Below are 57,671 nucleotides of genomic sequence, written 5' to 3' on the forward strand. Positions count from 1 at the left end.
TATTTTTATCATTCATACACTGTGGCATATAACAGGAGTGTAGTCTATCCTAAAGATTGATCAGTAAGTGCCAATAAAAAGTGTTACCGATGTCCTTAGAAGATCTGTTACCGATGTCCTCGGATCATACCGGATCTATTGGGTTCAGTTTTGTGTATGGGAGTAGCAAAGACTTTCCTTTCTATTTCTAAACCGCTCTCGCCTCTTCAAACAGCTCAGCGGGCATAGGATATTCTAATTCCCAAATCATTGAGATCGGGCGATTGTTTTCATAGGAAAGTAGATCCTTCACAGGACCTAAAAATACATAGGGATTTGTTTCACCATTGGTTCGTTTTTCAAGACGGGCAAAAAAGAGTATCGTGTATTCTCTCTTTTTGAAGTGGACGTAATTTTGACCCGCCGTTCCTTTCTGCGCTGCTGCCGCTTGCGATTCCCAATGCAACTTGCTTCTGCTAATGGGATAATCTTTATACCGCGTTGTCGGCGTAAAATCCTTGTCTTCTTTTTTAAAGGTTACGAGGTGCAAGTATGTTTTAATCTCTTTTGCATGAATCACTCCAGTTCCAGTTACCCCAGAATTGTGTAGATCAGCCAATCCGAGCAACGCAAGAATTTCTCTCAAACCATACTGAGCATGTAAGCGTAGATCAGACGCAAATGGAAGAGGAATGGAAAATGTTGAGTAAGGGTGAAGCTTTCTCCGCCAATCAATCACTTCCTTCAAATCCTTCTGGCTGTGCTTATTTTTTAACCACTTTTCAATCGATTCATAATAATCATTTACTCCCACTAAGCTCCCCTTTTTGCCCCATAACAAATAGTGCAATGCTGCCGAGTCCCGTTCACTCATTCCATACTCACCCGAATCTTCCCCAACTTTCAATTTACCAATCCGCATAGCCTTTTCCAAAAAGACTGGGTCCGTGCGAAGGCAAAAGCGGCGAAGCGCCTGACGCGTTTCTCTCAAATCAGGATCATCAATAGGGGCATGGTTAAGCGCCACCGCCTTCCATTCCGACCAGGTTTTATTCTGCAAAAGTTGTATCGGCGATAAATCGGTCAATTCTATGAAATTAGCAAACGTAAGGGGTCGTCCTGTTTCCTTTTCAAAGGTTTGGATAGACTCAGGTACAAAGGAATTCAAATTACCCAATGTATTGCGAATGCTCTGAAGAATGTACTCCTTGGCCACCCGCTCGAACTGAATACTGCAACCAGGGGGCAAATTCGGGAAATCTTTTTCGATTTCCTGATCTATCCTTCTTCTCTTCGTCCTCAGCAATGCGGAAAGTTTCCGATCGATCCTATACTTTTTATGTGACTGCCCCACAAAATCCAGCACGGTGAGGCAGTCCTTATCTGGAGCATGCCTTAAGCCTCTCCCAAGTTGTTGAAGAAAGACCGTAAGACTTTCTGTCGGTCTCAAGAACAGAACCATATTAATATCTGGGATATCCACCCCCTCACTGAATATATCCACTGCAAATAAAAACGAGATCCGACCTTCCTTAAACTCCTTAAACCGTTCTTGTCGTATTTCACTCGGAGTTTCGCCGAGCACAGTTTCTGCAGAAAGCCCGATTTCCCTAAACTTCTCAGCCATAAATTCAGCATGACGCACACTCACACAGAATCCCACCGCCCGGATGGAATCCGTATCCGGAAAATAAGTGCGGATGCTATGCAGAATCACATCCAGCCGCTGACGTGCATTAAAATCATCGCCCGTATAAATGATCTCCAAAGCATTGGTATCATATTTACCGTTTCGCCAGAATTTATCATCCGCAACCGCTACCGGATCAGTCACACCAAAGTAGTGAAACGGACAAAGCAGTTTTTCTTCAAGTGCTTCAGGCAATCTGATTTCTGCCGCAAAAGTATTATCAAAATCAGGAAGAATCGAACTACCGTCCATTCGTTCCGGAGTTGCAGTTAGTCCAAGAAGAATTCGAGGAGCCAAGTGATCCAAGAGAGGGCGGTAACTGTTTGCTGCGATATGGTGAACCTCATCTACGACAACGAAATCGAAATGGTTCAAACCCACCTGTTCCCAAGTTCGTTTAGTATTAAAGCTCTGCACGGACGCAAATACATACTTCCAATCACTAGGCAAATCCTGACCGATGAGAAGCTCACCAAAATTATAGTCACGCAGAACCGTCCTAAAACAGTCCCTGGCTTGCTCCAGGATTTCCTTCCGATGAGCAACAAATAACAACTTATCTGCCAAAGGATTTGCTTTCCTAAATCGAGCATAGTCCAGAGCGGCGACCACCGTCTTGCCTGTTCCAGTTGCAGCCACAACTAAATTTCGAAACGATCCAGCATCTCTCGCTGCGGCCAACGATTCAAGAATCCGCTCCTGGTAGGGTCTCGGCGTTATCTCTGCAAAAAAGCGAAACCCACTCGATTTGTCACTTTGTTTCCCGTGCTTAATTGCCTTTCTAAACCGCGAGTAATCCTTTTCGGAATATTCTTCAAACTCTACTCGCTCCCAGTAGCTTTCAAACTCTGCGGTAAACCGGTCTAGCATATGCGGCATATCTTGAACTGTCACTTTCACAGTCCATTCCAGCCCACTAGTTATCGCCGCTTTCGACATATTCGCCGATCCGATATAAGCCGTGGAGAAACCCGACTTCCGATAAAAGTGATAGGCCTTTGCATGCAATCGAGTGCGCTCGGTATCGTAAGAAACACGAATCGAAAAGTTCGGCTGCCCAGCCAACCACTCAACCGCGGCTGGATCGGAGGCACCCATATAGGAAGTGGTAATAATTCTTACCTTCACACCACGCTCAATTAGGTTCTCAAATCCAGGCAACAACAAGCGGAGCCCGGACCACTTGATAAAAGACACCAAAATATCCACACGGTCGGCAGTCATCATTTCTGCTCTAAGCTCACGATCCAACTGCGGGTCGTCTCCAGAACCCGTTAGCAAACTGCTAATACTCATCGGGGTTTCCGGGATAGAAATCACCGCACTCGAAGACCGTTTCTTTACCTCCCTCAACAAACTCTTAGGTTTCGATAGAAGCCGCTTGCGAAGCGTATACTCCAATCCATCTTGAGCCGCCAGCAGCTCAATCAGGCGATTCACCAAATCCAAACGATTTTCTTTTTTCGTTATTCGAAAAGCACGCTGCAGCACCTGCCACAAAAACTGACTGTAAGCACCCGGTGTTGACTCTTCATCCACCGATTGAAGTAATCCAATCAGCTCAGGTTGTCCGTTCAACAACGTCTCCAACTCCTCATCGAGCAAAGCCTCATAAAGCCCCTCAGGTAACAATTCCTGATTACTTTCAGCGCTCATACGGAAAACATCTTTTGCAGTTCTTGTACAATCGGAATGTCCGCCGGAGCCCAGTTCAACTCATGTGCACGCTCCACGTCTACCCAATCCATCGCAGAATGTTCGTGCAAAGTAATTTCCGGGATTTCATCACAGTTGGCCAAAAACGGCCACAAGCGAATCGTAGCAAAGCCATAAACATGAGTTGTCTCTGTTAGGGCCTTCAACTCCCCCAACTCCAAATTCAACTCCTCCACAATCTCCCGCCTCAGCGCATCCTTAGCAGATTCACCCTCCTCAATCTTCCCACCCGGGAATTCCCAATACCCACCCAGAGAACTCCTCTCCGGCCGTTGTACCATAAACACCTGGTTTCTGGTATTCATCATCACAAGACAACTCACTTCGATTATATTATCTTGTCTCATCTACAATTTCAGAGATCGAGCATGCAAAATTCGTGCACGAAGAGCCCGAACGCAAAAAATAAACATCTGACCGTCACACGATTCGAGAGATTTGTTTTTAGAAGCAGTAGTTGCCATCAAGGGGAAATTGGGACGTCAGAATAAGACCTACAAGGTCTTAACTCATTACAAATGATATCATTGAGGTCCGAGACGTGCAAAAGACGTCGCGTCGCGTGCAAAAGACGTCGGGTCTTGACTCTTGACAAAACGCTTCATTGGGGTCCGAAAAAAGCCGGCTAGGAACACTGGACTTTTTGAAGTTTGGAAATTCTATAATTTCGTGAAGGGGCTGCATTTGAATCGGGAATTGATTGATCAGATTAAAGCTGAATCCGGCGGAATGGGAAGGAGAAACTTTGGAAGGATGAAGGCTGATCCTACGTCGCCCTATCGGGCTATGCAGGACAAGATGGATGTTGGGGCCCAGTCGACTTGGTTTTTTCAAAACCCTGGTCGATACCTCCCAACCGCGTTTACCCGCTAAAGCAGGTAGCCCGCGTAAAAAGTTGAAGGTTTATTTTCCAATCTACCGGGCTATGCTGGATAGGAGGTGGTGCATGTAGGCCGCTAATTCTTTTTGGATTATTTGCGCAGATACTTAGCTTTACACTCCTTGGCTTGGAATCCGATACGCTTCTTGGGATCATCCGAAGCGGGGGCAATAAGCGGGACCAGCTTCTGGTAAATATCCCAAAGCGTGTTGTCATGCTGGAGGAGGGTTTTCTCGGTCTCGGCCAGGCGTTTCAGGATGTGCTCGTTGCCCGACAGAAGTTCGCGCTGGCGAACGAAGGCCCGGAGGATGAACACACTCATTTTCACCGCCTCGTCAGAATTTAGAATCGTGGCCGCCATAAGGGTGCCGTGTTCTGTAAATACAAACGGCGGTTTTCGCCGTCCTCCGTGTCTACTTGATGTCACAGATTGTGATATCAAGTTTCTAAACTCCTCATGGGTAAGCTGAAACGCAAATTCCTCAGGGAATCGTTTCAAGTTCCTCTTTACAGCTTGATTAAACACTCGCGTCTCAACTTCATACGCAAATGCCAGGTCACTATCCAACACAACCTGTAAGCCGCGAACGGTATAAATCGGAGGTTTGTTATAAACTTGAAAGGTCTGAGTAGGTTTTTTCTTGGTCGCCATATAATTACTTCACCTCCTCGTAGAACAAGGGGCCGATTTTCTCCAGAAGAGAGCGGTAGAAATCAGCGTCCCTACTCGTAAAAGGCTGAAATGAAAAAATGCCAGAATCCAGGGAGCTGTATTTTTCTGCCCAAAGGTTTACGGCCTACCCTCCAACCAATATCAGCCCAGTCTCGGCATTCCGCAAATCAACGAAATCTTTAACTGTGAGGTTTCTTTCCAACTGCGAGGGCTTCCCAATCAATTTCGGATTTGTCCCAGAAATCTTCGGGGAGTATGGAGTTCCGGCGCTGAAGGTCAGCCGGAGTCAACCGTTCGGACACTGTAGCCTTGGCGTCCAGTCGACGGGCATTCGTCCTCTTACGAGTGAATTCCTGATCGATGTCCACAACTGGAGTATTTTTTGCCATAGTCGTTAAACTACCATTATTACCTTCAAGGTCAAGAAGCTGGATAATCAGGGATTGGATGTCTGAGCTGAGCAAAAATCGTCTAAAAAGCGTTGGTTATTTACAGCTTGTAATGGGACATGTACCGAATGAAATGCCAGGAGCCCAGTGACGACAAGACCGGAATATGGGTTAAGACATCAAAGCTTGGATGGCGTTTTGGTGGCCTTGGCGACAATCGGTTCTAATCCCGCGGCGCGATCCCGGGCGATGGCCTTTTCGGAGGCCCGCTTCAAGGCAGCTTCGGCTCCGACAAAATCCGGGTTGTTGAGCGGCTGCACACGACGGGCTTTCTTTTCTGACGCTTGGTAAGGAATTGAATCTTCCATGAGTTTTTCAGGGGGATGGTTTTCACCAGTTTCCAATAATTCCGGTGGTTGTAATGAACCATCGTAAATGGCCCACTCATCGACAATCTCCAAATAGTGCTTCCACAAGTTATCCCAACCCCGCGCATAACGGCGACGGATCGTTGAAGCAGGAATATTGTGGCCTCCGTAACGGACACGCCGTTCGACTCGGCGAATGGCAAATTCAGGATCGGGAAGTTTGAGAAAGTAGAGTTTTACCTGGTAACCGTCCTTCTGCCATCGCGGAATCATGCGTAGGTAGACTCGGGTGGAGAGAGTCGTTTCGAAAGCAAAGCTCTTGCCGTTGGCGGCGAGTTCTCCAATCCGTTTCAGCATCACCCGACCAGCTGCAATAGCCACGCCGTCCGGGTGAAACGGACTCAATCCTGCGGCGATCAAATCCGCATTCACAAACTCATGGCAGTCGGCCTCCTGAGGAAGAAACTCCTCGGCGAAGGTTGTTTTCCCCGCCCCGTTGGGTCCGGCAATGATAAGGATCTTCTTCATGCGGCGAGGACAGAGTTTGACTCCTCAATTTCCTGATCTAACCAGGCGGATTCCTCAAGATGGAAGTCAATGGAATGGCGTACAAATTGTTCGGGAATCGATTGGAACATTCAGTGGAAATGAAAGGTTAATTTTTAGACATCCAGGAAATTGGGGCAAGCGTTGAAATAGAAGGGTCTCACACGGAGGCAAAAGGAGCACAGAGCTGGAAAAAGGAGGAGTGGAGGCTGGATGGCGAAGTAAACTTCGTGCCGGGACCGCTAAGCCCCAGCTTGGCTTTATTTATTCAACTGCCGAGCTCGGGCTCAGCGTTCCCAGGGGGGTCGCGACTAAAGTTACTCCTACAAAAGGACGAAGGTGACTTTTTCTGTAGTGAATCAGCCCAAAGAATTCTGTGCGGAAAGACCATAAGACCATCCACTCGCCAATGGGAATTCGTTGGATCCGGTAGCTCAGATTTTGACATTTTTCGAAATCACACCCGGCTTTTCACCATTATCTATATTTCATTTGCCAAGCATGCTGCAATCTATTCTGTAGGAATTAAGTCTTCATTATCAGCTACCCAAATGGACTCGCATTGGATTAATTACCTTACCCTGCTTGGATTCGCCATATTCGCGCTGATCATTGCCTGTACGCCTCTCCTGATTGCCAGGGTATTGAGTCCCCATAAGCCGAGTGACTTGAAACAGGCCACCTACGAGTGTGGGTTGGAATCCTCCGGGGAAGCCTGGGGAAAATTTAAAATGCAATACTACCTCTATGCGCTGGTCTTTGTGATATTCGATATCGAGGCGGTATTTATCTATCCCTGGGCCACCGCGTTTACCAGCATCGGCTTTGGCAGTTTTGTGGCCATGAGTGTGTTCATTTTAATCATGGCGGAGAGCCTTGTGTATCTCTGGTTGAAAGGATTTCTGGAATGGAAATAATTCAAAATGTTCAGTTGCGCGAGGAGCTGCGTTGCAGGGCGAACCGCGTACCAAGAGCGATCCGAGGCCACTCAATGAAATCGGGGCGTAAAGCCCCTCCTACAGTTCACACAATCCTATGAGCACCACCGAGGAAGAAGAGGTAGACCTATCACCGGAAGCGACAGCTAAGGCGGGCGTTATTCTGTCTTCCCTGGATTGGATCTACAACTGGAGCCGAAGTAATTCCGTGTGGCCATTGCAGTTTGGGTTGGCTTGTTGCGCCATCGAGATGATTGGGACGGCCGGTTCGCGCCACGATATTTCCCGGTTTGGAGCCGAGGTGTTTCGCCCGTCTCCCCGTCAATCGGACCTCATGCTCGTTTCAGGAACGGTCACCAAGAAGATGGCCCCTCAGGTAGTCCGAATCTATAATCAGATGCCGGAGCCGAAGTATGTGATCGCCATGGGTGCCTGCGCGATTTCCGGCGGTCCTTTCAAACAGGGCTACAATGTACTTAAAGGAATCGACCGTTACATCCCGGTCGATGTCTACCTGCCTGGCTGCCCTCCCCGTCCCGAAGCATTGCTCCATGCACTGATGACGCTTCAGGCTAAAATCAAAAAGGAGAAAAGCTTGGGGAAGCATATTACCAACCCGGCTTACAAGGAAGGAAAGCGCATTTATCCCGTGCCCGTGTTGACCGGGAACGATCTCGAGCCTCCCTACAATCACGAAGTCTGGACGCCTCCGGTAAAAAACCCAAACATTGCGGACGCCTGCGAATAATGGAGATCAACCACGAAGCCATACTTCGGCATTTTCCAGATCTCGAGTGGGAGGAGGATACAAAGAGCCTCATAGTCCCTCCCGAAAAGGTGACAGAGGTGGTTACCTGGTTAAAAGAACATCCGATGATGAAATTGGATTATCTGAGTTGTATTTCGGGGGTGGATTATATCGAAAGCGAGGTAAAGACCAAGGCCCGCAATGAAGAGGGAAAGATGGAGGTCATCATCACCAAAACGCCCGATAAGATGGAGGTCGTTTATCACCTTTTTTCCATGGAGAAAAAGATCGGCCCGCTGGTACTTAAACAGCGCGTCATGACTCGCGATAATCCGGTCGTCACTTCACTCACCCCTATTTATCGCGGAGCTGAGTTGATGGAACGCGAGATCTTCGACCTGTTTGGCATTCACTTTACCGGTCATCCGGATCTCCGCCGAATTCTCATGTGGGATGAGTTTGAGCATTATCCGATGAGGAAAGATTACACTCCTCCCAACGATTACGACTACGAACCCACTCCCCACGATTCTGTCATCGAACGAGCAAAGGAACGACAAGAGGAATTGGAAAGGCAGAAGTCATGAGCGTGATCGAAACCATGCCAGCCCGGGGTTACAGTGTGAGCAAAGACGACCTCGGATCCGATATCCTCGAGATTGCCATGGGGCCGCATCACCCGTCCACTCATGGGGTCTTTCGCATGGACCTGAAACTCGACGGGGAAACCGTCATGGATCTGAAGCCCATTTTTGGTTACCTTCATCGGAACCATGAAAAACTTGCCGAAGACATGACCTACCCGATGTCCATGCCCTTTACCGATCGTCTCGATTACCTTTGTGGCATGACGAACAACTGGGCCTACGCTCTCAGCTGTGAGAAGCTTATAGAAATTGAAGTTCCCGAACGTGCGGAATACATCCGCGTCATTGTCGCTGAGCTTACCCGTTTGGTGAACCACTGCCTCCTGGTAGGATTCTTTATCAACGACCTCGGTGCGCTCGGCACTCCCCTGCTCTACGCACTGCGCGAACGGGAAAAGATCCTCGACCTGTTCGAAACGCTTTCCGGTGCAAGAATGATGGTTAACTATTTTCGCTTTGGTGGTGTGCGTTGCGATCTACCCGAAGGCTGGCTGACGGAATGTAAACGAATCGTCGATGCCTTCCCGGCCTTCCTCGATGAATACGAAACCTTGTTGGTGGGAAACGAAATCGTGATCACCCGGGCCCAGAACGTGGGCGTGGTGACGAAGGAGGAAGCGGTCAATTTCTCCCTCACCGGTCCTATGCTCCGCGCCAGTGGCGTGAACTACGACATCCGCAAAGTTGACAAATACGGCATCTACGACCGCTTCGACTTCAAAGTCCCACTCGGCGCCCACGGCGATTGTTATGATCGTTTCATGATCCGTATGCTCGAAATGCGGGAGAGTATCAAAATCCTTAACCAGGCACTCAAAGATATTCCCGAAGGTGAAATAATGGGAGACGCGCCCAAGATCTTTAAACCCGCACCGGGAGAAGCCTATGGCCGAATCGAATCACCCAAGGGAGAGCTGGGGTTCTACCTCATAGCGGACGGAACCAACAATCCCTACCGGTTCAAAGTTCGTCCTCCTTCATTCATAAACCTTACTGCCCTGCGCCACATGTGCATAGGGCACAAAGTTGCCGACGCTGTCATCATTCTTGGCAGTATCGATATCGTCCTGGGAGAAGTCGACCGCTAGCATGGGACAAGCCTTTAAATTATTTTTGGTAGGGCGGTCTCGCCGAGACCGCCGACGTATGCCTCTTGTACTATCTCACATTCACAGATGCTCAACGGACCGATCGGCGACGGGTCCAGCGAAGTTATCAAACGAAGCTGGGATCGGCCCCTACCTTTTAACCGAATATTACGATCTATGAGTTTATTCGCAAAAGGCATCATCCAGGGGATGGGCGTAACGGCCAAAAACTTTTTCCAGAGCTATTACAAAAAAGATCGGCTTCCGACTGTGGAATATCCGGAAGAGAAATCTACCGTTACGCAGTTTTCCAGAAACATACCTTTTCTGGTATTTGATGGTGAGGACGCCATCGATGGGATGCGCTGTACCGCTTGCACACTGTGTGAAAAAGCCTGCCCGCCGGCCTGTATCTACATCATCAAGGACAAGGACGAAAACGGGAGACCGCTTAAACGTCCTGCGGTGTTCGACATCGATTCTTCAGTTTGCATGAGTTGCCAGCTTTGTGTCGAAGCCTGCCCATTTGAAGCTATCCGGATGGATAGCGAATTCGAACTTTCCACCGAAAACCGTTTCGAAGGGTTGCTGATCAATCGCGAAGCACTCCTCAAATCGAACAAATACTACCACGAAATTCACCCCATCGAAGCCCAGGTAACCGACGACCGCATGGCCGCCAAAGTTGCCGAAGCCGAAGCAAAAGCAAAGGAACGGGAAGAAAAAGCCCGCCTGGATGCCGAAGCCAAAAAAGCAGCGGAAGAAAAGAAGGCTGCCGAAGAAGCTGCCGCAGTTGCCGAAGCACCCGTAGTCGAAGAAGTAACTGAAGTTGCCCCGGAGGAACCAACGGCAGAAGCGTCAACAGAAACAGCCGAATCCACAGAACCTGCCGAATCCACAGAAACTCCGAAAGCGGTCGCAGAGGAATCAACAGAAGCTCCCCAGGAACCAACAGCGGAAACAACCGAAGTTCAGGAAGAACCCAAATCAGTCGCCGCAGAACCTCCTCCTGCAGTTGCCGAAGAAAAGCCCAAGTTAGCAGAACCCGAAAACTCCGAAGAACCGAAAAAACCAGAATGACAGTTACTCCGAACCTCAGAACCTTTGAACCGCTGAACCGCTGAACCCTTGAACCTCTGAACCTTTAAGCCTTTGAACCTTTAAGCCTCTGAACCCTTTAACCCTTGAACCCTTGAACCTATTTAACCCTTTTAACCGCCTTTAGGCCCCCATGAATAACTTTTTTGATCACAAACTTCTAGAGCTCGCCCAATGGGTGGAGTCTCTTTTCAACGATATGCCTTCGTTGAAGATTGTGGTTCATATTGTCTTGTCCTCCCTGCCTCTGATCCTCGCATTCATGGGTGCGTTCGCTTTTTCCACTTGGCTTGAACGTAAGGGGCTCGCCCGGATTCAAAACCGCCCCGGCCCGAATCGGGTTGGGATCTTTGGGTTACTTCAACCGGTAGCGGACGGCATCAAAATGCTGTTCAAGGAAGACATCGTTCCAGAAAGATCGGACAAATTATTTCATTTCATGGCACCAGTATTATTGATGGTGCCGGCCATGGTAGGCATCGGATTTTTACCCATGGGCGAGGGAATGAGTGCCCTACCCTTTGACTCGGCTATTCTATTTTTCTTTGCGATCGGATCGATGAATACCATTGCCGTCTTCATGGCTGGTTGGTCATCGCGCAATAAGTATTCCTTGCTCGGAGGCATGCGCGCCGTGGCGCAAATGATCAGTTACGAAATCCCGCTGGTGCTATCCGCTGTGACGGTTATCATGATTGCCGGTTCACTCAACGCTCAGGAGATTGTCGCTTCTCAACAGATCACCGGATGGATCGGAAGTGGAAATATAATCCAGGAGTTCTTTGGGCAGATACTCGGTTGGCATATTTTTAAACCATGGGGATTCGCCGGATTTATCTTTTTCTTTATCGCAGCACTGGCCGAGGCCAACCGCTCGCCTTTCGATTTACCGGAAGCCGATTCGGAAATCATCGCCGGTCACCTGACCGAATACAGTGGTTTCAAATACGCCATTTTCTTTATCGCTGAGTACATTAGCGCCTTCGCGATTGCCGGGATAGCGGTCACCTTATTCCTTGGCGGTTGGAGCGGACCGGTTATAGCTGGATTACCGTGGTTTATCATAAAACTGTTTAGTCTCTTCGCGGTAATGATCTGGATACGCGGCACCTTGCCCCGGTTACGAGTCGACCAGTTAATGGCCTACGCCTGGAAATTCCTGATGCCGTTAGCCATCCTCAATATATTCGTTGCCGGTCTCTACTACTTCGCCGAACAACAATGGGGCATCTGGATTGCCCTGGTCGGGGGATGGATAGTTGGATTCGGAGCATTACAGTTGGCAGCTAAAGGACTGGCCCGACTCAACAAATCTCCCCTCTTAAAAGACAAAAGGGTCTACCAATTTGCGGAATGAGTATCGCATTTTTCATATTGGCAATTGTTGCGATCATGGGCGCCGTTTTGGCGATCACTTTACGCAATGTAATTCACGCCGTATTTTCAGTACTGTTGTTTTTCTCTGCAATTGCAGGACTGTTTCTTCTGCTACTGGCAGAGTTTGTTGCTGCAGTGCAAGTGCTGGTATACATCGGCTCGGTCGGCATTCTAATGCTCTTCGCCATCATGCTCACGACTAAGGTTATGGGTGACGCAACCAGCACGGTCCATTCCCGCGGATGGATCTGGGGAGGAATAGCCGTTGCAGCTTTGTTACTTGGAGTATTTATTCCGCTCATCTCCCAGCCGATTGCGGAAGCCACGACCCTACTTTCGGATTTCGAACCCTCCGTCAAACAACTTGGACTTGTTTTGATGGATCCCTACTTCGCCTCCGTGGGCGTCATCGCTTTGCTACTTACGGCCGGACTTATCGGAGCCGTGGTGGCAGCAAGCAGCGCGAGTGAACCTGAACCCGAACAAAAAACGTGACGGTATTTTTTATAACCCATTTTAAGGTAGGGCGCTCTGGCCCAGAGCGCCGCCGACAGTTTTTTGTTATAACCAAATCCAAAGACATTTCAACAGACCGCCCGGCGATCGGTCCCTACATGATTTTCAATTAGTGGAGCTAACTCTAAATCATTTCCTGATACTCTCAGCCATCCTCTTCTCGATAGGTTTGGTGGGCGCGCTGACGCGTCGGCATATCATAATCATGCTGATCTGTCTGGAAATCATGCTCAATGCGGGGAACCTCAACCTGATTGCGTTTTGGTACTATAGTCCAAACCCAGACCTCATGCACGGGCCCCTCTTTACACTTTTCACGATCGCGATCGCAGCCACGGAAGCCGCCCTTGGGCTGGCACTGGTTCTCGCTATCTTCCGCCACTTTAAAACCATCGACCTGGAGCAAATTCAGGACCTGAAAGAATGAACCTATTCGATTTTTCTCATTCCGTTGGATGGCTGTTGTGGATTCCCCTTTGTCCACTGATAGCCGGAGTATTGCTGGGCTTTTTCAAACCTTCAGGTAAACTGTCTGCGATCATCGCCATCGCCGCACTAACGGCCTCCTTGGGATTTTCGCTCAAAGCTTTTGCAATGACCGGGGGGCATGAAGCCCACACCCTCACTCACAATTTTACCTGGATTCAGATCGCGGGCGTGAACCTCGAATTCGGAGTAGTCCTCAATGCACTGACCGGATCGATGTTGGCGATGGTCAGTTTCATTGGCCTCTTAATCTTTATCTATTCAGCCAGTTACATGAGCCATGACGCCCGCATGGGACGGTTCTTTTGCTACCTCTCTATTTTCATGGTGGGTATGCTTGGGCTGGTAGTCTCGAATTCTTTGTTACTGCTCTTCATGTTCTGGGAGATTGTCGGGCTCGCCTCTTATTTATTGATCGGGTTCTGGTTTGAAAAACCATCGGCTGCGGCCGCTGCGAAAAAAGCATTTATCACCACCCGGATTGGCGATCTGGGATTCCTCATTGGATTGCTCTGGGCGTTCAAGGCGACCGGTACCTTTCTATTCTTCGACGGAGGAAATGGACTCCTTGAAGGCGCACAAATCGCCGCACTGGTTGCTTCCGAGAACGCGCTTGGGGGATTAAATGGTGCGGGTGTAATTGCGTTGTTCCTCTTCATCGGTGCGGTTGGAAAATCGGGTCAACTTCCACTACACGTGTGGCTACCCGATGCGATGGAAGGCCCTACTCCGGTATCGGCTTTGATCCACGCGGCAACCATGGTGGCAGCTGGCGTATTCCTGGTAGCCCGCGCATTTCCACTTTTCCTCGCAGACGAGGTGATGCTTGAAATCGTTTCCTGGGTCGGTGCATTTACCGCACTGTTCGCTGCTCTCATTGCCGTTGCGCAATACGACATCAAACGGATTCTCGCCTACTCGACGGTCAGTCAACTTGGCTTGATGATGGTAGGGCTCGGTGCCGGTGGATTGGCCCTTGGAGAAGGGGGCGTATCGATCGGTATGTTTCACCTCCTTACTCACGCATTCTTTAAGGCCTTACTCTTCCTCGGTGCCGGCTCGATCATTCACGGTTGTGGCGAGGAGCAGGATATCCGTCTCATGGGTGGTGTGTTTAGCAAAATGAAAGTATCGAGTATTGCTTACCTGGCCGGCACGCTCGCTCTTTGCGCATTTCCCTTCACCAGTGGATTTTTTAGTAAGGACCAAATCCTGCTCAGTGCCTGGACAACGAACTCCACCGTTTTCTGGATCAGTGCATTCGCTTCCTTGCTCACGGCGTTCTACATGACGCGGCAATGCTGCTACGTATTCCTGGGTAAATACCGCGGCAAAGGTCATGTCCATGAAAGCCCGGCATTGATGACTGTTCCATTGGTGATACTCGCCGCATTCGCTCTCTTGCTCGGAGTCATCAGTGAAAATAAATTCCACGTGCTCGACTATCTTTCAGGTGTCCACGTTCACCAGCATGAAACCATCGTGGTCGTTATCAGTGTAATAATTGCCCTGGGTGGAATCGGACTTGGTTTGCTTGTTTACGCTCGAGCCAAAATGGGCATGGATATTGTCGATCCAGTCAAGCGCGCCATTGGGGCTCCTTACTCGTGGTTGGAAAAACGTTTATTGGCCGATGAACTGTACGAAGCCACGGTATTCAAACTTTGGAACGCTCTGGCGATTAACATTACCGCGATTGAAGCGATCCTGAATGTCCTGGTCGATGCCCTCACAGCAGTGGTGGTGAGTATTGGCAATTTCTTCTCCAACACCGTCGACCAAAAATTAATCGACTCTGTCTCCTTCGATGGCACCTGCGCTCGCATTTACAAAAGCAGCAGGATCAACGCATTTATTCAAAACGGATTCCTTCAGGGATATCTCCGGATTCTCACCGCGGGCACCGTCGTAATCGGTGTTCTTTTCCTGGTCTTTGCCCGATGAGAGGACGTATTCAATGATTAGCATTATCACATTTTTCCCGCTACTGGCAGCCCTCGCGATTGTCCTGACGCCGGGCAATAATAAGGGCTTCATAAAGCTTCTTGCTTTGATAGGTGCGTTGGCTTCTTCCATTCTGGCGATTTCATTGGCGCTTCAATTTGTTCCTGGTGACGGACTTCAGTTTGTACAAAAGTACGCGTGGATACCGTCGATCGGCGTGGATTACTTTGTTGGTATCGATGGATTGAATATGCTGCTGGTTATTCTGGTGGCCATCCTCTCACCTATCTTCGTACTCGCCTCCTGGAAGATGGATGAAAAGGCAAAGACCTACTTCAGTCTTCTGTCCGTTCAAATCACCGCGCTTTACGGCGCATTTACCGCACTCAACTTTTTCCACTGGTTTATCTTTTGGGAAGCAGCTCTGGTACCGGCGTTTTTCCTTATCAAACTCTATGGAGGTAAAGGAAGGCACAAAGCGGCAATTAACTTCTTTGTATTCACCGTACTCGGGTCGGTGGCAATGTTGCTGGGGGTGGTTTTCCTCTACCTGAAAACCGGCACCTTTGACTTTATCGAACTCCGCCAATTGGCCAGCCAAGGATTAATCCAAGTAAAACTCGGCGGACTTTATCCCGTAATCTTTGTTGCGATCGCCCTCGGACTTTGGGTGAAAGTTCCACTCTTCCCACTGCATATGTGGCAGGCACCTGCCTATGCTGAGGCACCCGTTCCGGTAAGCATGATACTTACCGGGATAATGTCGAAGATGGGGGTATACGGATTTCTCCGTTTGGTGGTTCCGGTTTTCCCAGAAGCGATTCGAGAATTTTCAGAAGTATTACTGACCATTGCTTTGGTAACGATTATCTGGGGTGCATTTCTTGCCTTGCGCCAAACAGACATCAAACGCGTGCTCGCCTACTCATCCTTAAACCACGTGGCCTACTGCATGTTCGGTATATTTGCAGTCGGTGCGGCGATGGGACCTGATAAGATAAACGCTCCGGCAATAGCCATGCAGGGAGTCATCCTGCAAATGTTTGCCCACGGAATTGGAGCTGCCGGTCTCTTTTATATAGCCGGCAAATTAGAGGACATCAGTGGCACACGTGACATACGAGAATTCGGCGGACTGGGTGCCGTGATGCCGAGGTATGCATTTGTATTTTGCTTCCTGGTGTTTTCGTCCCTGGGACTTCCGTTTCTGGCCGGGTTCGCCGCGGAGATTCTCGTCTTCTCTGGAGCTTTCGCTCTGGCTCCCTTTCATACCGTATTTGCACTACTGGCACTTTTGGCCACGGCTATTTTTCTCCTCACCATCATTCAACGGATCTTCACCGGAAAAGCAGGTGAGGCAAAAAGCAGTCTCCCCGATATCTCCTACCGCGAAGTGCTTTATATTTCACCTCTGCTGGTGCTGACCGTCTGGATCGGAGTGTCGCCCTCCACCTGGTTGGCTTTCAGTGATCCATTTATTCAAACGCTCACCACGCTTTTTATTCCGTAAATGATTGCACTACTCACAGTCATTTTAAGTTTTCTAGGCGCCGCCATAATCGGTTTCGTCCCGAGTAAAAACATTAGGCTGATCCGCTCATTGGCTCTCTTTACCGCTCTGGGAACTTTCGCCGCCGCGGTGCAATGTTACTTTGAATATCTCGATCGGTCCGGTGAAGTATTTCAGCAAATGATTGATCTGACCTGGATTCCTGCGATTGGGGCCACGTTCAAGATCGGCGTCGATGGGCTCAGTATCAGCCTACTCGTTTTGACCGGAATCATTGCGGTTTGCGGGGTGTTGTTTTCCTGGACCATAGAGGATCGGGCGAACCAGTTTTTCGCCTACTACTTCGCGCTTATTGGAGGCGTATTCGGAGTCTTCCTATCACTCGATTTGTTCCTGCTCTTTGTCTTCTACGAAATCGCCATTGTCCCCAAGTATTTCATAATCGCCATTTGGGGTAGCGGTGAAAAGGCCTACGCGGCCATGAAGCTGGTGTTGTTTTCTTTTGTAGGTTCCGCAGTGGCATTGCTGGGATTAATCGCGCTTTATTTCGGATCCGGATTACAGACGTTCGACCTTATCCAGCTGATGGCTGAAGGAGAATTCTCATCCCAATTTCAGCTGGTGGTCTTCCCGATCTTGTTTATCGGTTTCGGAATTCTCGCAGGCATGTGGCCATTCCATACCTGGGCACCCACCGGTCACGTGGCCGCACCTACCGCGGCCTCCATGCTTTTGGCCGGAGTCGTGATGAAGCTCGGCGCTTACGGTTGTTTGCGAGTCGCCATCGGGTTGCTACCGGAAGGAGCTATTTATTGGGCACCCATCGTCGCTTGGATCGCAGTCATCAATATCGTTTACGGCGCGCTGATCGCTCTCGTGCAGAAAGATTTTAAATTCGTCATCGGGTATTCCAGCGTAAGTCACATGGGGTTTGTCCTGCTCGGACTCGCCACGCTAAATGAAGTGGGACTCATGGGAGCATCCCTCCAAATGTTTTCCCACGGCATCATCGGTGCCCTGCTCTTCGCCATTGTTGGCACGGTCATTTACTCACGCACGCATACACGCCAACTTGACCATTTCCACAACCTCATGCAACGGATGCCTGGAATCTGCTGGGTATTTATTGTGGCTGGACTTGCTTCCATGGGGCTCCCCGGATTCAGCGGATTCGTCTCGGAGTTGCACGTGTTAATTGGCACCTGGAATCAGGATCAATTTTCGATCTGGATCATTATTTTGGCAGGTTTCGGCATTCTTGCGACCTTTACCTATACCCTGGTTAAGATTCATGAAGCCTTCTTCCGCTCATCACCTGCGCATAACCCGAATGAAGTCTATGCGCCGATGACTATCCCTGAGAAATTGGGTTGCGGGATATTGTTGTCATTCGCATTGGCGATCGGGATTTATCCGAACCTGCTCACTGTTATCCTTGAACCCAGTTTGGCACCGATTTTGGAGGCGCTGGCAACTGCAGCAAAATAGAATTCTGAAATGAGCTACTTACATTTATTACAAACTATGTTTCCCGACCTCCTTGTGGTTCTGGTCATGTTTGTAGCACTCGGGTTCGACTATACCAAATACAAAAACCTCGGCCGACAGACCCGAAGCAACAAAGCGGCAATGATTTCCTCGATCGCGCTACTCCTGGGACTTGCCGGTGTCCTTGGGCAATTCAGTTCAGCTTGCTGCGCAACCGCCACCCCGACGACTTATGATGGCCAGCTGGTTTTAACACCGCTTACTCTGGGATTCAAAGCACTGGTATTTGCGCTGGCGCTTTTCGTCATCCAATTCGCGAAGCCTCAAGTTCCCAATAAACACGTCAGCGAATATTTTAGCCTGATTTTGCTCAGCACCTTGGGCATGGGTTTCCTGATCACGGCTCAAAACCTGATCATGTTTTTTGTTTCGATAGAACTGATATCCCTCAGTCTCTACGGACTAACGGCCTTTCAAAATGATAAAAGATATTCTGTCGAAGCGGGCATCAAATACTTTGCCATCGGTGGAGTATCCTCGGCCTTTTTGCTCTTTGGAATCAGCTACCTCTATGGTGCCACCCACGCACTTAATTTCGACGGTATCGCAAGTGCTATCGAAACAGCGCCTTCCAGTTACCTGCTGATAGCGTCGCTCTGCCTTGTGGTGGGGCTCGGTTTTAAAATCGCCGCCGCACCCTTCCATCTGTGGGCACCCGATACCTACCAATGTGCGCCTGTTCCGGTAGCAGCCTGGATTGCTACCGGCTCCAAGATCGCGAGCTTCTTTGTATTAATCCAACTCTTTGGACCGATCCTCGAATCTTCAGTGGACCGCGATACCCTCATCAAAGGTCTGGTTATTGTATCAGTCCTCAGCATGGTTCTTGGCAACATAGGTGCCTTGCGCCAATCCTGTGTTAAGCGATTGCTTGCCTACTCAAGCGTCGCGCATGCCGGTTACATGCTCATCGGTCTCATTGCGGCGAACAAGGACGGCCAGGTTTCCATGCTCTATTATATCGTCATTTACTCGTTCGCCACACTTGGAGCTTTTGCGGTTATTGGTATCATCAACAATCGACTGGGACGCGAAGCCTATATTTCCGATTTCAACGGCTGCTGGAAACAGAATCCAAGACTCAGCCTGCTATTCTTGATTTTCATTCTGTCTTTGGCTGGCATTCCTCCCTTATCTGGATTCGTCGGGAAACTATATCTCTTTATGGCAGCGATTGGCTCACAGCCGGAAATCGCCAGTTGGTCGGATGGCTATTATTGGCTGATCGCGGTGGCGCTCCTGATGTCTGCGGTATCCTTGTATTACTACGTCAAAGTTCTGAAAGCATTTCTCGTATCGAACGATACACCTGGCTTGCCAAAACTTACCATCGGTAAGGCCGAAGGTTGGGGGCTTATCATTCTGGCCATCCTGGTAGTCGGATTGGGGATCTATCCAACGGGATTGATAGAGTTTATCAGTAGCTCGCTTTGAGATAGGAAGCTCACGGTTTTTCCCTCCCTCAAATAAATAAAACAAAGAATCTTTATTCTCTGGTTAAATATTGTTTGGAGCGGATCCACCAGGATTCACCACCATCAATACTGGTTTCCAGATATGATTTCATCCCTGGGTTGATAATATTCAAAATTCTAAGGAGCCTCTTCCGGTTCGACGAACCCATAATCAGCAGGACCAAACCCCGGTACGCTGATAAATTCATCCCAATCACGTTCACCTCGACGACCACGCCCAAAACGTGAGGTCCAATGTTTACTTTCTAAGTCTTCGTGGAATCCGCTCGTGTTCTTTTCAGCCAGATCAAACAGGTTCCACTGAGAGCCCCGATTACCTTCGATACTGAATGAACCCCGCTCATCAAAAATGTAATTCCCAGGACCAAGCTCCTGCCCCATGAGTTGCCCCCAGACTCTTGCCTCGCGTTTGGACAAGCAGCGACCATTTACGTAGAGACGTGAATCGCCCCTGGAAACATTTGATTGGAGAGGACCGTAGTCGTGCCCTTTCCGCATGTAACCAAACGCATCGTATCCAATCGCACCGTACAGGCCGCTGTTTGGATCATACCAATAGCTTCCCGGTCGAGGATAACGTTGGTATTGCTTAAAAAAATCCTCGAGTTGTCTCCGGCTAAGAATCTGGCCGTTAAAGATAACCGTCTGCTCACCTGCCAAGGTCGATTGCACGTAGTTGGCCGCAGCTGAAGAGGTTTCACCTTGAAGGGTCAACACATAGGTACGCGCCGTCGATTGATCGATCAAGGCACCCCAAGTCATGCCAACCAATGTGAGCTCCAGATAGGGACCGTCTTGAAACATGGTGATATGAAGAGGCTTTCCGAGAATGGTGCCGACCAACAGACCGTCTTCCAACTTACAGGCTACCTGATGAACTTCACCTTCCCCACGAAATGTCCCCGAGTATACCCCCTGATCTTCACTAAGGGTGATGAGCATGCCATCCTCGTTATCTGGCACATAAAATGTTCCGGTGTAGGCTTGGCCAAAGTTTAGAATGGCACCCGCAAGGAAAAACAGTGAGGCAAAAAACGAAATATTGATGTAACCTTGGAGCGGTTTTTCTCCTCCACGACCAAGCTGTTCGTCATTGTCCTTTTTCTGATAATAGCACTCAACAAGCTGGGAATTGAAATCGCACCTTTCGTAGCTCTCTTAGGTGCCAGTGCCTTGGGTTTGAGTTTGGCTGTTCAAGGCCCCATTTCCAATTACGGCGCAGGGATAGTCCTCATCATTACCCGCCCATTCAAATTAAATGATACTCTCACTATCTTAGATAAACGGGGTCCTGTCTCCGGTCTCGTCAGTTGCATTCACCTCGGCTATACTGAGCTGGAATCTGAGGACGGAGAAATGATAACCATTCCCAATCGCCGGGTTCTCGGTGAAATCCTGACCAACTCCCATCATTTCAGAGTCGCTGAGGGTGTTATAGGAATCGAATACGGTGGAGATCCTGAAAAAGCGATTGCGGTCATTGCAAAAGCGCTAAGCGCAATCGAATATATCGACAAAGATCACTTACCCGAAGTGGGGATAAAAGAATTCGCAGACTCATCCATAAATATCGGCTACCGGTATTGGGTCGGCACTTCCCATTTTCACAGAATCCAGTTTAAGGCCAACATGGCAGTCTACAAAGCTTTTAAAGAAGCACACATTGGCATTCCTTTCCCACAACGGGATGTGCGCTTGTTCAAAGAAAATTAAGACTCTCAAGCTTTATCCATGGAACGACCGGATTTACATTCTAACCATTCGTTCTCTAGTTTTATCAAATTTGTGAAATCCTGGCTAACTTTCTGCCGTATCTCACCTGCAAGCATTCCATCCGTTTCCATGAGGACTCTCAGAAACAAAGCACATGCTTGGTAGATATAAACACCTAGTAGCGCTCGGAATAGCAGGGATCGTTCTGGGAGTTCCTTTCCTTTTCAGATGGATATCAGATTCCTATGAGATCTACCCGTCGGTACTATTTCCATCTGGAGCACAATGGTATGAATTGAAGGACGGTTACTATGAGTTTGTATATTTTGAGATTTCCGGAATCGATCGGGAGACGGGTTCATTTAAGAGACTCGATCCAACAACGTTCATCGATCCTATTCCCTACCACTTTTTATTTGATCTTGTACAGAATGAGTTCGGACTTAATCCGGATCATAAATCCATGGATCACCTTCGGTATTTTCAGAACAGGATCAGGCTTAAGTTTGCAACATTTACCGATTCAGATCGAGCAGAGACGCGCCAATGGTTGAGTGAACGTCTGCTCAAAGCAGGTTGCAGTAATGAGGAAATCCGGCTCCGCACGATCAAGGCGCGGATCAAACAATACCATAACGAGATGGAGGACCTCAAAACCATCAATGAAAAACATATTTCAATACGCGGATGATGGCATAGCCCTTCTTTGGCAGCGGGTTGAAAATGCTACGAAGCTGCCAATCTACGAAGCCTCTGTTTTTCGAATAGTGTTCGGACTCAGCCTTCTGCTGATCAACACCCCTCATTACTCCTGGATTGGCGAAACCCCGCCAACCTTTTTTGATCCTCCGATTTTTAGTATTGCATCCTTTTTTAATGGATTCCCTCCACAAGCACTCTTTTGGGCCTACGACCTTCTAACGCCCGTTCTTATCCTCTGCATAACTGCGGGGGTTAAAACAAGGTGGTGTGGCCTCATTTGTGGAGTAAGCTACTTTGTAGTATCGAGCTTTGGGTACAGCTTTGGAAAAATCGATCATTCATTCCTCCCCTGGGTTTCACTACTACTGTTCTCATTTTCCAACTGGGGCACCCAGCTTGCATTGATTCCGGACAAGCCGGTAAAGAATCATCAACTGCCCATATCACTCATAGCGCTGGTCATAGCTTTTGGAATGTTAAGCGCTGGTGCGGAGAAGGCGATTCGATGGATCGATTTCGACCTGGAAACCAGCGGATTCCATACCTGGTTTCTAAGAGGTCACTTCACTCTTGGAAGAGATTTCCTTCTGGCAAATTTCGTCTTGAAAACACCGGGCATTTTGCTCGAAGCCGGAGAATATGCAGCCGTTTTCATCGAAGTGAGTGGTATTCTTTTCCTGGTGTTGGGGCGCACCTCCTGGCGCATATGGATAGTGTTCGTTTCGCTATTTCACTGGGCGAATACACTGTTTCTAAATATCCCTTTCCCGGCCCACATCGCCGTCTACCTGGTATTTTTTATTTACCCTCTAAATGGAGCCCAAACCGCTTCGGGATATGACAATCCCAGGACCAGGAGCAACTTAAAGAAAGTATTGTTTTTGGCAGCCTTTCTTACAGTCACTCATTGCGTCACCCGAGTGCTACATTCAGGATCATCAATGCTGTTTATTTCAGATACTTCTTTTACCGTCCAACTCAAGCTTGCGGCAATACTCTGGCCCGTTTTGATTCTCATCGGTATCTCAAAGCTTAGGTCCAATCGAACAAAGGACCCGTTGAGTTGATAAAAACAACATTTCCAGACGGTATCACTGATCTTCGTTAATCGAGTTGAAAGCCATTAAGCTGCTTGCAATGATTCCGACAAAAAGGAAAGATTCGCATCGAAAAATCTTCCCTCACATGCATCACCCAAGGAATGACTGGTCAATGTAACTTCTTGTGCATTAAATCGCGTTATTCACTTGCGATCATTTCCCATTCTTTAAATTTTATTTCTGTGCTTACCCTTTTTCCCCATATCATCCGCCGAACGCTCGCCGGATGTTTTTTGTATATGAGTTTTGGGATCCTCAGTTCCTTTGCCCAAAGGGAACCAGTGGACGAACCCAATATTTCGTGGGAAGATGCGCAGTTGCTATTTAAGCAAGGCGATTACAAAGAGCTTCTGCCAAAGCTCGAAGTTCAGACTCAGGAAAATCCGTGGAACGACACTTGGTGGTTTTTACATGGGAAAACACTCAAAACCCTTGGCCGCTACGAGCAGGCCTACGAGACCATACTGGAAGGACTCGCGCGTCGCAGCTACAGTCTTTCACTCCGCCTGCTGGCTATCGAAGTGGCTAAATTAAACAATAGACCAGAGGAAGTGGCTGAACACCGGGACATGCTTAATTCCTACTTCTCAATGTGGGCTCGTCGCGTTGGCAGTCCAGATGCGTTGATTGAGTTAGGCGATGTTGCCCTGGAACTTGGCGTTGAACCACGAATCGTGTTGGAGAATTTTTATAAACGAGCCAAGGAGATGAATAACCCTCCCATATCGGCGTTCCTGGCCTCCGGAAACCTGGCTCTGCAAAAAAACGATTACAAACTGGCATCACAAAACTTTCAGGCTGGCCTCGAGCTTTCGCCCGACGACCCGGATCTCTGGTCCGGCTTGGCTGCTTCATTCATGAATGGTGATCGCACCCAACTGGTGCAATTTGCCCAATCTGCTCTCGGACTCAATGATAACCATGTGCCCAGTATGCTGCTTATGGCGGAGCATCTCATCGACGCTGAAGCCTATGACGATGCTACCGAGTTTCTGAATAGCGCACTGCTGGTAAATCCGATTCATCCTGATGCGTTGGCATTACTAACCGTCATCGCTCTTTTGGAAAATGATCCGCTATCTGCGGAAATGTATCGAGATACGGCCCTTTCATCATGGAAAACCAATCCAAGGGTCGATCACCAAATCGGTCGTAAGCTTTCCCAAAAGTATTGGTTCGCTGAAGGCGCGGATGCTCAAAGACGCGCTTTGGCTTTCGACCCCGGTTTTGCTCCGGCCCAACTACAACTAGCCCAGGACTTATTGCGCCTGGGTGCCAAAACGGAGAAGGAAGGCTGGGTTCTGGCACACAAGGCACACGACCACGATCCCTACAATGTGGAGGCATTCAATCTTGTCACTCTCAGTGATAAGTTGGATGGATTTGTCGTACTGGAATCGGAAAATTTCTTTCTAAAAATGGGCGAACAAGAAGCCCCTATTTATGGAAACCGGGCGCTCGATTTACTCGAACGGGCTTATGAAACACTTTCAGACCGCTACGGGATCCAACTCGAAGAGAAAACAACCGTCGAAATTTATCCGAATCCTGGCGACTTTGGCGTCCGCACATTTGGTATGCCGGGTAATCCGGGATACTTGGGCGTGTGCTTCGGCCCGGTAGTAACGGTGAACAGCCCCGCCACAAGACAAGCAAACTGGGAGTCGGTGCTCTGGCATGAATTCTGTCACACCATTACTCTAAAGATGACCCGCAATCGCATGCCGCGTTGGTTGAGCGAAGGAATTTCAGTTTACGAAGAGCTCGAGGAAAATCCCTCCTGGGGCCGGTCGATGACCATCGATTACCGGAAACGCATCCTTGACCGGGAGACTCAGGCAATCAGTGAAATGAGCGCTGCCTTCCTCCAGGCAAATGACGGTGAAGATGTTCAGTTCGCCTATTTTCAGTCATACCTTGTGGTAAAGTTTTTATTCGAAAGCTATGGGGCAGAAGCTATGCAAAAAGTCCTCCGCGCTTTGGGAGATGGGGTCAATACAAACGACGCGTTGAACGAGCATGTCGCACCTATTGATTATCTGGATCGCACTTTTTCCGCCTGGTCTCGTGCTGAGGCAACAAAACTTGGTGGCGAATACGAGCTCTCCACGCCTGAGACGATGCTCGAAAAAGCTTTGTCAGCCATAAACACAGACAATAGTTACCAAGCTGCCCTGGAAAAAGCTTTGGAGTTCATCGAAAAAGAAGAGTGGGAATCCGCGCGTGAACAATTGGAATCCCTCATTGAAGGAGCCGGTTATATTCCAGGAGAAGGCAATGCGCATGGGTCACTCGCTTACGTTTACCAAAAACTGGAGGAACTGGAAAAAGAAAAAGCTACCCTGGAAACCATCGCGCAAAAGGATGCGCACGATTTGGTTGCTGTTACCCGTTTATTGACCATCGCCTTTGAGGCGGAAGATTGGCCAGCACTCAAACATTGGAGTGATAATTGGCTGGCGATTAACCCCTTGGCCGAAACGCCCTGGCGCGGATTGCTTCGAGCCGACGAAGAATTGGGCAATCCGGAGGAAGCAATTAAAGCAGGAAGCATACTGGTCAAACTCGACCCACCCGATATTGCTTCCGTTCATTATAGAGTGGCAAAACAGATGGCTATGTCCGATGCTTCAAACGCACGTCGACATGTGCTCATGGCGCTGGAAGAGGCACCACGCTATCGCGAAGCATATAAATTGTTACACACGTTGAATCAACCCGCCAAAAAAGAATCTTCCATCCATGGCCTGGAGATCCCCGTAGCCCATGAGTAACCGTATTTCCAATACAACAAAGAAATCGATAAACAAGATCTTCCTTGGAGCCGGGTTGGCCTTATGGGGGGTCGTCGCTTGCATACCTATTCTTCATGCCCAGTACAGAGCTGCCCAAGTTGGCATACCAACGTGGGAGGTTGACCCTGAATTCAAGCACGACGTATTCACGTTTGCCCGGGTGAGATACTCGTCCTACGGAGGTCGCGGAGGTTTTGGCGGCGGACGTGGAGGTGGTCGTCGTGGTGGTGGCGGTTGGGATGTAGACTACCCGGATGCGGAAATGAACCTTGCCTTTCGACTCCAACAAATGACGACCATGAAGGTCAGTCCTGAACCAGTGGTCGTAAACCTCGATCAGAAGGACCTGATCAATTACCCGTTTCTGTACATCGTTGAGCCAGGGGCCATGAGTTTGAGTGAATCGGAAGTTACTTCGTTGCGGAAATACCTGCTCAACGGAGGATTTCTCATGTTTGATGACTTCTGGGGAGAAAACGAATGGCAAAACGTTTACTACGAGATTAAACGAGTCTTCCCGGACCGGGAACTGATCGACCTACCCATCGAACACCCCATTTTTCATATTGTTTTCGACTTAAAAGAGAAGCCGCAAGTCCCTGGCATCCGTGCGGCCGTATGGAACCGTGAATCAGGCATCACCTGGGAAAGGGAGGATGCACGTTTCGTCCATTATCGTGGTATCTTCGATGATGAAGGTCGACTCATGCTGCTAGTCTGCCAAAATACAGATCTCGGCGATGGCTGGGAACGTGAAGGAGAATCGGAATGGTATTTCCGCGAATTTGCCGAAAAGAAAGCTTACCCCATGGGCATCAATATAATTTTCTACGTCATGACCCACTAACCCTTTATCAAAACTAAACAATTCATGAGTGATACCGATCCCGAAACAGAACCAGCAATAGAAGCCCCAATCGAACCTGCGGTTGAACCCGCCGCCGTTGAGCCGGAAATTGCCGTAGCCAAGGAAACCCCGACTGCGGTGGAACCAACCCCTCACAAAAAAGACGAAGCCGCATACGAGCGACTACAGGCAGGCCGCGAGCGCGTAAAGAAGGAGCTGGGTAAGGTCATAATTGGGCAGGAAGCGGTCATCGACCAAATACTTCTTGCCTTACTCTGTGGCGGTCACTGCCTGCTAACCGGAGCTCCCGGTTTAGCGAAAACTCTTCTGGTAAAATCTGTCGCCAAAATCTTTCAACTGAAATTCAAACGCATTCAGTTTACGCCGGACCTGATGCCGGCCGATATCACAGGAACAGAAATCCTCACCGACACGCCTGATGGAAGGATTTTAACATTCGTTAAAGGACCGGTATTCGCAAACATAATACTGGCCGACGAAATCAATCGCACGCCTCCTAAAACCCAGGCTGCCATGCTCGAAGCGATGCAAGAGCATCAGGTAACCGCTGCGGGTGAACGCCACGTCCTGAGTGAACCGTTCTTTGTATTAGCCACCCAAAATCCGGTCGAGATGGAAGGCACCTATCCGCTTCCTGAAGCGCAGCTCGATCGATTCCTATTTAACGTCTTGATCGATTACCTACCGGAAGATGACGAAGTAAAAGTTGTTCAACAAACCACAGCGCGGCTCGAACAACCCATTGAACCGGTTTTCACCAGCGAAGACGCCCTCGCCTTTCAGAAACTGGTTAGTCAAGTGCCTGTCTCTGAAGAGATCGTACGGTACGCTGTTCGATTGACCGCCGCATCTCGCCCGGGTGACAAAAACGCACCTGACTTTGTCGCAGGTTGGATCAACTGGGGAGCCGGTACCCGCGCCGCCCAGGCCTTGGTCCTCGGAGGTAAAGCGCTCGCGCTTTGGCAGGGTCGAGCTCACGTCACAGCGGATGACATTCGCAAACTGGCAGCACCCGTTTTCCGCCACCGCATACTACTCAACTACCGGGCCGAAGCTGAGGGCATAACCATTGAAGACGTGATTTCCAAACTCATCGAAGCAGTTCCAGAAACCAAACTCAAGCAGGCTTAACACAACGAAATATTTCCAACTTTAAAATAATGCCGTCCGACACTGCAATCAACCCACAAGCACTCCTCGCTATTCGCGATTTGGAGATGCGTGCCCGTGTGGTGGTTGAGGGTCTGTGGTCAGGACTTCACCGAAGTCCACTTCAAGGGTTCTCAGTAGAGTTTACGGAGTATAGAGAATACAGTCAGGGCGACGATCTACGTTACCTCGATTGGCGCGCCCTGGCCCGAACCGACAAGGAATACATCAAGAAGTTTGAAGATGAAACGAACCTCCGGTGTCACATAGTTCTAGATACGAGCCGTTCCATGCTCTTTGGGTCTCTGGACTACAACAAAGCCGACTATGCGCGCAGCCTGGCAGCCACTCTGGCTTATTTCCTCATCCAACAACGCGATGTGGTGGGCCTTTCTATTTTCGATAGCAAAGTACGCGACTACCTGCCGGCACGTTGGCGACCCGGACAATTACGCCTATTACTTTCCAAACTCCAACGTGAACCCCGTGGTAATGAAACCAATCTCGGTCAAGCATTGGAAGAGGTGGCACTCCTAAATCAAAAGCGAAGTCTGATCCTTATCATTTCGGATTTCCTAACACCTCCGTCCGAGTGGGAAAAGGAGATCAGCCACCTGGTAGCCATGCGCCATGATGTGCGAGCGATTCAAATTCTTGATCCAGCAGAATTATCCCTGGACTTCGGAACAGCCGCACAGTGGGAAGACCTGGAAACGGGGAAAAGGGTTTATATCGATCCTGATGTGGCACGAAAAGATTACCTGGAAAAATTGTCCGAACATCAGGAAAAGGTTAAAAAGAGTTTCGACGAACGCGGCGTTTCCTTTCAAATGGCATCCACCGATACACCGTTGGATTATGTCTTATTGGATATGATTAAGTCCGGCGGCCTGGCCCGAAAGACAATTCGCGCAAACCACAGGAGGTCGGGATGAGTTTTCTTTCTCCATGGTTTTTATTAGGTGCGGCAGCCATAGTCGGTCCTGTCATTTTTCATCTGATACGCAGAGCTACCCGAAACAAGGTGCAGTTCAGCTCGACTCAATTTTTGAGTGCATCTCCACCTCGGCTGCAAAAGAAAAGTAATCTTCAGCATCCGTGGTTGCTGCTGCTTCGGTGCCTGGTCATCGCATTACTTGCATTTGGATTTTCGCGTCCATTCCTAAAAAGGGATGTCCCCCTTTTGAAGGAAAACAATCAAGAACACCATACCGTCCTTATCCTCGACGAAAGCGCAAGTATGCGTCGAACCGGTCAATGGGAGGCGGCAAAATCACAATTAATAAACTGGGTGGAAGAGACCGGGCAAGATCACCGGTTGAGCATCATTGGTGTGTCGGATCAGGTAAGCTATATCCTTTCAAACGAACTCTGGGAGAAAACGCCTTCATCGGAAAGAGTACCCCTTGTACGCAGTGTATTAAAGGATAGGGAACCAGGCTGGGGAGCCACCTACCTCGATTCGGGAATCGACACCGGTCTGGATGAGTTGGAGCAACTCGCCGAAAATACCGGAACAAACGCAAAAAAAACCATCCGCATTTTTTCAGACCTGACTAATGGCAGTAGACTAACCGGATTGGCCGGAAGAGATTGGCCGGACAATTGCGTGGTCGAGTTTGAGCCAACCGTTGGCGGAGAAACCAGGAACGCAGGCTTACAGTGGTTAGGCTGGTCGAAGATTGGCGAAGGCCCCAGAAACGCACGCCTGAGTTTAATCACCACAGGTGAAAATCAAACCATCACTTTGAAGGCGATCGACGCGGTAACAGGTCAATTGATAGGCCAGCAACAAACAGTGTATTCCCAGGTTGGCGACAAACGATTGTTTATCATGGAAATTCCGGAAGATCAGACCAATCCACTTACCATCCAGATTGAGGGTGATTCAGAACCGTTTGATAACACCTTTTATGTGGCACCAAAAAACAAACGCGAAGCCACCCTGCCATTCATCGGTTCCCAAGCATCGGACGATCCAAAGGCCGCACGCTTCTATATGGAACGAGCCGTATCCGGCTGGAAGGATCCTAAAATCTCCATCACTACTGCCGAAGCCAATTGGGAAAAGAACACGGCATCGCTATTGCTTATCGGCGAAACACCCACCGACTCTCAGGCACGTGGGATACAAACTTTTTTATCCAACGGAGGAACCGCTCTACTCCTTTTAACGAACCCTTCTCAAATCGAACTCATAGAATCGATTACCGGAGAAGCTGGCTGGAAAAGCCCGAAGTTAAGTCGAAACTATGGACTCTTCGGAACCATAGATTTCGAGCATCCCATATTCAAGATCTTCGCCGATCCGCGCTACAATAACTTCACCAATATACGATTCTGGAATGCGAACACCCTGCTGGCTCCGGATAATTCAGAAGCGCGTATCCTTGCAAAATTTGACGAAGGCCCTGCTGCGGTGGTTGAATGGAAAGTCGGAGACGGTTCCTTAATTGCTTGGGGCGGCGACTGGACTCCTCAAGCCAGCCAATGGGTGTTATCATCAAAGTTTGTTCCTTGGTTTCAAGAATTGATCGAGCAATCGCTGGGTGGACCTACCCTACCGACCATGGCGTTCGTCAACGAATCAGATCAACTTGCCGGTGATGGCGAAGTCATTTGGACTTCACTCGGATCAGGCGTCATTGATGCCAACTCAACCAAAGCACCAGGGCTCTATCAGCTTGGCAGCGAAGGGGAATCTCATTGGGTAGCTTTAAATATTCCACATGAGGAAAGCCGAATCGACTCACTTCCTTTCGATACCTGGGAAAAACTAGGTGTGCCACTTGAGGCGAGTCAGCATCTTATATCGGAAGAAATTTCTGAACAACAAGCAGCCGCAAAAAATGCCATCGAACTGGAAGGCGAACAAAAACTCTGGCGTTGGTTACTTATTGGCACTGCTCTTTTTCTGGCCTTCGAAAGCCTCCTTTCAATCAAGATTAGCCGCAGAGGATTTACTCCAGCCGAAGCATGAGCACACCGAACAAAATAGATCCCAGAACCATCGATCCCCGCATTCGCAAGGAGCTGTTGATGACCGCTCACCGTCTGCGAGAAAATAAGGCAAATCGATTGGGAGCCCGCCGATGGCTAATCGCTTCAGGCCTGGCCGCTTTCACTCTTGTACTCAGGCTATTCTTCCCTTCATTCAGCGGTTTGGCATTTCCGATCATTTGCGGAATAACCCTGATAACCTTATTCTATAATTACATCTCAAAGCTGAAGTTACCGCTTGATTATTCCGAATCGGCTAAAGCAGTTGAGAAGAAATTTCCGCAAGTCGAAGGACTTCTCACGACGGCTTTGGAACAACAGCGCACAAGCGAGGGATTAAATTTCCTTCAGGAAAAGCTGATTAAAGAAACGCTTCATTTTTCCTTGTTTCAATACTGGGAGGATGTAGGAAAGGAATCCAGGACGCGTTGCAAAACGGCCTATCTGGCCGCGATGAGTCTTCTCGTCGGAATTGCCGCGCTCACTTTCTACACAAAAGACCGGGAAATCTCCATCAATGCCCCCGGTATGCCGGTTTTCATTTCTTCAGTTGAGGTGACTCCGGGTAACACCGAGATCGAGGAAGGATCGGCTGTGGTGATTGCGATTCGTTTTCGAGGTAATGTCGCCAGGTCTGCCACCTTGGTTGTGCGGCAGGATGACGGTGTGGTTATGCGCCATGCCATGGCACAAAGTTTGTCCGATCCAATTTTTGCATACACCTTACAATCGGTCGAAGAATCATCCCATTACCATGTCGAATACCCGGGCGAAGAAACCGATGACTACCGCTTGGAAGTATATGACCTCCCAGCCTTAGTCCAGGCTGATGCGTTTCTAGACTATCCTGACTACACTGGAATAAAGGATAAGCTCGTAGAAGACACGCGACGCGTAAGCGCCGTTGAAGGCACAAAGTTGGAATACCAATTCTTGGTAAACAAACCACTGGCGAAGGTGGAGCTGGTAGACAAAGCCGGCAACCGCATCCAGTTGGCCGCGGCAAATCCGGAAAAAACCAAGTTCAATACTGAGTTTGTCTTAAAAGAAGACCTGCGCTATTATCTTCACCTGACGGATAACCAAGGGCGTAAGAACCCGTACCCGCCGGACATCCGCATCGCCGTACGCGAAAACAAAAAACCAGAATTAAAACTCAATTTCCCCAGAGGCGACCAGGCCGTATCTCCCATAGAGGAATTAGCTTTTGAAGCGAAAGCCAATGATGATTTTGGCCTGGTTGATTACGGTCTTGCAGTGACGATCGGCGCAAACAGCCCAGAATATGTTTCTCTAAAATCCGACAATACAGACCAGCTGGAAGCTGAGTTTGAAAAGCTCTATGCTTTGGAAGATGCAGCGGTCGAGATCGATCAGCTCGTTACATGGTTTGCCTGGGCAGATGATTTCGGAGCAGAAGGTGAAAAAAGACGAAGCACCAGCGATCTGTTCTACGCAGAAGTCCGTCCACTTGAAGAAATTTATCGGGAAGGCGAAGGCGGTGGCGGAGGAGGCCAGGGACAACAGGGAGGCCAGGAAGAAGAAGCCCTCGACCAACAACGCAATATCGCTATCGCCACTTTCAAATTAAAAGAACGTGGGGACAGAGATCCGGGATTCCTGGAAGACACGCAAGTCCTGCTGGAATCGCAGCAACAAGTTAGCATGCAAGTACAGGAAATGATTCTGGAATTGCAGGAAGACAAAAAACTTCTGGCGGCCGCGACCGATGCTCTGGAATTTATGGAGAAAGCGATCAGTGCCTTCGATGAAGCTCTGGAGGAAGAGTCAGACAACTCGATAGACGAAGCATGGCTGGCAACACAAGGTGCTTATCAGTCGCTTCTGAGGCTTAGACCACGAGAAATGAATGTGACTCAAGGCCGGCAACAAGGCGGTGGTGGCGGAGGCGGCAATAACCGCAATCAGCGCCAGTTGAATCAACTCGAATTTAACGAAGATGAAAACCGCTACGAAACCGAGAGTCAGGCCCAGGCTATGACTACGCCGGAAGAGCGTGAAGAATTGGAGGTGCTGAGTAGATTGAGTGAATTGGCACGTAGGCAAGGCCAGATGAACGATCGTCTCAAGGAACTTCAAACAGCGCTGGCTGCCGCAGAAGATGAAGAAGAACGTAATAAAATTCAACGGGAATTAAAACGCCTGGAAGAAGAGCAACGCCAAATGTTAACCCAAATGGACGAAGTTCGCCAGCGAATGGACCAAATGCCTACCGATGGAGATACACGCGACACACAAGAGAGGCTCGACGAAACCCGGGAGGACATGCGCAACATCAGTGAAGCTCTGGAAAAAGGAGAGGTTTCCCAAGCCTTGGCATCCGGGAGCCGTGCTCAAGAAAACCTGGAAGAACTAAAAGAAGATTTTCGTCAATCGACCTCCAGTCAGTTTTCCGAATCCATGCGAAAGGTTCGCGACGCCGCACAAGATTTGGCAGAAACACAAAGAGACCTGTCGCAGGAGCTTGATTCAATTGAAGAGGACAAAATCCCAAGTCTGGATGGATCAGGGAAACGGGGTGAAGTCGCCCAACGTTATAGCCAACAACAAGAAAACCTGGAACAACTCCTGAACGATTTAAGACAAATCACGGAAGACTCAGAATCCGGGGAACCGACACTCCACAGAAAACTGTACGACATTCTAAGACGCCAAAATCAAAGCGACACGAAGGATAACCTTGGTGTCGCCGAAGAACTGGTACGCCGAGGATTTTTGGAACAAGCCCAGAATATGCAACCCGGTTTGCAGGCGTCCTTAAATGAACTGGAACGCGCGGTATCCGAAGCGGCAGAATCCGTTATGGGCGACGAAACCACAGCGCTGCGTTTTGCCCAGGAAGAACTAAATGATTTGCTCAATGAATTAGAACAAGAACGCCCTGAAGGCGGGGAACTCGCTCAAGCTGGAGAATCTTCGCAAGGTCAGCAAGGTCAGCAAGGTCAGTCCGGACAAACACTTGGAGAAGAAGGTCAACAACCAGACGGCCAACAACCAGGTTCTACACCGGGCGAGGGACAGGAAGGTCAACTCGCTCAAGCTCAAAGCCAAGGTCAGGGACAGCCATCGGAAAACGGTCAAGGTGGTCAGCAACCAGGACAACAACCTGGCAGCGGTCAACAACCAGGCAGTGGCCAACAACCAGGCAGTGGCCAACAGGGTCAACAGCCCGGAAGTGGTCAACAGCCTGGCCAATCCGGACAACAAGGTGGTCAGCAACCAGGCGGATCTTTGGCACAAGATGGACAGCAACCAGGCCAAGCAAACGGGCAACCCGGTCAACCAGGCCAGCGTGGTGGACAACAAACCGGCGGAACCACCGGTGGTGGTGGAAATAATCAACTACAGAATTTAAACGATATCATCCGTTCAATCTCGGAAGGGAACCGCAGATGGGATGGGCCCATAACCGGTGAGGGGTTTGTCGATTGGAACGAACGCTTGCGGACCATAGAAGAATTAATGGAACTTCCGGAAGCCCGGGAACAGATACAACAGGCTAGAGAAAGGGCCGAGCAGTTTCGGGCAGATTTCAAAAGGCACGGCACCCCACCAAAATGGGGAGACATTGACACTTCGATACTTCAACCCATTCGCGAAGTTGAGTCCTGGGTACATCAGGAACTACTTCGTAAAGACAGCCCGGATACGCTTCAACCCATCGACCGGGATCCGGTTCCACCCAAATATGCGGATTCTGTGAAGAACTACTACGAAGCCCTGGGGGGAGATTCATGACGGTTGCTTCATTGACATTCACGAACACCGGGTGGTGGTGGATTCTAGTTCCGGCTGCCTTCATTCTTCTATTTTTAACCTGGACCGCCTGGAAGCCTTTAGGGAGTAGAACCATTGGCGAATGGTTACCATTCGGTTTCCGCGTGCTGGGAATTTTGCTCATTCTTCTTTTCTTACTCGAACCTCATTGGACAGGTAAGCGGGCCGCACGCGGCGCTAACATAGTGGCAGTCATTGCTGACAATAGTCAGGGACTCCAACTAAAGGAAACAGGCTCCGACCTGACACGTGGAGAAGAGTTGCTCGACCATTTAACAGGTTTGAACAGTGCTTGGTTGGCGCAATTGACAGACAATTTTCAAATCCGCCCCTACCAATTTGATCGCGACCTGCGACGTATTCCAGATTTCAGCCAACTGGATTTCCAGGGAGATCGAAGCAACTTGGGATTGGCGTTGAAAAACCTCAAGGACCGTTACCAGGGGCTTCCATTGGCAGGAGTTGTCGTCCTAACCGATGGTAACGCCACCGACATGGAAGAAAGCCTGGCAGGACTCCCGGACTTACCACCGATTTATCCAATCGTGGTCGGAAATCCCGGCTCTATGCCGGACGTCAGTATAGATCGCATCGAATTGAAACAAACGGCTTTCGACGATTCACCGGTTACCTTGACGGCCGATGTGGCGAGCAGAGGAGGTTTCAGAAAAGCAATGGAAGTGCGTGTAAAGTCGTTGAACACAAAATCCATTCTCGATGCCGAGGAGGACGAAGATTTCCTCCCCCAGCCTGTTCGTATTTCACCTAAATCATCCGGCGATCCTCAAAGTCTAAACTTTCGCTGGCGGCCATTGCAGACGGGTATTCAATTTTACGAAGTGGCAGCTGTGGCCGAAGCAGAGACTAATCTCATGGAAGATATGGCATCGCCGGAAGAAGCCACACTTTTAAATAATCGTCGCCTGTTTATGATTGATCAGGGGCAAGACGAATATCGGATTCTTTACGTGAGTGGGCGCCCAAACTGGGAGTTTAAGTTTCTCAACCGGGCATTAGCAGAAGATCATCAGCTAAGCCTGGTTGGACTTATTCGCGTGGCTAAACGGGAACCTAAATTCGAATTTAAAGGCCGCTCGGGTGAATCAAGTAACCCACTTTACCGCGGTTTCGGGCGGGAGGACGAAACGGAGCGCTACGATCAACCGGTACTGGTTCGTGTCAATACGAGGGATCAAGATGAGCTCGTTGGTGGGTTTCCTAAAACAGCAGAGGGGCTCTTCGAATATGATGCAGTGATCATTGACGATCTGGAAGCGGAGTTTTTCTCTTTCGATCAACAAAACCTCCTAAGACGATTTGCAAGCGAGCGTGGAGGCGGACTCCTCGTCCTGGGAGGTGCCGATTCCCTGGAAAACGGAAACTATGCTGACACACCACTGGCGAGTGCGTTACCGGTTCATTTGGACCGCAAACCAGACATTTTACCAGGTACGGATTTGCAATGGGAGCTTACCCGCGAGGGCTGGGTAGAACCTTGGGTCCGAGTGCGCCCAATCGAGTCCGAGGAAAGAGAGCGACTCAATGCCATGCCACCCTTTAAAGTTCTCAACCCACTCAGCAGCCTGAAACCAGGTGCCCAGGTATTGGCGGAAGCAGTTGATCGCACGGGTAACCGGTATCCGGGGTTGGTCGCGCAGCAATTTGGTTCGGGTCGCGTTGCAGCTCTGGCTCTCGGCGATCTTTGGCGCTGGGGAATGAAGGGAGCAGAGGAACAAGTCGATCTCGCCCGTTTCTGGCGTCAACTTGCACGTTGGCTGGTCACGGATAATTTGGCGCAAGTGGAGTTGAATACCGTAAAGACCGGCGAAACGATGCAGTTAAAGATCATTGCCCGGGACAAAGACTATCTTCCCATTGATCTGGCCCAGGCTCGTGTTACTATAAAACGGGTTGCCAAGATAGAAACGAAAACGGGCGAAGAATCCGGATTCGAAGAAGTATCGGTCATCGCCGATCCAGTCTCCGACCAACCGGGTCATTTTTCTGCTGAGTTCCTCGCTCGTGATGCTGGCGCCTATCTGGCTACGCTTGAGGTAACCAATGCAGAAGGAGCCGTTGTGGGATCCTCGGAAGCCGGCTGGGTGCTCGACCCTGCAGCAGAAGAGTTTCGCTCACTTGAACCTAACAGGAACCTTCTGGAAAACCTGGCCAACAAGACAGGCGGCCGAGTATTGGGATATTCGCAACTCAGTTCCTTGAATGACCTGCTAACCCGGAATCCTGCACCTATCACCGAAACTTACTCATCGCCTCTTTGGCATAAGAGCTGGTGGTTTCTGGCCATCCTAACCTGCTTCCTTCTCGAATGGGGCGTCAGAAGATTGCGAGGCTTACCATGAGATTTGGAATACCTGTATCCTTGCTATTTTTCGCGAGCCTGAGTGGGTTCGCTTCAACCGACCATCAAGTGCTGGTTATCGTAGGCGCTCCAGGAGAAGCCAGTTACGCCGAAGGATTTGAAGAAGCCGCACAAGCCTGGGAAGAAGCCGGCCAGGCTACCAATGCGGTCGTCGATTTTATTGGAAGAAACACGAGCGAAGCATCCACCCCCAAAGAAGAGATTCTTAAGTGGATCCAGGACCTGGATACAGAATCAGCGGCTCCCGCATGGATCGTTTATATTGGCCACGGCACCTACAATCGTCGCGATGCCTACCTCAACATCAAAGGACCTGACATCTCTTCAAAAGAACTCGCAGACTGGATACCAAAGATGGATCGTACGCTCATCTTTATTCATGGCGGATCAGCCAGCAGCCCATTTATGTCAGCTCTGTCGGGGCCAAACCGAATTATCATTTCAGGGACGAGAAATCCGGATGAAATCAACTACGCGCGTTTCGGAGAATACTTTGCCAACGTACTCGCCAAATCAGACGGTGACATCGACCAGGACGGACAAACCTCACTGCTCGAGGCATTCCTCACAACGTCGGATCGCGTAGAATCATTTTATACGGAAGCCGGACGCTTATCGTCCGAGCATGCATTGTTAGATGATAACGGTGACAAGCTCGGTACCCCGCCCGATTGGTTTCGTGGAGTGCGGGTAACGAAACGTTCCAAGACGGGAATGGACGCTGATGGATTTCGTGCCCATCAAATAGCATTGATACCATCGGAACAGGAAAAGCGTCTGTCCGCGGAACAGCGCCAGGAACGCGACGCACTTGAAGCAGAAATAGAAGTGTTACGAAAAAAGAAATCTACCTTTCAGGAAAACGCGTATTACGAAATGCTCGAAGCCATTTTACTGAAGCTTTCCAACCTGTATTTCCCGAAAGATGCGGAAGGGAATCTCATCGACCCACTGTCTGAGCAAGAAGGATCCTGAGCATCTTGAGAACAAACGTGGGCACCACATTTTACTTCTTCCCGTCCAAGTACTTCCAGGCACCCTTAAAGCGCTTGAACCGGGAACGTTCGTGCAATTCGTAAAGCTCACCCTCTAAATAGTAATCAGCTATAAATTCAACTTTCCCGGTCTTGTCTTCTTTCCCACCGCCACTGGTGCTGAGAATTCTCAGGAAACTCCAACTGACCTGTTCCATCGTTTTGACGATTTCCTGCCGCAGTCCAGGCTCGCGTGTATCAGGATGAGTGGTATCGAGCAGGTATTCGATTCGCCTGAAAAAGTAGGCACTATATCTGGAACGCATAAGTTGCTCCGCTGTTTCAGGCTTTGCCTTCAAATAATGATATGGCATACAACAAGCACCATAGGTCTTCTGGCTCTTACAAGGGCAGAGAGACTCCTCTCGTTCGGTTGGCTTGTGTTTAGGTTTTGCACTCATCAGAAACTACCCTCCAGATACTGACCTATTGTTCAAAACAAAATACTTAATGATTTCCTTCGAGCCCATTTCAGTTGCTGAGACTGCTCAGTCCATTCCCAAACGCATTGAGGAACAAGTAAGGAAACACGGGAAACACCTCGCCGTTAAAACACAGAGTTGTGGGCTCACTTATAATTCCCTCAATCTCTACGCAAACCGCATTGCATCGGATCTACTTTCAAAAAAAGTTCCTGCCAAATCCCCAATCGTGATCCTATGCGAACAAGGAGCCCCATTTATTGCGGCTACCCTGGGGGTATTAAAGGCAGGAATGTTTTACGTGCCATTAGAGCCATCCGATCGACCATCATACCTACTTGAGATACTTCAGTGCCTGGATGCCTCCACCATTCTGACTGATAACAAAAGCTCCTTTAGGTTAAACAACCTTGTTCAATCCGGACAGAGAATTATCAATATTGAGGAATTTGAATCTGGGCCGCCAATTGAGAATCCGAGTCTCCAAATCGATCCAGATTCCTTGGCCTACATTTACTTTACGTCCGGTTCAACTGGTCGACCCAAAGGAGTCACTGACACCCATCGAAATGTTCTACACAATATTCTGAGGTATACAAACAGTTTGAAAATAACCTGGAAGGACAAACTCACCTTGCTTCATTCCCCCAGTTTAAGTGCCTGCGTTTCAAGTCAGTATGGTGCTTTGTTAAATGGTGCCAGTGTTTTCCCAAACAGGACAGATAGGGATTCCATCGACACCTTGGCGAGTTGGTTAATTGAGGAGGAGATAACCATTTATCATTCCATTCCTCTGGTATTTCGCTTTGCCCTTAATGAGTTCTCTGTAAAATCCAGTCTTCGCATGATTCGGCTCGAGGGAGATGAAGCAGCTGTCGAAGACCTGCAATTGTTTTCAAAATTTTGCCCACCAAAATGCATCCTGGTGAACGGATTAGGTTCAACCGAAACCGGATTATGCAGACAATTCTTTTTTGAAAAAGATGGGGAGCTACCAACTACAACAGTCCCTATAGGTTACCCGGTCGAAGATATGGAAATCTTCGTGATTGGTGAAGATGGCAATCCAGTGGTCACTAATCAGTTGGGAGAGATTGTTGTTCGAAGTCGTTTTCTAAGTCCCGGATATTGGAATGATACTGAAAGGACGATTAAGTCATTTCTAGAAGACACCCGTAACCCGGGATTCAGGATTTTCAAAACAGGTGATCTCGGACGATTTAAAGAGGATGGCTGTCTGGAATACCTGGGGAGGGTTAAATCAGGGCCTGAATTCCAAGAACAAGTATCAAGAAACGGATCCTTTAAGGATTCATCCACTGAACAGCATACGACCCCGAATCAGGAAATTCAAAACACAGATCCAAGCTCGCCGACGGAAATAATCCTGGCAACCATATGGGTAAACATACTGAACTGTGAATCGATCAGCACTAACGACGACTTTTTATTACTAAACGGAGATTCAATAAAAGCCATGCGCATGGTGAACCAAATAAACCTGGAGTTAGGAATTCAGATTTCGATAAAAGACCTGTTTTTGCATAACGTTTTCTCAGACCTGGTGAAGTTCGTGGAAAGTCGGACGGAATCCAGTCCAAAGTAAATCCAGGATTGATTCGTTGGTTAAACCCTCTTTTATCGCGACATCCAGTATGGCTAGAAGAAACAACAGATCGAAGAACCCCCCACGGGAAAGCAAACACGTGGATATCAACGCCCCGCTTCCCCGTATGTCGGAAGAAGAGCTCTATGAGAAAATTATCGAGCTCGATAGCCCCACCGTCCTGATACTCGATTGTATCGAAGATCCACATAACCTTGGGGCCTGTTTAAGAACTGCTGACGCAGTAGGAGTCATTGCTGTGGTTACTCCCAAGAACCGGGCCGCTTCGATCACCGAAACCGTTCGTCGTGTTGCTTCTGGCGGAGCGGAATCAGTACCTGTCGTGCAAGTCAGCAACCTGGCCCAATCGATGACCAAGATGAAAGATGCCGGGCTCTTCCTTATCGGAACTTCCGACCAAGCGAGACAAGATCTTTATGATCTCAAACTTACTGGTGCCATCGGCATCGTGATGGGATCTGAAGGAAATGGCCTAAGACGTCTGACCATGGATACTTGCGATGACCTGGTTAAAATCCCCATGGAGGGAAATGTGCCTTGCCTCAATATTTCCGTAGCGACGGGAGTATGCCTGTATGAAGTAGTTCGGCAGAGGAAGGGTAATAAATGATCTCTTCTGTCCCTCGGAACTATTCCCTATAATCAGGAAACCGAATATTCCTTTACGAGTTCCTCAGTGAGCGCGGTACCGAACCCCGGCTTTTCGGATGGAAGGTAGTAACCGTTTTCAAAGGTTGCACTCATGGCATTCATCAATTCAGTTCCCGCGTCCGTGGTGCCGAAGCTTTCTGCCCAATTGCATTGTCCCGAAGCTAAACAAAGGGGAAGACCAAAAAGACTACCTCCCCGATGAGGTGTAAATTCGAGTCCGTGAGCAGCGGCCATTGCTGAAATTTTCCGAAGAGAAGTTACACCACCGCACCAGGTCACATCGGGCTGCAAAACATCGGCAGCATTATGCCGTATCAATTCAGCAAATCCAAAACGGGTGTACTCATGCTCGCCATTGGCAATTCGGGTGCTGTCGATTTCTTTTACCAATCGCTCGTAGCCCAGAATGTTGTCCGGTGAGAGTGGCTCTTCTATCCAATAAAGATCTAAGTCTTCCAATCGTTTGGCCATATCGATGGTGTAATCAACATCGTCCCAGCCGGCTACGCATTCGATCATCATGGTCCGATCCGGACCGACCTTTTCCCTAAATGCCTGAAGCGTCTTTACGGTTCTGCGTTTACCTTCTTCGCCTTCCGCCAGCCCATCCCAAATAACCACCTTGAAGTGGCGAATGTTCAAATCGAGTCCATTTTGAACCGCTTCCGGCACACCGGTATGATACACAGGAATCCGGTCTTTGGTTGTCCCACCCAATAGGCGATACACAGGCTGATCCGCATGTTTTCCAAAAATATCCCATAAGGCATTATCCACTCCACTCAGGGCCATTACAAAAACACCACGCCGTCCATAAAAGTTTGAGGACGTGTACATTTGATCCCACAGCAGCTCTATGTTTAAAGGATTGGTTCCGATCAACAAATGCCTCAAGTGACCCTGAATAATTTCGCAGCCCACTTTGCCTCCACCACCCATACCAAATCCGGTTATGCCATTGTTTGTTTTGATAACCACGACAATGGCACCAGCCAATTGGGCAAAAGGACCGGTATAACGCCAGCGTTTCGGATCAAAGTCGGACTTAAACTCTGGCAAAGTTCCTTGATTGGAGCGCTCCCACAACTTTACCGGATAAGCGTCGACTGATACGATTTTTAGTTTCGAATTCGTAACCCTTGATTGAGCATTTAACTCATTGGGGAATTTTAAAATGGATGCTGCTCCAGCTAGAGCCAGACCTTGGATGAAGTTGCGTCGGTTCATAAAACTTCTTTATCCCGAATTATTCAGAACCTTACAAGCCAAGTCGCCCGTATTCTGTAATTAACTTAGCGCGGCCCGGGTCCGAGCCACCAACCTATTGTCAGGTTTTTCATGGCCATCCAGCCAGAAAACGGTAGAAGAAAGGAAGCGCGCCCGGATTTCTGGCGAAAGATGCCGATAATCCTCCAGCATGGCGGAACTGAATTTATAATCATGTGAATCGTTGCCCTTGAGATAAATCATGCGCTGAGCGGCGGCAATAAATGACTGCGGGTCCTGAGACTGCTCGAGGTAGGCCAACGTCTTTTGCGCAGACAGTATCCTATTATTACCTACGTCCGATAAAACGTCTTCCAGGCTTGGAGTTCCCTCGACTGGATTGAAGGTGTCAATTGAGATACCCTCCCCTACGCCTCCGGCCCGACGAAACATAGTAAGGAAGGCCGAGTTCTGCAGGAGCAAATATCGCCGGGTCTCATCGTTGTTTGTGTGCTGGTATAGGTAGTGCATGGCATTGGAAGTCGTACACGCATGCAGCGCAACAATAGCTGGCCGCCGCATCATCATCTCAGCCGCATGCTGGAAATGGGCGTCCCAAATAGATTGTGGATCAATCCCACGGTTGAGCAGATCGATTACTTTTTTGCTGGCATCCTGCCAACTGCCCTGACGTAGAACGTTCAAAAGTTCCAACGAGGCTTCCGGCTTGATTTCTCCCTGTTGCCAACCGGTTCGAATTTCTTTGAGCGCTTGAAGATTTCTTCGACCGGGTCGATCGGCCTCGTAATCATTCTGGGCAGGGTTATCTTCGCCGCCTTCGAGGAGCGCGTATGCTAGCGAGCGCAGCACTGGCTCAGCATGTTGCCAGCCAATCGTTTTTAATGTCCTCCAAGCATTGGCTACATAAATGGCCTTGTGCCCGATGTCCCGGAAATCACGTGCACCATAACGACAAAATATATCGAATAGTTCTTCGTTTCCCGCCGATCGAGCCAGACCAGCTACAGCGCTATCCGCTTTGGTTTCATCCCACTGGTCCATGGCTTCTCTAAACAGAGCTAAAGCCTTTGAAGCGGAAGGCAGCATCCGTTCATCCACCGATGGCAAAATCCAATCACCTTCCGACACATCGCGCGCCTGAGACGATTTGAAATAGTCCAGAGCCCAGAATATGGGTAACCACCGATCACTATCAGGGGAGTTCTGACTGGCCAGGTGAGCGGAATGCACCACCAATACTGCATGAAACTTGAACCCGACCGGGCGTGGCTGGATATTACGCACGCCGGCAAGAAACAAGGATGTGAGCACTTCATGATACGAAGTTCCGGTTTTAATCCGGTGAGCGATCTCCTCCAACAATCGATCACGTGAGCTCTCTTCCAGTAAACGAACTAACGGCTCGATATCCGGACTGAATCGGACGAAGTTTGTTTGGATTTGCGACTCGGCCGCTCGCAGGACAGGAAGGCCTGGAATTAATCCACCATCTCCCAATCCCAAAAAAGCACCAGTAGCTGCACAGGATTTAAGAAATTGCCGACGATTGGACATATTGCTCACGACCGACTCATCATCGACCGAGTTGCATTAATCCGCAAGCCTCAAACCAGAGCCAATTCGGAGCAAGGGTGACGAGATCACTACCATCATAGGCAGGGTTTACCGCTTAATAACGCTAAATTCACGCTTAACTAATTCTCCTTTCAAATTAGTGCCTTTGAGCGTCCTTAGGTGTCCATTATAACTCCTGAAGCGACGTGGAAGGTGGATTAAAAATGCCAATGCAATAAACAAATTGTCGGCACGAGAATGTGATACCTATTTCGCAGACAGCTCCTTCAACGGAATCGGTTCGCGAACCCGAACATTATCGATGTAGAGATAGCTTTCCAACCCTCCTGTTTGAAATCCAAAGTTGTCCTTCTTTTCGGTAAAGCCGTCGTGCTGGCCAACGACCGATTTGCCATCAACCTGCAGACTCAACTTATCACCGACCGATTCAATAACTACGTGATACCACTGCCCTTCTTTGAGGTTCAATGGAACTTCCTTTATGACGAAGGTTGCTTCCTCATAATCACCCTTCAAGGGATCAAGACCCTGGTCACGCTTCTGCTTGGCCATTTGAGCACGCTTGCCTTTTTCCTTTATCTTAACCACCTGTGCCTTGTCGTAATGGATCTCTCCTTTTGAGACATGGACCAGATCCCAGTTGATCATCAGACGTGTGAATCCGTCCCCTTCCATCTTCATGTCGTATTCGTAAATGACATTATAGTGATCCAAATGGATTTTCCGAAAAGCGGTATGATTGTCTTCTGCTCGTTGTCTTCCGCGAAGTGTCCCATCCACAATATCCCATACACCCGCTCCTTCCCTGAAATGCTCGGGAAGCTCTTCAGAACCGAAGTCTTCTTTCAGGAGTAGTTCACCGGGTTTGGATAACAGATAACTTGTTTTGCCAAAACCGGCAGAACTCAAAAGCATACCAATCAAACCGAACACGAATAATTTTTTGATCATGATTAGGTAGATAGAGGGATTGATTCACTAGAGCGAATAAAAAGGATTGCTTGATCAGCCCCAGGAAGGAGTAGATTATCCCACTCTTTAATCAGCGGGCGTAGTACATCGGTAGTATGTGAGCTTCCCAAGCTTGAGAGGGGGGTTCGATTCCCCCCGCCCGCACCAAAGCTATTGTATATCATGGCTTTAAAGGGGTATTATTCCTGCCAAAACGAGCTAGGATCAAGCTCGGGCAGACATTTTGAATAAAGATCGAGAGGAACAAGAGAACAGACGGGACAACCTCATACCATACTTCTCGAATGGTAATTTTGGTATTCGAGGTTTCCACGAAAGAATTGGAAAATCCCGTCCCCCACACCAGAAAATGGAAGGCTCATAACTGCCACTTGATTTTTCAGGAGCAATACCTGATTGTAAGACCATAGGTTGATCACTGCGTAGCGGGGCCTCATTTTTTACTAAGATCCCATGGGACTCTATAAGATCGAGGCACTACACCAAGCTTGGCGAGAACACTACTTCACGACCATCGAGATCAACTGACTTGCAGGACAATGTCGTATCAAGTCTGTCATGACACCTTATATGGAAAGCCTATTTGCGTGAACAATCCCAATCTCACCATTCCTGCCTTGTCGCAATTTAAGAATCGCTCCTTCGTCCTTTCGTTACATACCCAAAAGCACAATAATCCAATTGCGCATTGACATAATAGCCTAATAACAGGGACACTTAATAGCATCACTTTAAGTACGCACAAAAACCTAATTAACAAAAATGAGTTCACCGTCAGAAAATCTGGCAAAGTCTCTTGAGCGCCTCAAGCAGCTCCAGAAAGAAGATGGTGCGGCAGCAATCCGCTCCAAGGACCTTTCTCGTACGGACCGTGAGCGTTTACTTAAAAATGGCTTCATCAAGGAGGTCATGAAAGGATGGTATGTCCCCTCCCGCTCAAATGAACTACAAGGCGAAAGCACAGCTTGGTATGCCTCATTCTGGCAATTTTGTGCCGCCTATCTCAATAACCGCTTCGGCAAGAATTGGAGCCTTTCGCCAGAACAATCGATATCTCTCCATGCGGGTAACTGGTCAGTTCCCAAACAATTACTGGTTCGTGCTACAAAAGCTGGTAACACGGTATCCAATTTCCCATACGAAACGTCTTTGATGGAAGTTCGCGCATCATTACCTAATCCTCAGGACGCGGTTGAATTAGACAGACTGAAACTGTTTTCTCTTGAAGCCGCGTTAATCTCAGCTTCTCCAACAATCTTTAAACAATCGCCAATGGAGGTCCGTATAGCACTTTCCATGGTAAAGGACGCTTCATCACTCCTATCACGCCTTTTGAATGGCGGCCATAGTAAGATTGGAGGTCGACTAGCTGGACCCTATTCGAAAAGGTGTTGATTGGGCGTAAAATGCGCGTGAAAAAGTTTAATAAATCCAGTATTAAGACTTGAATAGTGCCGCAACATACTAGTATCCAACAGCTTAACTACAATCAAGGAGCTGAATATGCTAGTATGTGCGACACAAAATAAAACAAACTTTTCCCTTCCGTCGGGCAACCTTTTTTTACCGGTTCCGGACACCGACTTTCGTGATTATCTGGACGAACTGGATGAGGTGCTCCGGTTTGCCCCGGAGATTGTGGCTGCAATCGAACAGGATCTGGATATTCATGCGCGGAAGAAAAAACACTTGCGCATGGAGGACCGGAGGTTCTTTGAAAGCCGCACCGGTGATCTGCCGCATCTGGATATCAGGCAGCGCACTATCGTTGCCGATGAATTGACCCTTGCGGTGGGGCGTCCTCGGATGCCGGGAAACGTGGTGTACCTCTTCCTGATGCTTCGCGGATTTCTCGGATCATTGAGCTCCAAGAGCGCCCAGCGCTTTCTTCGCGAATCGATGAGCCTGCACGCCTTGCTGCAGGAGCGGGAATTGAATATGCCGGGATGGACAACCATTCTGGAGAACGTGAACCTGGTAAGCCTTGCCACCCGGGAGTTAATCCTGGACAAACAGATTGAGTTTGTACTGAAAGAAAGCCTCGATGACTTCAAGGAATCGACGATCGACAGCACTGCGGTGAAAGCTAACAGCAGCTGGCCCACCGACGGGAAGATACTCACCGGCCTCTTGGGCCGGGTGCATCGCCTGGGACAGAAACTCCACATCTTGGGATTGCAGGACTTTCGCAAAGGATGGGTCCCGCGCTGGCTTGATGAGATGGACAAACTGGAGTTTCAAATCTGCCTGAGCGCGGGCAAACCCCATTCACGGGGCAAGCTGAAAAAGCACTACCGCAAACTGCTAAGGAAGGGCGGGCAAGCCGCTGACTCATTGAGGGGTGAACTCGCCCGTCTCGAAGAAGGTTTGAAAATGAACTCACTGCCGCCCAGCAGCCGGGAGTTTCTGAAGCGGGTGCTGGAGCGCATCCGCAACGATATTGCCGATGCGAAGCGGGTGGTCGAGTATGCTGCGGACCGCGTGTTCCACGGCAAGCAACTCCCCTCCACCGAGAAGGTCCTGAGTCTGTCGGACGGATCGGCGGGCTATATCAAGAAGGGTGGCCGCGATCCCGTCATTGGTTACAAGCCGCAACTGGTACGCAGCAAGAACGGATTTGTCACCAGCCTGATGGTTCCCCAAGGCAACGCGGCGGACTCCATCAAGCTCGTGCCGGCTATCCGCGAATCGATTGAGCGCACCGGGGTGATTGCCGAGCTGGTCAGCACCGATGACGGATACGCTTCAGCGAAGGGCCGCGGCCAACTCCTGAAGATGGGAGTGAAGATCCTCAGCATCAGCGGAGCCAAAGGAAAGAAGCTGACTGACCCGCAGGACTGGGACAGCGATGTGTATCGCGATGCGCGGCGGAATCGCTCGGCGGTCGAGTCGCTGATGTTCACGATCAAAGATGGATTTGAATTTGGCGAACTGGGTCGCCGCGGTATCGATGCGGTGCGCAACGAACTGTTGGAAAAAGTTCTGGCCTATAACTGCTGCCGGATCACCTTGGTGCGCAAACGGCACTTGGAGAAATTGAAGCAAGCGGCCTGAATCCAGCCCCTTACCCTGCGCAGCAGAGATTAGTACGGGATAACTGCGCCCAAAAACCAGACAAAATGCCCTGAACATGCTCTCGGCCCCGTTAATAAGCTTTCCACACCCGCTAAAGCCTCAGAGGGAGAGTCTGCAAGCACAACTCAAAGCAAAAAAAGCGAAAAACCTTCCTTCCGGAAGGCTTTTCGAACAGGGTCTAGCTACAAGGGATATAATCAAAGGGCATTTCATAATCAAAGTATTCGACCATGTAGAAGGAGCCCCGACGTTTCCAACCGGAAACGCTTATTCGGTAAAACAAGTATGGACCAAAGACTGAGTAAAGACACTACTTGGGTATAGGCATTTAAACTTTGTAGCAGGAGCGGGTTGTTATGTTGGTGTCGCTCCGCTCGAAACTGCGCTCCGCTTGTTGAGGTGTCGTCGCGATGCTCCTCGGTAACCCCGCGATTGCTTTGAGCCAGTCATACTGGTTGTGATTATTTTCGTTTTGGCATTAGCATGTGCGGACGATGTGGAGATTTGGAATATCTATCTAAAATGTCGATGGTCTTCGAGCATCGCGGGGTAAACCCGCTCCTACAGTAATGGGTGTAATTTAAAAAAAAGGGGGAGTTACAACTTTGATGCAGTTGATTTCCGGTGTCACATAGACAAAAAGGTAGGGCGGGTGCGTCCCCGTCGCACCGTGCCGTAGCCTTGCGCGAAGGCAGGCACCGCCGCCGAACGTCCCGGAAATACACGGCACTGCGAGGACGCAGTCGCCCTACCCATCTTGGGTTCAAGAAAAATTGGATTGAGCCGTTCGGTTTAGCAAAAGGCCGGACACTCCCCGCAGATAAAATTGCACCCTAAAGCAATCTCTTAAAAGTATCGCTGGCAATTTGTACATCCTCCTTCTAAGGTTAAAAAATTGAACTACCATGAATAAGCGTACCTTCATTAAACGGATAGCCTTGATGGGATTGACTGCTCCGGTGTTTTCCCAGTTGGAAAGCATACTTGGAGCTTTCGAACACCTTCCCTCGGAAAAGTTGGCCAAGAATAACGATTTCTGGGCGAAGATTCGAGCTACCTACAAACTCAAGCCCGACTACATCAATCTGGAAAGCGGTTTCTACTGCATACAACCGGAAGAAACGTTGGAGCATTTTATAGAGCATGTCCGCGAAGTGAACTACCAAGGCTCGTACTACATGCGGAATTTTCGGATCGAGAATAAGGCCAGAATAACGGCGAAGCTGGCTGAAATGGCAGGCTGCGGAGCCGATGAATTGATCATTACGAGAAACGCCACTGAATCCTTGGATACGGTCATTGGAGGGTATGATTGGAAAGCGGGAGACGAAGCGGTCTACGCAAACCAGGACTACGGCGCCATGCGGAACATGTTTGAGCTCGTAGAAAAGAGATACGGTGTGGTGAGGAGGGTCATCGATGTTCCCATGCATCCTAAGTCGGACGAAGAAATCGTCGAAGCCTATGCTGCGGCGATTACACCAAAAACTCGTTTATTGATGGTGTGTCACATCATCAACATTACCGGCCACATCCTTCCTATCCGAAAAATCTGCGATATGGCCCACTCTAAAGGAGTCGATGTGATGGTGGATGGAGCGCATGCCTTCGGTCATTTCAATTTCTCAATAAGCGACTTCAATTGCGATTACTACGGAACCAGTCTTCACAAATGGCTAAGTGTCCCACTTGGCGCAGGCTTCTTGTATGTGAAGAAAAAGAACGTCCATAAGATCTGGCCTGTGTTTGCCGATCAACCCAGGGAAGATGACGACATCCTTAAACTCAATCATACAGGTACCCATCCTGCGCATACCGACCTGGCGATTGCCAACGCCATCGACTATCATAACAGGATCGGAGGAGACCGCAAAGAGGCCCGCTTGCGCTACATTCAAAACTATTGGACGGATAAAGCCCGCAAAATGGATCATGTTATCATGAATACTCCCAAGGAGCGACATCGCTCCTGCGGAATCGCCACCGTCGGAATCAAAGGCATGGATCCAGTGGAGATGGCCACAACCTTATTGGAAAAACACAAGATCTGGACCGTGGGAATAAATGGAAGCGGTGTTAATGGCTGTCGCATTTCCCCGAATGTATTTACCACTACGGATGAACTGGATGTTTTTGTTGAAGCGCTGAAGAGCATGGGTTAATTGTTAAAAGTGCACTTTTTTGTGCTGAGTTACTAAGGCAATTTGGCTACCTTGTTAATAAACAGGTAGGGCCAGAGCGTCCCCGCTCTGCCGCCGAACATTCAATAATTACACGGCACTGCGAGGACGCAGTCGCCCTACCATAATATAGCATTAGGACATTTTACACTTGGTCTTAGCGAACGACTCTATTGATTGAGGGTATGTTCTCCTTTCAAAAGTCCGTTCTTCCCCTAATCAGTTTCCTATCCCTGACAATTGCTCTGTCAGCAGCAAAGCCGAATGTAGTCTACGTGCTCGCCGACGATTTGGGTTGGGGTGATTTGAGTTGCTTCAACCAGGAATCCAAAATCCATACCCCTCACCTGGATCGAATCGCAGCTGCCGGTATGCGCTTTACCGATGCCCATTCGGGATCAGGAGTTTGCACGCCTACCCGTTATGGAATCGTCACCGGGCGTTACAGCTGGCGTAGTCGCCTGAAACGAGGAGTATTGGGCGGAGCCTCTACGCATTTAATCAATACGGATCGTTACACCGTGGCGGACCTGATGAAAGACCAAGGTTACCACACGGCCATGATTGGAAAATGGCACCTGGGTTGGGACTTTGCGTATAGCAAAGGCGGTCCCAATGATCAGTACAATCTTAAGACCAACGATGTCATCGATTACAACAAACCGGTTAAAAATGGACCAGATGCGTTAGGATTTGATTATTATTACGGTCACTGTGGTTCTTTGGATATGGCACCTTATGTGTACGTGGAAAACGGCAAGATCACCGCCCCGCCTGATCGCATAACTGTGAATCAAGACTACAAAGGCTTCTGGCGTGAGGGTCTTACCGGGTCGGACTTTAATCACACCCAGACAACACCCAATTTTGTGAATCGCGCGATCAACTATATCGACAAACAATCTCAAACCAAGCAACCGTTTTTCCTCTATTTACCTCTACCGAGTCCACACACACCGATTCTCCCGATCTCCGAGTTCATGGGAAAAAGTAACACCAATTTTTATGGCGATTTTGTCATGCAGGTGGATTGGCATATGGGACAAATCATGGAAGCGCTTGAACGCAATGGGATCGCCGAAGACACACTGTTTATTTTTACGAGTGACAACGGTTGTTCACCCCGTGCCGTATTTGAAGAGCTGGACGCCGTGGGGCATAAGCCGGGAGGTATTTTCCGCGGAAACAAGGCCGATATCTACGAAGCCGGCCACCGTGTCCCCTTTATTGCGCATTGGCCAAAAGGCTTCAAAGGAGGATCCAGTTCCGAAGCCACCGTTTGCCTGACGGACTTGTTTGCGACGCTGGCAGAAATCACAGGAGCAAAGGTCCCCAAGAATGCGGCCGAAGACAGTGTCAGTTTCTACGACTCTCTAAAAGGGAACACCAAGCAGCATCGCGAGGCGACGGTTCACCATTCAATCAACGGTTCATTCGCCATTCGCAAAGGAGATTGGAAATTGGTACTCTGCCCGGGATCGGGTGGTTGGAGTTATCCAACACCCAATGAAACCAAGGACCTGGACCTGCCACCGATTCAGCTGTTCAACCTTCGCTCTGATCCTTCCGAAACCACAAATGTATATTCAGCCAATCACGACAAAGTGAGGGAGCTATACAGGTTACTGACCTCCTACGTCGAAAACGGCCGAAGTACACCAGGTCCCAAGCAATCGAATGAGGAAAATACGCCCTTCGATCCGGCGGGGTTTGAAAAACTTAAGGCGGAGTTGAATCTGTAAAGTTTTTTCAAACTGTAGGAGCGGCTTTACGCCGCGATCTTTCGATGAACGTCCAGTTGAAATCGCAACTTTGCTGAGAAGCTTTGTTGCGAATCATCAATTAGCTTTGCGTGGGATAATTTTTGGCCGCAAAAGATCGCAAAGAACGCAATAAATTCAGTTTCGGGTGTGTGCTAAATTAGCGTGTTTCAATTTTTGTCGAGTGTTTCCTGATTTTTGTTGAAACCACAAAAAGCGCAAAAGCCACAAAAGAAATCAGCCTAAGGGTCATTGGGTTCTTTGTACTGCTATCCGGTAGAATCTTATTTTTAAAGCAAAGTGTTCATGCCTCAACCCATCACGGTAACCTCTCGATTAACCAGTATTAAAATACGTTCGACGAAAACTGCTTAAACTACGAAAAGCACTGAATTACGCGAAAAACTGAAAGCCTTTCTTTATGACAGAAACATTTAACCATTCCAAGAATCAGACCCGAAATCCGAAACCGCATAAGCTAACCACGAATAATTTGGTCTTTTTTCATCAGTGGAAATCAGTGTCATCAGCCGTGCCGTGACGTAGCCTGGGCGGAGACTGGTGGTTAAGACCTGTATCTTTTTCCGTTTAGAAAAATGCTTTGAACAAGGCAACAGAGGAAACAGAGTTGTATGGATTTTTTCCTTCGTTATCTCCGTTACCCTGTCTTGGCCTGAGCAATGTCGAAGGGTTCAAATAAAAAAATGAACGAACAAACCTTTCAGGATATCGGACCGCTCGGCGTGTCGGTCCCTACCTTCTGATTCGTGTCAGTTGGTGTCCATTCGTGGTTAAGGAATCATTACAAAATCTGTGCCAATCTGAGCAATCTGTGGTTGAGTAAAACTGTGGTTGCGGCTTGGCTGCTCTAAGTTCCTTCGCGCCAATTCTAATGTATTAACAGTCATCTACCTGAATGGTTGACCGTATGATCGCGGCGTAAAGCCGCTCCTACAGTTTTATAATCACCAATATAATTTCAGAACGTTTCCTGCCACTTTCTAAACGTACCCTCCAACTTCGCGACGAGATCAGGAAACTTGTTCGCGAGGTTTCTGGACTCCGAAATATCGTTCTTCAGGTTAAACAGCTGCCAGAGTTCCTCTGAATCCTCCCGCACGATTTTCCAATCTCCCTCACGCAAGGCTTCATGCTTCTGATAAACGAAGAATAGCGACTCGTGAGGAGACTCGGCCCCGTCAGTCAGAGCCAGAAGCGGATTCTTGCCGTCGAAAACAATACCGGTGGGAAGCTTTGCATCTGAGAGTTCGGCGCACGCCGTCATCAGGTCGGGCGACCACAACGCTTCTCCGATTACCGATCCTGCTTCAATATGCCCTGGCCACCTCGCCATCGCAACAACGCGTATCCCACCTTCCCAGCAAGTGACTCCTCCACTCCTGAGCGGATCATTGATCCCCACGTCGATCCCTTCTCTATCGAGACGGAAGCCACCGTTGTCTGACATGAAGAAGACAAAGGTATTTTCCGCTACGCCTGCCTCCTCGAGGGAATCCAACACCTGGCCAATCCCTCGATCAAGAGCAGTGACCACCGCAGCGTACCGTTTCTCAACATTTTGCTCAGCCGGTGACCATCCATATTCTTCGAACGCCCAGTCCGGTGCCTGCCAGATATTGGGTTGACCCGGTTTTTTGTTTTTTGCGCTGGGAAAATGCGGAGCATTAAAAGGCAAATAGCAAAACCACGGATTGTCTTTCTTTGAGTTCCGTTGGATGAAATCTACCGCTGCATCGGCAATAATATCCGTGGCGTATTCGCCTTCTCGATGCAATTCCGTCGTGCCTTCGTAAAGATCGTGCCGAGTCCGGTAATTGTGATGATAGTAGTCCATGTTCCCGGATGCATGCCCTACAAACTCATCAAATCCACGCTCAGTCGGACGGGAGCCTTCGGCAAAGCCAATGTTCCATTTTCCAAAACAACCAGTAACGTAGGGTGTCGGGGCTGTTTTAAGAATCTGAGAAATTAATAGCTCTTTTTGATTTAGCCCAACGCCGTAATTTCCCTCCTCCCCTGACAATTGATCCAGCAATCCATGCCGTTGTGGAATACGACCGGTCAGCAAGCAGGCGCGGGAAACAGTGCATGTGGACGAAGCCGTGTAAAAGCTAGTCAGCCGGGTCCCTTCCTCCGCCAAGCGATCTAATCGGGGAGTTATGATCGAGGACTCAGAATTATAGCACCGAAGATCTCCATATCCGAGGTTGTCTGCGGTAATGATCAATATGTTTGGCGGGGATGATCGCGCCTCTGGTTGTATCAAACAGAAAACCGTCGCAACACTGGCAGCAAAAGTGATTAATGACTTTCTCATCAGTTAGACCTCTAGGAAATACGAATGATCCGACGGGCATTCTTTGAAAATATTTTGGCGCGAACCTCGGGATCATGCGCGTAAGTCCTCACGTTGGCGATCTGGCCCGAACCTTTGCAGCTTTCCCCTTCCCCTTCTATGTCGGGACAATCAGTTCCAAGACACAGTTTATCCTGATGTCTTTCCAGAAACGCAGCGGCATGTTCCGGATCGCGATCCAGCGCATTCTTGCCCGAGCCCGCCGAGAGGTCGCCATACATATTCGGGTAGTCGGCCAGGTAGCGATCCGTCAATCCACCCGGGGTAACAGGCCCTGCAGGATACATCACTTCCTGCTCATGCTTCGCATCAATATTGCCCCACCAGGTCTGAGCATGACCAATGAAATTCACATCGGGAAAGCGTTCGAGGATTTTGTAAAAGCGTTCGAAGCCGTGATTGTACATGCCATGCTGGAAATGAATCAACACCGGCACCTGATACTCGTTGGCCAATTCGTAAACCCGAATCATCGGAGCGGAGTCACAGTCGATATTAAACTTCATTTCTCCGATCCCAACCGCGCCTTTCTTTAGCCACGACTCCATCGATTCGATGGCACCATCCGTATCAGGTACTTCGCAACAGAAGTAGACAAACTTGTCAGGGTGCTCCTGAGTTAACTCATAGGCCGACTGCGTCACCGAGATTTTCGCAGCCAATCCGTTGGACTCACCAAAATGCGTAGACTCCACATTCAGGTACGAACCCGCTGGAAGTAATACCGATCGCGTAACACCCATCCTCTCCTGATGGGCAATAAAGTCAGGATCACTACGGTTCACATAGTTGAGGTGTTGGTGAATATCGATCACCTCTTCCTTCTTTTTATTGGAGCAGCCTTGAGAAAATGCCATACCGGCAAATCCGCAGGCGGCAGTGATTGCAAATTGTCTTCTTCCTATCAACATGGCAGTTCAGTGATTACAAAACGCCTACCTTCTCTTAGCCAGCTTTTTTCAACGTTTCCCGTAAAGCGAATCCAGTCCAGCGAATTTAACTATGCGATGAAATCGCTCGGAACGTGGTCCACTTTCATTCTCTTTCTAACGACCGCTATAGCCGGAATGGGACAGGAACCGGAGATCGATCCATCGCAACTCCCCCGCATCCCAGCTACAGAACCCGAAAAGGTATTCGAAACCTTTGAAATTAGTCCTGGATTCCAACTTCGCCTCGTTGCCCACGAACCGAAGATAGTGGATCCTATAGCCATGGCATTCGACGAAGATGGAGGCATGTATGTCATCGAGATGCGCGGATATTCTGAGCGCAGGGAAGAGGCGCTAGGTCGAATCCGTTACCTGGAAGATGTAGACGGCGACGGCATATTCGAAACCTCCACTATTTTCAAAGATGGCCTGAAATGGCCTACGGGAATTGTCTGCTACAAAGGAGGTGTCTTTGTTGGAGCGACACCGGACCTTTACTACTTCAAGGACCTGGATGGCGACCGTGTCAGTGACGAGGAGCGACTCGTTTTCACCGGTTTCGGAGAAGGCAATCCGAGGCTCAATATGCAGGCGCTCTTCAACAGCTTTCGCTGGGGACCCGACAACCGAATCTGGGGTGCCACCGCAGCGAATGGGGGCAACGTTACCAACCCAATCGATCCAAACTTTGGGCCGGTATCTATCCGGGGTGCGGACTTTTCGTTCGATCCTGAGAAACTGGACCTTCGACCTGAAAATGGGACCGCACAATATGGAATGAGCTTCGATTCCCTGGGCCGCCGATTTGTATGCAGCAATTCACAACATGCCCTCTGGGTGGCATACGAACGAAACCATGTCCGAGCTAATCCCTTTTACGATCTACCCGCCGCATTGGTGGATATTCCAAACGACGGAGCTGCAGCTCCCGTTTATCGCATAAGCGCGGATGAACCGTGGCGCGTCGTTCGAACGCGGTGGCGGGTATCGGGTGTGGTCAAAGGTATGATCGAAGGCGATGGCCGTGTCTCCGGCTACTTTACCTCGGCCACCGGCATTCATGCCTACTGGGGAAACGCCTATGGGGAAGCCTACCAAAATAATCTATTTGTCGGCGATGTAGGCAGTAACCTGGTCCATCGCAAAGTGCTCAAGGAAATAGGAGGACAGGTCCAACCAATTGCCATCCGAGCTGATGACGAAAATCAAACGGAATTCCTGCGTAGTAGCGACAACTGGTTTCGACCCGCGAGTTTTTCCACCGGTCCCGATGGTTGTCTCTACATTTGCGACATGTACCGCGAAGTTATCGAACACCCCTGGTCGTTGCCCCCAGGAATAAAAAAACACCTCGACCTCAATAGCGGTTTTGATCGCGGCCGAATATACCGCGTCGAACCGGAAGGGTTCATGAGGTCGCCAATTCCCAAACTCTCAGAAGCAAGCAATACGAAGCTTGGTATTTTGGCTCGTCATGCGAAAGACGACTGGCAGCAAACGACCGCAAGGCGTTTACTTTTCGAACGTGGAAACTCGTTTGAACACAAGGCAATTCAATCCCCATTTCCAGCGAGTCTCAATGGCGAAGAATCATTGATAAAAAACTTGTCGGACTGGAAAGGCGATCCATGGCTCGAAGCCGCCATTCTCAATTCTCTTCGTGATGAATCGGCGATCATCGCCGCATGGAAACATCCGTCGGTAAAAGAGTCTGATGGTTTTATTTTGGAGTTGGCCAAAATGTCCGGACGAAACGGCAACAAGAAAGTACTCGAAGCCGCATTAGGTAGTTTAGCAAGTTCCAGCTTGCCTGTTCAAATCGTCACCTGGTTAACAGCATTTAAAGACGGGGTTTCATATGCGAACGGAGATTGGGGCGAAATCGAAAGACTTGAAATCCTATCAGGTCTTTTTACGAACGCAGCCAAAGTTGCGAACGATTCTGAGGCACCGGAGGCGGACCGCCTGAGTGCTCTACGTTTGTTAAGACTCCAATCTGGAAACGCAAACGAAGCATTACGCAAAAGCATTCTAGTGAACGAGTCCTCCTCGGAGTCGCTAGCGACAGAGGCGGTACGGGAAATCACAGACAACTCGTTTATCATAGAGCACCTCGACAAACTATCCTCAGAGGCACGCGACTTCGCAGTCAGAAAAATGATCAGTAAGCCCGGGGATGCACTCCAGCTCCTTGAAGCCATTGACGAAAACCGATTGAGAATCGAGGAGGTACCTGCCGATGCGATACAAACGCTTCGTGAACACGAAAACCATGAGGTACTGAAAATAGCTGCGCACGTTCTCCCCGCTGTTGAGCAACGATCGGGGCTTATTGAGCGCTACCAAGCTGCACTTGAAACTGCTGGAGATCCACAACGCGGTGAAACCATTTTCAATAACACCTGCCTTAGCTGTCATCAGACTCAGGACGGCAGAGGGTTTGTGTTCGGACCACCCATTGCTACCTTTAAAAGCGCGGGGAAAGATTCCATTCTGAACAACATCCTGGACCCCAACAAAGAAGTGGCACCTCAATATCAGGCATTTCATTTCAAGCTAAACAACAGTGAATCTTATACAGGGATGATCGCCGCCGAAGACAGTCGCAATGTTACTCTAATGCTTCCGGGCGGTATCAATAAAATTTTCCCTCGGAGCGAGGTTGGGAGTATGAGTGGAATTGGTCGCTCTCTTATGCCCGAAGGCCTGGAGCATACA

41 protein-coding genes, 1 tRNA gene and 1 pseudogene (1 of these 43 running past the window's edge) are annotated in these 57,671 nt (G+C 49.2%); 31 read left to right on the forward strand and 12 right to left on the reverse strand.

Features of this window, described 5'->3' with window-relative positions; genetic code table 11:
- Window positions 1-187: 187 nt before the first annotated feature.
- The 5 genes and pseudogenes from O3C43_06810 to O3C43_06830 all read right to left on the reverse strand — a co-directional run bounded on the left by O3C43_06810 (window position 188) and on the right by O3C43_06830 (window position 6,223).
- Entirely contained in the window at window positions 188-3,325 is a 3,138-nt protein-coding gene (locus O3C43_06810; protein ID MDA1066198.1) for a DUF3427 domain-containing protein, read from the reverse strand.
- The gene (locus tag O3C43_06815) at window positions 3,322-3,732 is read right to left on the reverse strand and encodes a (deoxy)nucleoside triphosphate pyrophosphohydrolase (protein ID MDA1066199.1); all 411 of its coding nucleotides are present in this window, start codon (window positions 3,730-3,732) and stop codon (window positions 3,322-3,324) included. The genes O3C43_06810 and O3C43_06815 overlap by 4 nt, the downstream gene beginning before the upstream one ends.
- Window positions 3,733-4,356: 624 nt before the next feature.
- Window positions 4,357-4,917 carry an ORF6N domain-containing protein gene (locus tag O3C43_06820; GenBank protein MDA1066200.1) on the reverse strand — a complete coding sequence of 187 codons (561 nt, stop codon included), beginning with the start codon at window positions 4,915-4,917 and terminating at the stop codon, window positions 4,357-4,359.
- A gap of 200 nt (window positions 4,918-5,117) precedes the next feature.
- Entirely contained in the window at window positions 5,118-5,327 is a 210-nt protein-coding gene (locus O3C43_06825; GenBank protein ID MDA1066201.1) for a hypothetical protein, read from the reverse strand.
- Window positions 5,328-5,725: 398 nt separating this feature from the next.
- Window positions 5,726-6,223: pseudogene (locus O3C43_06830) on the reverse strand (zeta toxin family protein).
- Window positions 6,224-6,792: 569 nt separating this feature from the next.
- Here O3C43_06830 and O3C43_06835 point away from each other — a divergent pair.
- The 12 genes from O3C43_06835 to O3C43_06890 all read left to right on the forward strand — a co-directional run bounded on the left by O3C43_06835 (window position 6,793) and on the right by O3C43_06890 (window position 19,575).
- Entirely contained in the window at window positions 6,793-7,158 is a 366-nt protein-coding gene (locus O3C43_06835) for an NADH-quinone oxidoreductase subunit A (GenBank protein ID MDA1066202.1), read from the forward strand.
- 118 nt (window positions 7,159-7,276) lie between these two features.
- Window positions 7,277-7,927: an NADH-quinone oxidoreductase subunit NuoB gene (gene nuoB, locus O3C43_06840; GenBank protein ID MDA1066203.1), complete on the forward strand. Its 651-nt coding sequence runs from the start codon at window positions 7,277-7,279 to the stop codon at window positions 7,925-7,927.
- Complete coding sequence (locus O3C43_06845) at window positions 7,927-8,514, forward strand: NADH-quinone oxidoreductase subunit C (protein ID MDA1066204.1); 588 nt, start codon at window positions 7,927-7,929, stop codon at window positions 8,512-8,514. Before nuoB ends, O3C43_06845 begins: the two co-directional genes overlap by 1 nt.
- 14 nt (window positions 8,515-8,528) lie before the next feature.
- The gene (locus tag O3C43_06850; protein ID MDA1066205.1) at window positions 8,529-9,662 is read left to right on the forward strand and encodes an NADH-quinone oxidoreductase subunit D; all 1,134 of its coding nucleotides are present in this window, start codon (window positions 8,529-8,531) and stop codon (window positions 9,660-9,662) included.
- A 177-nt stretch (window positions 9,663-9,839) separates the two neighbouring features.
- On the forward strand, window positions 9,840-10,742 hold the full coding sequence (locus tag O3C43_06855) for a 4Fe-4S dicluster domain-containing protein (GenBank protein MDA1066206.1): 903 nt from the start codon (window positions 9,840-9,842) through the stop codon (window positions 10,740-10,742).
- 151 nt (window positions 10,743-10,893) lie between these two features.
- Window positions 10,894-12,117, forward strand: coding sequence for an NADH-quinone oxidoreductase subunit NuoH (gene nuoH, locus O3C43_06860; GenBank protein ID MDA1066207.1), 1,224 nt, complete (start codon window positions 10,894-10,896; stop codon window positions 12,115-12,117).
- Window positions 12,114-12,632, forward strand: coding sequence for an NADH-quinone oxidoreductase subunit J (locus tag O3C43_06865; GenBank protein ID MDA1066208.1), 519 nt, complete (start codon window positions 12,114-12,116; stop codon window positions 12,630-12,632). Before nuoH ends, O3C43_06865 begins: the two co-directional genes overlap by 4 nt.
- Window positions 12,633-12,765: 133 nt before the next feature.
- Window positions 12,766-13,080 (forward strand): NADH-quinone oxidoreductase subunit NuoK, encoded by a 315-nt coding sequence (nuoK, locus tag O3C43_06870; GenBank protein ID MDA1066209.1) that lies wholly within the window; start codon window positions 12,766-12,768, stop codon window positions 13,078-13,080.
- Window positions 13,077-15,083 carry an NADH-quinone oxidoreductase subunit L gene (nuoL, locus tag O3C43_06875; GenBank protein MDA1066210.1) on the forward strand — a complete coding sequence of 669 codons (2,007 nt, stop codon included), beginning with the start codon at window positions 13,077-13,079 and terminating at the stop codon, window positions 15,081-15,083. Before nuoK ends, nuoL begins: the two co-directional genes overlap by 4 nt.
- A gap of 13 nt (window positions 15,084-15,096) precedes the next feature.
- Window positions 15,097-16,593, forward strand: coding sequence for an NADH-quinone oxidoreductase subunit M (locus tag O3C43_06880; protein ID MDA1066211.1), 1,497 nt, complete (start codon window positions 15,097-15,099; stop codon window positions 16,591-16,593).
- The gene (locus O3C43_06885) at window positions 16,594-18,081 is read left to right on the forward strand and encodes an NADH-quinone oxidoreductase subunit M (GenBank protein ID MDA1066212.1); all 1,488 of its coding nucleotides are present in this window, start codon (window positions 16,594-16,596) and stop codon (window positions 18,079-18,081) included.
- A gap of 36 nt (window positions 18,082-18,117) precedes the next feature.
- Entirely contained in the window at window positions 18,118-19,575 is a 1,458-nt protein-coding gene (locus tag O3C43_06890) for an NADH-quinone oxidoreductase subunit N (protein MDA1066213.1), read from the forward strand.
- A gap of 158 nt (window positions 19,576-19,733) precedes the next feature.
- Here the strand turns inward: O3C43_06890 and O3C43_06895 are convergent, their stop codons facing one another.
- Window positions 19,734-20,579, reverse strand: coding sequence for a hypothetical protein (locus O3C43_06895; GenBank protein MDA1066214.1), 846 nt, complete (start codon window positions 20,577-20,579; stop codon window positions 19,734-19,736).
- 90 nt (window positions 20,580-20,669) lie between these two features.
- On the opposite strand from O3C43_06895, the gene O3C43_06900 reads away from it, so the two are divergent.
- The 11 genes from O3C43_06900 to O3C43_06950 all read left to right on the forward strand — a co-directional run bounded on the left by O3C43_06900 (window position 20,670) and on the right by O3C43_06950 (window position 38,096).
- A complete protein-coding gene (locus tag O3C43_06900; GenBank protein ID MDA1066215.1) occupies window positions 20,670-21,329 on the forward strand; it encodes a mechanosensitive ion channel family protein in 660 nt (219 codons plus the stop codon).
- Window positions 21,330-21,483: 154 nt separating this feature from the next.
- Window positions 21,484-22,020, forward strand: coding sequence for a hypothetical protein (locus O3C43_06905; protein MDA1066216.1), 537 nt, complete (start codon window positions 21,484-21,486; stop codon window positions 22,018-22,020).
- Window positions 21,992-23,098, forward strand: a complete 1,107-nt coding sequence (locus tag O3C43_06910; GenBank protein MDA1066217.1) for a hypothetical protein — start codon at window positions 21,992-21,994, stop codon at window positions 23,096-23,098. The genes O3C43_06905 and O3C43_06910 overlap by 29 nt, the downstream gene beginning before the upstream one ends.
- Window positions 23,099-23,370: 272 nt before the next feature.
- A complete protein-coding gene (locus O3C43_06915; GenBank protein ID MDA1066218.1) occupies window positions 23,371-25,905 on the forward strand; it encodes a peptidase MA family metallohydrolase in 2,535 nt (844 codons plus the stop codon).
- Window positions 25,898-26,773, forward strand: a complete 876-nt coding sequence (locus tag O3C43_06920; GenBank protein MDA1066219.1) for a DUF4159 domain-containing protein — start codon at window positions 25,898-25,900, stop codon at window positions 26,771-26,773. Before O3C43_06915 ends, O3C43_06920 begins: the two co-directional genes overlap by 8 nt.
- Before the next feature lie 24 nt (window positions 26,774-26,797).
- Window positions 26,798-27,925: a MoxR family ATPase gene (locus O3C43_06925; protein MDA1066220.1), complete on the forward strand. Its 1,128-nt coding sequence runs from the start codon at window positions 26,798-26,800 to the stop codon at window positions 27,923-27,925.
- 29 nt (window positions 27,926-27,954) lie between these two features.
- Window positions 27,955-28,878, forward strand: a complete 924-nt coding sequence (locus O3C43_06930; protein ID MDA1066221.1) for a DUF58 domain-containing protein — start codon at window positions 27,955-27,957, stop codon at window positions 28,876-28,878.
- Window positions 28,875-30,923, forward strand: a complete 2,049-nt coding sequence (locus tag O3C43_06935) for a BatA domain-containing protein (GenBank protein ID MDA1066222.1) — start codon at window positions 28,875-28,877, stop codon at window positions 30,921-30,923. The genes O3C43_06930 and O3C43_06935 overlap by 4 nt, the downstream gene beginning before the upstream one ends.
- Entirely contained in the window at window positions 30,920-34,702 is a 3,783-nt protein-coding gene (locus O3C43_06940) for a hypothetical protein (protein ID MDA1066223.1), read from the forward strand. The genes O3C43_06935 and O3C43_06940 overlap by 4 nt, the downstream gene beginning before the upstream one ends.
- Entirely contained in the window at window positions 34,699-37,101 is a 2,403-nt protein-coding gene (locus O3C43_06945) for a hypothetical protein (GenBank protein MDA1066224.1), read from the forward strand. The genes O3C43_06940 and O3C43_06945 overlap by 4 nt, the downstream gene beginning before the upstream one ends.
- Window positions 37,098-38,096, forward strand: a complete 999-nt coding sequence (locus O3C43_06950; GenBank protein MDA1066225.1) for a hypothetical protein — start codon at window positions 37,098-37,100, stop codon at window positions 38,094-38,096. The genes O3C43_06945 and O3C43_06950 overlap by 4 nt, the downstream gene beginning before the upstream one ends.
- 31 nt (window positions 38,097-38,127) lie before the next feature.
- Here O3C43_06950 and O3C43_06955 read toward each other — a convergent pair whose 3' ends face one another.
- Window positions 38,128-38,556, reverse strand: a complete 429-nt coding sequence (locus O3C43_06955) for a YchJ family metal-binding protein (GenBank protein MDA1066226.1) — start codon at window positions 38,554-38,556, stop codon at window positions 38,128-38,130.
- Between the two features lie 49 nt (window positions 38,557-38,605).
- Between O3C43_06955 and O3C43_06960 the strand changes: the two genes are divergently transcribed.
- Window positions 38,606-40,183, forward strand: coding sequence for a non-ribosomal peptide synthetase (locus O3C43_06960; protein MDA1066227.1), 1,578 nt, complete (start codon window positions 38,606-38,608; stop codon window positions 40,181-40,183).
- A 49-nt stretch (window positions 40,184-40,232) separates the two neighbouring features.
- Window positions 40,233-40,814, forward strand: a complete 582-nt coding sequence (gene rlmB, locus O3C43_06965; GenBank protein MDA1066228.1) for a 23S rRNA (guanosine(2251)-2'-O)-methyltransferase RlmB — start codon at window positions 40,233-40,235, stop codon at window positions 40,812-40,814.
- Between the two features lie 32 nt (window positions 40,815-40,846).
- Here the strand turns inward: rlmB and O3C43_06970 are convergent, their stop codons facing one another.
- From O3C43_06970 to O3C43_06980, 3 genes are all read right to left on the reverse strand, one after another.
- Complete coding sequence (locus tag O3C43_06970; protein MDA1066229.1) at window positions 40,847-42,082, reverse strand: hypothetical protein; 1,236 nt, start codon at window positions 42,080-42,082, stop codon at window positions 40,847-40,849.
- 60 nt (window positions 42,083-42,142) lie between these two features.
- Window positions 42,143-43,636: a twin-arginine translocation signal domain-containing protein gene (locus O3C43_06975; GenBank protein MDA1066230.1), complete on the reverse strand. Its 1,494-nt coding sequence runs from the start codon at window positions 43,634-43,636 to the stop codon at window positions 42,143-42,145.
- 267 nt (window positions 43,637-43,903) lie between these two features.
- A complete protein-coding gene (locus O3C43_06980; GenBank protein ID MDA1066231.1) occupies window positions 43,904-44,608 on the reverse strand; it encodes a hypothetical protein in 705 nt (234 codons plus the stop codon).
- A 94-nt stretch (window positions 44,609-44,702) separates the two neighbouring features.
- On the opposite strand from O3C43_06980, the gene O3C43_06985 reads away from it, so the two are divergent.
- The 5 genes from O3C43_06985 to O3C43_07005 all read left to right on the forward strand — a co-directional run bounded on the left by O3C43_06985 (window position 44,703) and on the right by O3C43_07005 (window position 51,626).
- A tRNA-Gly gene (locus O3C43_06985) sits at window positions 44,703-44,776 on the forward strand.
- Between the two features lie 615 nt (window positions 44,777-45,391).
- Window positions 45,392-46,024, forward strand: a complete 633-nt coding sequence (locus O3C43_06990; protein ID MDA1066232.1) for a hypothetical protein — start codon at window positions 45,392-45,394, stop codon at window positions 46,022-46,024.
- A gap of 108 nt (window positions 46,025-46,132) precedes the next feature.
- Window positions 46,133-47,683: a transposase gene (locus tag O3C43_06995; GenBank protein MDA1066233.1), complete on the forward strand. Its 1,551-nt coding sequence runs from the start codon at window positions 46,133-46,135 to the stop codon at window positions 47,681-47,683.
- Between the two features lie 926 nt (window positions 47,684-48,609).
- On the forward strand, window positions 48,610-49,866 hold the full coding sequence (locus O3C43_07000; protein ID MDA1066234.1) for an aminotransferase class V-fold PLP-dependent enzyme: 1,257 nt from the start codon (window positions 48,610-48,612) through the stop codon (window positions 49,864-49,866).
- A 203-nt stretch (window positions 49,867-50,069) separates the two neighbouring features.
- Window positions 50,070-51,626 (forward strand): arylsulfatase, encoded by a 1,557-nt coding sequence (locus O3C43_07005; GenBank protein ID MDA1066235.1) that lies wholly within the window; start codon window positions 50,070-50,072, stop codon window positions 51,624-51,626.
- A 997-nt stretch (window positions 51,627-52,623) separates the two neighbouring features.
- Here O3C43_07005 and O3C43_07010 read toward each other — a convergent pair.
- Both O3C43_07010 and O3C43_07015 read right to left on the reverse strand, forming a co-directional pair.
- Window positions 52,624-53,982, reverse strand: a complete 1,359-nt coding sequence (locus tag O3C43_07010; GenBank protein MDA1066236.1) for a sulfatase-like hydrolase/transferase — start codon at window positions 53,980-53,982, stop codon at window positions 52,624-52,626.
- An 11-nt stretch (window positions 53,983-53,993) separates the two neighbouring features.
- Window positions 53,994-54,932: an amidohydrolase family protein gene (locus O3C43_07015; GenBank protein ID MDA1066237.1), complete on the reverse strand. Its 939-nt coding sequence runs from the start codon at window positions 54,930-54,932 to the stop codon at window positions 53,994-53,996.
- Window positions 54,933-55,028: 96 nt separating this feature from the next.
- Here O3C43_07015 and O3C43_07020 point away from each other — a divergent pair, with 96 nt between their 5' ends.
- Window positions 55,029-57,671, forward strand: the 5' portion of a protein-coding gene (locus tag O3C43_07020; protein MDA1066238.1) for a c-type cytochrome. It continues 48 nt past the right edge of the window; 2,643 of the gene's 2,691 nt are visible here — the first part of the coding sequence; it begins with the start codon at window positions 55,029-55,031; the stop codon falls past the right edge of the window.

Source organism: Verrucomicrobiota bacterium (assembly GCA_027622555.1).
Lineage (GTDB): Bacteria > Verrucomicrobiota > Verrucomicrobiia > Opitutales > UBA2995 > UBA2995.

What these genes read in the sequence shown, in the direction of transcription:
- O3C43_06810 (MDA1066198.1), bottom strand. Translation starts at nt 3,325, where the DNA reads ATGAGCGCTGAAAGTAATCAGGAATTGTTACCTGAGGGGCTTTATGAG.
- O3C43_06815 (MDA1066199.1), bottom strand. Translation starts at nt 3,732, where the DNA reads ATGAGACAAGATAATATAATCGAAGTGAGTTGTCTTGTGATGATGAAT.
- O3C43_06820 (MDA1066200.1), bottom strand. Translation starts at nt 4,917, where the DNA reads ATGGCGACCAAGAAAAAACCTACTCAGACCTTTCAAGTTTATAACAAA.
- O3C43_06825 (MDA1066201.1), bottom strand. Translation starts at nt 5,327, where the DNA reads ATGGCAAAAAATACTCCAGTTGTGGACATCGATCAGGAATTCACTCGT.
- O3C43_06835 (MDA1066202.1), top strand. Translation starts at nt 6,793, where the DNA reads ATGGACTCGCATTGGATTAATTACCTTACCCTGCTTGGATTCGCCATA.
- nuoB (MDA1066203.1), top strand. Translation starts at nt 7,277, where the DNA reads ATGAGCACCACCGAGGAAGAAGAGGTAGACCTATCACCGGAAGCGACA.
- O3C43_06845 (MDA1066204.1), top strand. Translation starts at nt 7,927, where the DNA reads ATGGAGATCAACCACGAAGCCATACTTCGGCATTTTCCAGATCTCGAG.
- O3C43_06850 (MDA1066205.1), top strand. Translation starts at nt 8,529, where the DNA reads ATGCCAGCCCGGGGTTACAGTGTGAGCAAAGACGACCTCGGATCCGAT.
- O3C43_06855 (MDA1066206.1), top strand. Translation starts at nt 9,840, where the DNA reads ATGAGTTTATTCGCAAAAGGCATCATCCAGGGGATGGGCGTAACGGCC.
- nuoH (MDA1066207.1), top strand. Translation starts at nt 10,894, where the DNA reads ATGAATAACTTTTTTGATCACAAACTTCTAGAGCTCGCCCAATGGGTG.
- O3C43_06865 (MDA1066208.1), top strand. Translation starts at nt 12,114, where the DNA reads ATGAGTATCGCATTTTTCATATTGGCAATTGTTGCGATCATGGGCGCC.
- nuoL (MDA1066210.1), top strand. Translation starts at nt 13,077, where the DNA reads ATGAACCTATTCGATTTTTCTCATTCCGTTGGATGGCTGTTGTGGATT.
- O3C43_06880 (MDA1066211.1), top strand. Translation starts at nt 15,097, where the DNA reads ATGATTAGCATTATCACATTTTTCCCGCTACTGGCAGCCCTCGCGATT.
- O3C43_06885 (MDA1066212.1), top strand. Translation starts at nt 16,594, where the DNA reads ATGATTGCACTACTCACAGTCATTTTAAGTTTTCTAGGCGCCGCCATA.
- O3C43_06890 (MDA1066213.1), top strand. Translation starts at nt 18,118, where the DNA reads ATGTTTCCCGACCTCCTTGTGGTTCTGGTCATGTTTGTAGCACTCGGG.
- O3C43_06905 (MDA1066216.1), top strand. Translation starts at nt 21,484, where the DNA reads ATGCTTGGTAGATATAAACACCTAGTAGCGCTCGGAATAGCAGGGATC.
- O3C43_06910 (MDA1066217.1), top strand. Translation starts at nt 21,992, where the DNA reads ATGAAAAACATATTTCAATACGCGGATGATGGCATAGCCCTTCTTTGG.
- O3C43_06915 (MDA1066218.1), top strand. Translation starts at nt 23,371, where the DNA reads ATGAGTTTTGGGATCCTCAGTTCCTTTGCCCAAAGGGAACCAGTGGAC.
- O3C43_06920 (MDA1066219.1), top strand. Translation starts at nt 25,898, where the DNA reads ATGAGTAACCGTATTTCCAATACAACAAAGAAATCGATAAACAAGATC.
- O3C43_06925 (MDA1066220.1), top strand. Translation starts at nt 26,798, where the DNA reads ATGAGTGATACCGATCCCGAAACAGAACCAGCAATAGAAGCCCCAATC.
- O3C43_06930 (MDA1066221.1), top strand. Translation starts at nt 27,955, where the DNA reads ATGCCGTCCGACACTGCAATCAACCCACAAGCACTCCTCGCTATTCGC.
- O3C43_06935 (MDA1066222.1), top strand. Translation starts at nt 28,875, where the DNA reads ATGAGTTTTCTTTCTCCATGGTTTTTATTAGGTGCGGCAGCCATAGTC.
- O3C43_06940 (MDA1066223.1), top strand. Translation starts at nt 30,920, where the DNA reads ATGAGCACACCGAACAAAATAGATCCCAGAACCATCGATCCCCGCATT.
- O3C43_06945 (MDA1066224.1), top strand. Translation starts at nt 34,699, where the DNA reads ATGACGGTTGCTTCATTGACATTCACGAACACCGGGTGGTGGTGGATT.
- O3C43_06950 (MDA1066225.1), top strand. Translation starts at nt 37,098, where the DNA reads ATGAGATTTGGAATACCTGTATCCTTGCTATTTTTCGCGAGCCTGAGT.
- O3C43_06955 (MDA1066226.1), bottom strand. Translation starts at nt 38,556, where the DNA reads ATGAGTGCAAAACCTAAACACAAGCCAACCGAACGAGAGGAGTCTCTC.
- O3C43_06960 (MDA1066227.1), top strand. Translation starts at nt 38,606, where the DNA reads ATGATTTCCTTCGAGCCCATTTCAGTTGCTGAGACTGCTCAGTCCATT.
- rlmB (MDA1066228.1), top strand. Translation starts at nt 40,233, where the DNA reads ATGGCTAGAAGAAACAACAGATCGAAGAACCCCCCACGGGAAAGCAAA.
- O3C43_06970 (MDA1066229.1), bottom strand. Translation starts at nt 42,082, where the DNA reads ATGAACCGACGCAACTTCATCCAAGGTCTGGCTCTAGCTGGAGCAGCA.
- O3C43_06975 (MDA1066230.1), bottom strand. Translation starts at nt 43,636, where the DNA reads ATGTCCAATCGTCGGCAATTTCTTAAATCCTGTGCAGCTACTGGTGCT.
- O3C43_06980 (MDA1066231.1), bottom strand. Translation starts at nt 44,608, where the DNA reads ATGATCAAAAAATTATTCGTGTTCGGTTTGATTGGTATGCTTTTGAGT.
- O3C43_06990 (MDA1066232.1), top strand. Translation starts at nt 45,392, where the DNA reads ATGAGTTCACCGTCAGAAAATCTGGCAAAGTCTCTTGAGCGCCTCAAG.
- O3C43_06995 (MDA1066233.1), top strand. Translation starts at nt 46,133, where the DNA reads ATGCTAGTATGTGCGACACAAAATAAAACAAACTTTTCCCTTCCGTCG.
- O3C43_07000 (MDA1066234.1), top strand. Translation starts at nt 48,610, where the DNA reads ATGAATAAGCGTACCTTCATTAAACGGATAGCCTTGATGGGATTGACT.
- O3C43_07005 (MDA1066235.1), top strand. Translation starts at nt 50,070, where the DNA reads ATGTTCTCCTTTCAAAAGTCCGTTCTTCCCCTAATCAGTTTCCTATCC.
- O3C43_07010 (MDA1066236.1), bottom strand. Translation starts at nt 53,982, where the DNA reads ATGAGAAAGTCATTAATCACTTTTGCTGCCAGTGTTGCGACGGTTTTC.
- O3C43_07015 (MDA1066237.1), bottom strand. Translation starts at nt 54,932, where the DNA reads ATGTTGATAGGAAGAAGACAATTTGCAATCACTGCCGCCTGCGGATTT.